This is a genomic window from Streptomyces sp. NPDC057950 (assembly GCF_042887295.1).
In the GTDB taxonomy this organism is placed as follows: Bacteria; Actinomycetota; Actinomycetes; order Streptomycetales; family Streptomycetaceae; genus Streptomyces; species Streptomyces kaempferi.
In genome coordinates this window covers 197154-254824 of sequence record NZ_JBHVPP010000001.1, presented here as the reverse complement: position 1 = coordinate 254824, position 57671 = coordinate 197154, and the positions used below count along the sequence as shown (strand labels likewise).

50 protein-coding genes and 5 pseudogenes (2 of these 55 cut by a window edge) are annotated in these 57671 nt (G+C 70.8%); 32 read left to right on the top strand and 23 right to left on the bottom strand.

Going from position 1 to position 57671, the window contains the following annotated elements; translation table 11 throughout:
- From ACFVTC_RS01225 to ACFVTC_RS01180, 10 genes and pseudogenes are all read left to right on the top strand, one after another.
- Positions 1-997: the 3' portion of an L-fuconate dehydratase gene (locus ACFVTC_RS01225; RefSeq protein WP_390122683.1), read on the top strand. Its footprint begins 329 nt before the window's first position; the window shows 997 of its 1326 coding nt (coding positions 330-1326); the start codon falls outside the window, past its left edge; it ends in the stop codon at positions 995-997.
- Complete coding sequence (locus ACFVTC_RS01220; protein ID WP_390122681.1) at positions 990-1898, top strand: amidohydrolase family protein; 909 nt, start codon at positions 990-992, stop codon at positions 1896-1898. The genes ACFVTC_RS01225 and ACFVTC_RS01220 overlap by 8 nt, the downstream gene beginning before the upstream one ends.
- The gene (locus ACFVTC_RS01215; protein ID WP_390122679.1) at positions 1889-2326 is read left to right on the top strand and encodes an RbsD/FucU domain-containing protein; all 438 of its coding nucleotides are present in this window, start codon (positions 1889-1891) and stop codon (positions 2324-2326) included. The genes ACFVTC_RS01220 and ACFVTC_RS01215 overlap by 10 nt, the downstream gene beginning before the upstream one ends.
- On the top strand, positions 2323-3366 hold the full coding sequence (locus tag ACFVTC_RS01210; protein ID WP_390122677.1) for a zinc-binding dehydrogenase: 1044 nt from the start codon (positions 2323-2325) through the stop codon (positions 3364-3366). Before ACFVTC_RS01215 ends, ACFVTC_RS01210 begins: the two co-directional genes overlap by 4 nt.
- A complete protein-coding gene (locus ACFVTC_RS01205) occupies positions 3363-4124 on the top strand; it encodes an SDR family oxidoreductase (protein WP_390122675.1) in 762 nt (253 codons plus the stop codon). Before ACFVTC_RS01210 ends, ACFVTC_RS01205 begins: the two co-directional genes overlap by 4 nt.
- A complete protein-coding gene (locus tag ACFVTC_RS01200) occupies positions 4121-4747 on the top strand; it encodes a bifunctional 4-hydroxy-2-oxoglutarate aldolase/2-dehydro-3-deoxy-phosphogluconate aldolase (RefSeq protein ID WP_390122673.1) in 627 nt (208 codons plus the stop codon). The genes ACFVTC_RS01205 and ACFVTC_RS01200 overlap by 4 nt, the downstream gene beginning before the upstream one ends.
- Before the next feature lie 52 nt (positions 4748-4799).
- Positions 4800-5188, top strand: a pseudogene (locus tag ACFVTC_RS01195) (sugar kinase); the annotation flags it as partial.
- Positions 5189-5221: 33 nt separating this feature from the next.
- On the top strand, positions 5222-6268 hold the full coding sequence (locus tag ACFVTC_RS01190; RefSeq protein ID WP_390122671.1) for an aldo/keto reductase: 1047 nt from the start codon (positions 5222-5224) through the stop codon (positions 6266-6268).
- Positions 6259-7005 (top strand): FadR/GntR family transcriptional regulator, encoded by a 747-nt coding sequence (locus tag ACFVTC_RS01185; protein WP_390122669.1) that lies wholly within the window; start codon positions 6259-6261, stop codon positions 7003-7005. The genes ACFVTC_RS01190 and ACFVTC_RS01185 overlap by 10 nt, the downstream gene beginning before the upstream one ends.
- Positions 7006-7382: 377 nt before the next feature.
- Positions 7383-7778 (top strand): annotated as a pseudogene (locus tag ACFVTC_RS01180) (ISKra4 family transposase); the annotation flags it as partial.
- Positions 7779-7849: 71 nt separating this feature from the next.
- Here the strand turns inward: ACFVTC_RS01180 and ACFVTC_RS01175 are convergent.
- The 5 genes from ACFVTC_RS01175 to ACFVTC_RS01155 form a co-directional block, all read right to left on the bottom strand.
- Positions 7850-8377 (bottom strand): transposase, encoded by a 528-nt coding sequence (locus ACFVTC_RS01175; RefSeq protein WP_390123727.1) that lies wholly within the window; start codon positions 8375-8377, stop codon positions 7850-7852.
- On the bottom strand, positions 8374-8913 hold the full coding sequence (locus tag ACFVTC_RS01170) for a winged helix-turn-helix domain-containing protein (RefSeq protein WP_390122667.1): 540 nt from the start codon (positions 8911-8913) through the stop codon (positions 8374-8376). The genes ACFVTC_RS01175 and ACFVTC_RS01170 overlap by 4 nt, the downstream gene beginning before the upstream one ends.
- 66 nt (positions 8914-8979) lie before the next feature.
- Complete coding sequence (locus ACFVTC_RS01165) at positions 8980-10077, bottom strand: hypothetical protein (protein ID WP_390122665.1); 1098 nt, start codon at positions 10075-10077, stop codon at positions 8980-8982.
- 801 nt (positions 10078-10878) lie between these two features.
- Positions 10879-11124, bottom strand: coding sequence for a polymorphic toxin type 44 domain-containing protein (locus tag ACFVTC_RS01160; protein ID WP_390122663.1), 246 nt, complete (start codon positions 11122-11124; stop codon positions 10879-10881).
- A gap of 411 nt (positions 11125-11535) precedes the next feature.
- Positions 11536-11820: a hypothetical protein gene (locus ACFVTC_RS01155; RefSeq protein WP_390122661.1), complete on the bottom strand. Its 285-nt coding sequence runs from the start codon at positions 11818-11820 to the stop codon at positions 11536-11538.
- A 384-nt stretch (positions 11821-12204) separates the two neighbouring features.
- Between ACFVTC_RS01155 and ACFVTC_RS01150 the strand changes: the two genes are divergently transcribed.
- Together ACFVTC_RS01150 and ACFVTC_RS01145 are read left to right on the top strand one after the other, a co-directional pair.
- Positions 12205-14391 carry a PP2C family protein-serine/threonine phosphatase gene (locus ACFVTC_RS01150; protein ID WP_390122660.1) on the top strand — a complete coding sequence of 729 codons (2187 nt, stop codon included), beginning with the start codon at positions 12205-12207 and terminating at the stop codon, positions 14389-14391.
- A complete protein-coding gene (locus ACFVTC_RS01145) occupies positions 14388-14975 on the top strand; it encodes an IS3 family transposase (protein WP_390123725.1) in 588 nt (195 codons plus the stop codon). The genes ACFVTC_RS01150 and ACFVTC_RS01145 overlap by 4 nt, the downstream gene beginning before the upstream one ends.
- On the opposite strand, the gene ACFVTC_RS01140 is transcribed toward ACFVTC_RS01145, so the two are convergent.
- The 4 genes from ACFVTC_RS01140 to ACFVTC_RS01125 form a co-directional block, all read right to left on the bottom strand.
- Positions 14956-15372, bottom strand: a complete 417-nt coding sequence (locus ACFVTC_RS01140) for a peptidoglycan-binding protein (protein WP_390122658.1) — start codon at positions 15370-15372, stop codon at positions 14956-14958. The genes ACFVTC_RS01145 and ACFVTC_RS01140 overlap by 20 nt on opposite strands.
- 137 nt (positions 15373-15509) lie before the next feature.
- A complete protein-coding gene (locus ACFVTC_RS01135; RefSeq protein ID WP_390122656.1) occupies positions 15510-16070 on the bottom strand; it encodes a hypothetical protein in 561 nt (186 codons plus the stop codon).
- Between the two features lie 100 nt (positions 16071-16170).
- Positions 16171-16575, bottom strand: coding sequence for a hypothetical protein (locus ACFVTC_RS01130; RefSeq protein WP_390122654.1), 405 nt, complete (start codon positions 16573-16575; stop codon positions 16171-16173).
- A 404-nt stretch (positions 16576-16979) separates the two neighbouring features.
- On the bottom strand, positions 16980-18242 hold the full coding sequence (locus tag ACFVTC_RS01125) for a glycosyltransferase family 4 protein (RefSeq protein WP_390122652.1): 1263 nt from the start codon (positions 18240-18242) through the stop codon (positions 16980-16982).
- Positions 18243-18703: 461 nt separating this feature from the next.
- On the opposite strand from ACFVTC_RS01125, the pseudogene ACFVTC_RS01120 reads away from it, so the two are divergent.
- From ACFVTC_RS01120 to ACFVTC_RS01105, 4 genes and pseudogenes are all read left to right on the top strand, one after another.
- Positions 18704-19036 (top strand): annotated as a pseudogene (locus tag ACFVTC_RS01120) (winged helix-turn-helix domain-containing protein); the annotation flags it as partial.
- Positions 19037-19175: 139 nt separating this feature from the next.
- A pseudogene (locus ACFVTC_RS01115) lies at positions 19176-19719 on the top strand (transposase).
- A gap of 40 nt (positions 19720-19759) precedes the next feature.
- Positions 19760-20767, top strand: a complete 1008-nt coding sequence (locus ACFVTC_RS01110; RefSeq protein ID WP_390122650.1) for an NAD(P)H-dependent glycerol-3-phosphate dehydrogenase — start codon at positions 19760-19762, stop codon at positions 20765-20767.
- 370 nt (positions 20768-21137) lie between these two features.
- Positions 21138-21357: pseudogene (locus tag ACFVTC_RS01105) on the top strand (IS5/IS1182 family transposase); the annotation flags it as partial.
- A gap of 158 nt (positions 21358-21515) precedes the next feature.
- Here ACFVTC_RS01105 and ACFVTC_RS01100 read toward each other — a convergent pair.
- A complete protein-coding gene (locus tag ACFVTC_RS01100) occupies positions 21516-22334 on the bottom strand; it encodes a hypothetical protein (protein ID WP_390122647.1) in 819 nt (272 codons plus the stop codon).
- Positions 22335-23111: 777 nt separating this feature from the next.
- Complete coding sequence (locus ACFVTC_RS01095; RefSeq protein ID WP_390122645.1) at positions 23112-26852, bottom strand: S8 family serine peptidase; 3741 nt, start codon at positions 26850-26852, stop codon at positions 23112-23114.
- Positions 26853-27064: 212 nt separating this feature from the next.
- Between ACFVTC_RS01095 and ACFVTC_RS01090 the strand changes: the two genes are divergently transcribed.
- Together ACFVTC_RS01090 and ACFVTC_RS01085 are read left to right on the top strand one after the other, a co-directional pair.
- Positions 27065-28033: a helix-turn-helix domain-containing protein gene (locus ACFVTC_RS01090; protein ID WP_390122643.1), complete on the top strand. Its 969-nt coding sequence runs from the start codon at positions 27065-27067 to the stop codon at positions 28031-28033.
- 157 nt (positions 28034-28190) lie between these two features.
- Positions 28191-29780: a metallophosphoesterase family protein gene (locus ACFVTC_RS01085; RefSeq protein WP_390122641.1), complete on the top strand. Its 1590-nt coding sequence runs from the start codon at positions 28191-28193 to the stop codon at positions 29778-29780.
- A gap of 98 nt (positions 29781-29878) precedes the next feature.
- Here ACFVTC_RS01085 and ACFVTC_RS01080 read toward each other — a convergent pair whose 3' ends face one another.
- On the bottom strand, positions 29879-30484 hold the full coding sequence (locus ACFVTC_RS01080) for a hypothetical protein (protein WP_390122640.1): 606 nt from the start codon (positions 30482-30484) through the stop codon (positions 29879-29881).
- Positions 30485-30890: 406 nt separating this feature from the next.
- On the opposite strand from ACFVTC_RS01080, the gene ACFVTC_RS01075 reads away from it, so the two are divergent.
- Positions 30891-32906: an ABC transporter ATP-binding protein gene (locus ACFVTC_RS01075; RefSeq protein ID WP_390122638.1), complete on the top strand. Its 2016-nt coding sequence runs from the start codon at positions 30891-30893 to the stop codon at positions 32904-32906.
- A gap of 107 nt (positions 32907-33013) precedes the next feature.
- On the top strand, positions 33014-33601 hold the full coding sequence (locus ACFVTC_RS01070; RefSeq protein ID WP_390122636.1) for a class I SAM-dependent methyltransferase: 588 nt from the start codon (positions 33014-33016) through the stop codon (positions 33599-33601).
- Positions 33602-34002: 401 nt separating this feature from the next.
- Here the strand turns inward: ACFVTC_RS01070 and ACFVTC_RS01065 are convergent, their stop codons facing one another.
- Both ACFVTC_RS01065 and ACFVTC_RS01060 read right to left on the bottom strand, forming a co-directional pair.
- Complete coding sequence (locus ACFVTC_RS01065) at positions 34003-34236, bottom strand: hypothetical protein (RefSeq protein ID WP_390122634.1); 234 nt, start codon at positions 34234-34236, stop codon at positions 34003-34005.
- A gap of 325 nt (positions 34237-34561) precedes the next feature.
- Positions 34562-35332, bottom strand: a complete 771-nt coding sequence (locus ACFVTC_RS01060) for a class I SAM-dependent methyltransferase (RefSeq protein ID WP_390122632.1) — start codon at positions 35330-35332, stop codon at positions 34562-34564.
- A 131-nt stretch (positions 35333-35463) separates the two neighbouring features.
- Here ACFVTC_RS01060 and ACFVTC_RS01055 point away from each other — a divergent pair, with 131 nt between their 5' ends.
- Both ACFVTC_RS01055 and ACFVTC_RS01050 read left to right on the top strand, forming a co-directional pair.
- Positions 35464-36681 carry a sensor histidine kinase gene (locus ACFVTC_RS01055; RefSeq protein WP_390122630.1) on the top strand — a complete coding sequence of 406 codons (1218 nt, stop codon included), beginning with the start codon at positions 35464-35466 and terminating at the stop codon, positions 36679-36681.
- Positions 36678-37340 carry a response regulator gene (locus ACFVTC_RS01050; RefSeq protein WP_390122628.1) on the top strand — a complete coding sequence of 221 codons (663 nt, stop codon included), beginning with the start codon at positions 36678-36680 and terminating at the stop codon, positions 37338-37340. The genes ACFVTC_RS01055 and ACFVTC_RS01050 overlap by 4 nt, the downstream gene beginning before the upstream one ends.
- A gap of 263 nt (positions 37341-37603) precedes the next feature.
- Here ACFVTC_RS01050 and ACFVTC_RS01045 read toward each other — a convergent pair whose 3' ends face one another.
- Complete coding sequence (locus tag ACFVTC_RS01045) at positions 37604-38626, bottom strand: M48 family metalloprotease (protein WP_390122626.1); 1023 nt, start codon at positions 38624-38626, stop codon at positions 37604-37606.
- 4 nt (positions 38627-38630) lie between these two features.
- Positions 38631-39056, bottom strand: a complete 426-nt coding sequence (locus tag ACFVTC_RS01040; protein ID WP_390122624.1) for a BlaI/MecI/CopY family transcriptional regulator — start codon at positions 39054-39056, stop codon at positions 38631-38633.
- 239 nt (positions 39057-39295) lie between these two features.
- On the opposite strand from ACFVTC_RS01040, the gene ACFVTC_RS01035 reads away from it, so the two are divergent.
- The 3 genes from ACFVTC_RS01035 to ACFVTC_RS01025 are packed head-to-tail and all read left to right on the top strand — an operon-like array spanning position 39296 to position 42316.
- On the top strand, positions 39296-40843 hold the full coding sequence (locus ACFVTC_RS01035; RefSeq protein WP_390122622.1) for a glycosyltransferase: 1548 nt from the start codon (positions 39296-39298) through the stop codon (positions 40841-40843).
- Positions 40840-41652 carry a polysaccharide deacetylase family protein gene (locus ACFVTC_RS01030; protein WP_390122620.1) on the top strand — a complete coding sequence of 271 codons (813 nt, stop codon included), beginning with the start codon at positions 40840-40842 and terminating at the stop codon, positions 41650-41652. The genes ACFVTC_RS01035 and ACFVTC_RS01030 overlap by 4 nt, the downstream gene beginning before the upstream one ends.
- Before the next feature lie 52 nt (positions 41653-41704).
- Entirely contained in the window at positions 41705-42316 is a 612-nt protein-coding gene (locus ACFVTC_RS01025) for a hypothetical protein (RefSeq protein ID WP_390122618.1), read from the top strand.
- Between the two features lie 279 nt (positions 42317-42595).
- On the opposite strand, the gene ACFVTC_RS01020 is transcribed toward ACFVTC_RS01025, so the two are convergent.
- From ACFVTC_RS01020 to ACFVTC_RS01000, 5 genes are all read right to left on the bottom strand, one after another.
- The gene (locus ACFVTC_RS01020) at positions 42596-43327 is read right to left on the bottom strand and encodes a response regulator transcription factor (protein ID WP_390122616.1); all 732 of its coding nucleotides are present in this window, start codon (positions 43325-43327) and stop codon (positions 42596-42598) included.
- Between the two features lie 29 nt (positions 43328-43356).
- The gene (locus ACFVTC_RS01015) at positions 43357-46005 is read right to left on the bottom strand and encodes an ABC transporter permease (RefSeq protein ID WP_390122614.1); all 2649 of its coding nucleotides are present in this window, start codon (positions 46003-46005) and stop codon (positions 43357-43359) included.
- Between the two features lie 55 nt (positions 46006-46060).
- The gene (locus tag ACFVTC_RS01010; protein ID WP_390122612.1) at positions 46061-46825 is read right to left on the bottom strand and encodes an ABC transporter ATP-binding protein; all 765 of its coding nucleotides are present in this window, start codon (positions 46823-46825) and stop codon (positions 46061-46063) included.
- Positions 46812-47456 carry an ABC transporter ATP-binding protein gene (locus ACFVTC_RS01005; RefSeq protein WP_390123723.1) on the bottom strand — a complete coding sequence of 215 codons (645 nt, stop codon included), beginning with the start codon at positions 47454-47456 and terminating at the stop codon, positions 46812-46814. Before ACFVTC_RS01005 ends, ACFVTC_RS01010 begins: the two co-directional genes overlap by 14 nt.
- A gap of 149 nt (positions 47457-47605) precedes the next feature.
- Positions 47606-48223, bottom strand: a complete 618-nt coding sequence (locus tag ACFVTC_RS01000) for a hypothetical protein (RefSeq protein ID WP_390122609.1) — start codon at positions 48221-48223, stop codon at positions 47606-47608.
- Positions 48224-48387: 164 nt separating this feature from the next.
- Here ACFVTC_RS01000 and ACFVTC_RS00995 point away from each other — a divergent pair, with 164 nt between their 5' ends.
- On the top strand, positions 48388-49746 hold the full coding sequence (locus tag ACFVTC_RS00995) for a sensor histidine kinase (protein WP_390122606.1): 1359 nt from the start codon (positions 48388-48390) through the stop codon (positions 49744-49746).
- A gap of 243 nt (positions 49747-49989) precedes the next feature.
- Positions 49990-50787, top strand: coding sequence for a hypothetical protein (locus tag ACFVTC_RS00990; RefSeq protein ID WP_390122604.1), 798 nt, complete (start codon positions 49990-49992; stop codon positions 50785-50787).
- 100 nt (positions 50788-50887) lie between these two features.
- Here the strand turns inward: ACFVTC_RS00990 and ACFVTC_RS00985 are convergent, their stop codons facing one another.
- Positions 50888-51835 (bottom strand): M48 family metalloprotease, encoded by a 948-nt coding sequence (locus ACFVTC_RS00985; RefSeq protein ID WP_390122601.1) that lies wholly within the window; start codon positions 51833-51835, stop codon positions 50888-50890.
- A complete protein-coding gene (locus ACFVTC_RS00980; protein ID WP_390122599.1) occupies positions 51832-52218 on the bottom strand; it encodes a BlaI/MecI/CopY family transcriptional regulator in 387 nt (128 codons plus the stop codon). Before ACFVTC_RS00980 ends, ACFVTC_RS00985 begins: the two co-directional genes overlap by 4 nt.
- A gap of 385 nt (positions 52219-52603) precedes the next feature.
- Here ACFVTC_RS00980 and ACFVTC_RS00975 point away from each other — a divergent pair, with 385 nt between their 5' ends.
- From ACFVTC_RS00975 to ACFVTC_RS00955, 5 genes are all read left to right on the top strand, one after another.
- Positions 52604-53023: a spore-associated protein A gene (locus tag ACFVTC_RS00975; RefSeq protein WP_390122596.1), complete on the top strand. Its 420-nt coding sequence runs from the start codon at positions 52604-52606 to the stop codon at positions 53021-53023.
- A gap of 294 nt (positions 53024-53317) precedes the next feature.
- Entirely contained in the window at positions 53318-54010 is a 693-nt protein-coding gene (locus tag ACFVTC_RS00970) for an FMN-binding negative transcriptional regulator (protein ID WP_390122594.1), read from the top strand.
- A gap of 463 nt (positions 54011-54473) precedes the next feature.
- Complete coding sequence (locus ACFVTC_RS00965; protein WP_390122592.1) at positions 54474-56246, top strand: protein kinase; 1773 nt, start codon at positions 54474-54476, stop codon at positions 56244-56246.
- Positions 56247-56583: 337 nt separating this feature from the next.
- Positions 56584-56772, top strand: a complete 189-nt coding sequence (locus ACFVTC_RS00960; RefSeq protein WP_390122590.1) for a bleomycin resistance protein — start codon at positions 56584-56586, stop codon at positions 56770-56772.
- A 248-nt stretch (positions 56773-57020) separates the two neighbouring features.
- Positions 57021-57671 carry the start of a SpoIIE family protein phosphatase gene (locus tag ACFVTC_RS00955; RefSeq protein ID WP_390122587.1) on the top strand. Its footprint extends 1659 nt past the window's final position, so 651 of the gene's 2310 nt are visible here — the first part of the coding sequence; the start codon lies at positions 57021-57023; the stop codon falls past the right edge of the window.

Sequence of the window (57671 nt, the reverse complement as noted above, 5' to 3'; positions counted from 1 at the left end):
ACCGGAGAAGGGCGCCATCCACATGGCCACCGGCGCGGTCGTCAACGCCGCCTGGGACCTCGCCGCGAAGCGGGCCGGCAAGCCCGTCTGGCGCTTCCTCGGCGAGATGTCGCCCGAAGAGCTGGTCGCGCAGGTCGACTTCCGCTGGCTCAGCGACGCCCTCACCCCCGAGGACGCACTGGACATCCTGCGCCGCGCCGAACCGGGCCGCCAGGAGCGGATCGCCAACCTCCTGGAACGCGGCTACCCCGCCTACACCACCACCCCCGGCTGGCTCGGGTACTCCGACGAGAAACTGGCCCGCCTGTCCCGCGAGGCCGTCTCGGACGGCTTCACCCAGATCAAGTTGAAGGTCGGCGCAGACCTTGAGGACGACATACGGCGCATGCGTACGGCCCGTGAGACGGTCGGCGACGCGATCCGCATCGCTGTGGACGCCAACCAGAGATGGGACGTCCAGCCCGCCATCGACTGGATGCGCGCACTGGCCCCCTACACCCCGTACTGGATCGAAGAGCCCACCTCCCCCGACGACATCCTCGGCCACGCCGCCGTCCGCAAGGCACTGAGCCCCATCAAGGTCGCCACCGGGGAGCACATCGCCAACCGCGTCGTCTTCAAACAACTGCTCCAGGCAGAAGCCGTGGACATCGTCCAGATCGACTCCGCACGGGTCGGCGGCGTCAACGAGAACATCGCCATCCTGCTGCTCGCCGCGAAGTTCGGCGTACCAGTCTGCCCGCACGCGGGCGGTGTCGGCCTCTGCGAGATGGTCCAGCACCTGTCGATGTTCGACTACATCGCCGTCTCCGGCACGGTCGAGGACCGCGTCATCGAGTACGTCGACCACCTGCACGAACACTTCGTCGACCCGGTCCGCCTCACCGACGGCCACTACCTCGCACCGGAACTGCCCGGCCTGAGCGCGGAGATGCGCACCGAATCCCTCAAGGAGTACACGTACCCCGACGGCCCGGTCTGGTCCACCCGTGTCTGAGAACGAGGGCCTGATCGACGCCCACCACCACGCGTGGAACCTGGACCGCCGCCCGCAGCCCTGGCTGGAGGCGTCGGGGCACGAACCCCTCCGACGTAGCTTCGGCCCAGACGTCCTGCGTGCCTCCGCGACCCGGACGATCGCCGACCGACGACTCGCGAGCACGGTGGTCGTCCAGTGCGTGGCATCCGTCGCCGAGACACGGGAACTCCTCGCCCTGGCCGACGACGACAGCCTGATCGGTGCCGTCGTCGGCTGGGCGGATCTGTCCTCACCCGCCGTCGGCGACGTACTCGACGAACTCCGCGCCGGCCCCGGAGGCCGTCACCTGCGGGCTGTGCGACACCTCGTACAGGACGAGCCGGACCCAGGATGGCTGCAACGCCCTGTGGTGGAGCGGGGGTTGCGGGCGGTGGCCGAACGGGGACTCGCGTACGACGTACTCGTCCGCAGCCACCAACTCCAACAGGCGATCCAGCTGGCCGAGCGTCTGCCCCAACTGCCGCTGGTCCTGGACCATGCCGGCAAGCCGCCCGTCGCCGAGCGCGCGCTGGACGGATGGGAGCAGGACGTACGGCGGCTGGCCGCGCACCCCCAGGCCCGGTGCAAGGTGTCCGGCCTGGTCACCGAGGCCGACCACGAGAAGTGGACGCTGGACGACATCCGGCCGGTCTGGGACGTCCTGCTGGATGCCTTCGGCCCCGACCGGCTGATGTTCGGCTCCGACTGGCCGGTCTGTGTCCTCGCGGGCGGTTGGAATCGCTGGGCCGCCACCGTCGAGGAACTGCTCGACGGCTGCTCCGCCGCAGAGACCGCGGCGGTCCTCGCCGAGACCGCTTCCGCCTTCTACCGCCTGCGCTCTCCCGGCAACGACAGCAAAGAAGGGACACCGTGCTCCTGACCGACCTGTTGCACCCGGGCATCCTTCATGCCCTCGCCGGAGCCGGCCACGGGGCCCGCGTCCTGCTCGCCGACGGTCACTGCCCCGCGAGCACCACCACCGGAGAACACACACGAACCGTGCACCTCAACCTGGCCCCCGGCCTGCTCGACGTCACCACCGTCCTTGACGTCCTGCTGCCTGCCCTGCCCGTCGAGTCGGCCCACGTGATGGTGCCGCCCGAAGGCGAACCGGAATCGCCGGCCATCGCCGAACACCGCTCCCGGCCGGCACCCGTCCCCGTCGAGGCACTCGGCCGCTTCGAGTTCTACGACGCAGCCCGCTCCCCGGACCTCGCGCCGGCCGTCGTCACCGCCGACATCCGTACCTACACCAACCTGCTGCTGACCATCGGTGTCCGCGCGGAAGGGACCCTGACCCCACGATGACACTCGCAGTCCGCTACACCTCAGCCCGCACGCTGGACATCGCACCCATCGAGACCTCCGCCCCTGGACCGGGCGAAGTGGAACTGGCCCCCGCCTACGTCGGCATCTGCGGCACCGATCTGCACATCTTCCACGGCGACATGGACGCCCGCGTGAGCACACCCGCCGTCCTCGGGCACGAGATGTCCGGCCGTGTCGTACGCGTCGGCCCGGACGTCGAGGGCTGGCGGCCCGGTGACGCGGTGACCGTGATGCCGCTGCGCTGGGACGACAGCTGCCCCGCCTGCCGCTCCGGGCACCAGCACATCTGCCGGAACCTCGACTTCATCGGAATCGACTCGCCGGGCGCGATGCAGCAGCGGTGGACCGTGCCCGCCGCCACCCTCGTCCGGCTGCCCGGCTCGCTCCCCCTGGACCGGGCCGCGCTCGTCGAACCGACGGCAGTGGCCGTGCACGACGTCGGCCGGGCCGGCGTCCGCGACGGCGAGAAGATGGTCGTGGTCGGCGGTGGGCCCGTCGGTGTCCTCATCGCGCTGGTCGGGCGGGCCACGGGGGCCGACGTCCGAGTGGTGGAGCTCAGCGCCCACCGGCGCCTGCTGGCCGAACAGTTGGGGCTGATCGCCTGGGATCCGGCCGACGTCGACGTGCCCGACCTCGTACGGGACTGGACCGGCGACGCCGGCGCCGATGTCGCGTTCGAGGTCTCTGGCGCGGCGGGCGGGGTGGACACCGCGGTCGAGGTACTCGGCGTGCGGGGCCGACTGTGCCTGGTCGCGATCCACCCCAAGCCACGCGAGATCAACCTGCACCGCTTCTTCTGGCGCGAACTCACCCTTGTCGGCGCCCGGTTGTATGACCGCTCCGACTTCGAGCAGGCGGTATCCCTGGTGGCCGACGGGACCATCCCCGCCGAACGCCTGATCAGTAAGGTGGTGTCGCTGGCCGAGGCGCCCTCCGCGTTCGAGGCGCTGGAGGCGGCCGGCGACGTGATGAAGATCCTCGTGGAGTGCGGCGACGAGCAGCGGGGAGATCAGGCGTGAAGATCTTCGACCTGACCGGCAAGCTGGCGGCCGTCACCGGCGCCCGACGCGGCATCGGAAGGGCCATGGCCCGCGCGCTCGCCGAGGCCGGTGCGGATGTCATCGGCGTCAGCGCGAACCTGGAGAAGTCCGGCAGCCACGTGGAGAAGGACGTCGTCGCCGCCGGACGCTCCTTCGAGGCGATCCGCACCGACTTCGCCGACCCCGAGGCCGTAAGTGCCCTCGGCGCCGACCTCGCGGGACGCAAGCGGCCAGTCGACATCCTGGTCAACAACGCGGGCACCATCCGCCGCGCCCCGGCCGTCGAACACACCGACGCCGACTGGGAGTTGGTTCTCCAGGTCAACCTCAGCGCCCAGTTCGCACTGACCCGCGCGGTCGGCGCGGCGATGGTGGCCCGCGGCCGGGGAAAGGTCATCTTCACGGCGTCCCTGCTCAGCTTCCAGGGGGGCATCAACGTCCCCGGCTACACCGCCGCCAAACACGGCATCACCGGACTCACCAAAGCCTTCGCCAACGAATGGGCCCCCCACGGCGTCAACGTCAACGCCATCGCCCCCGGCTACATCGCCACCGACAACACACAGGAGCTGCGAGTCAATCCGATACGCAGCCGCGCGATCCTCAGCCGCATACCGGCCGGACGCTGGGGCACCGCCGACGACCTCACCGGCGCCACCGTCTTCCTCGCCTCCGACGCCGCCGCCTACGTCCACGGCACCGTCCTGCCCGTCGACGGCGGATGGCTGGGCCGATGAGCACCAGTCTGGCGTCGTTGCCGGGCGCCCGGATCCTGCCGGTACTGACCGTGCTCCGCGCGACCATGGCCGGTCCGCTCGCGGAAGTACTCGTACGGGGCGGTGCGCGGTGTGCCGAGGTCACCTTCCGTACACCAGAGGTCGAGCAGGCGCTGAAGGCCATGGCGGCGCACGGCGGGCTGACCGCCGGCGCGGGCACGGTACTCACACCGGAGCAGGCCGAGCGGGCCGTAGCCGCCGGCGCACGCTTCGTCGCGTCGCCCGGATTCGACCCCGCCGTGGTCGCCAAATGCCGAGTGTTGGGCGTAGCGATCCTTACCCGCATCGTCACCGCCACCGAACTGCTGCGGGTCCTGCGAGGCGGAATCAACTCGTCAAACGGTTCCCGGCCGAGGCACTCGGCGGCGGTGCCAGTGCTCAAATCCCCGGCAGCGCCGTTCACCCAGGTGTGCTCCGTTCCCACGGGCGGATTCGGCCACGCCCGTATGTCCGGCTACCTCGCCCACCCCGCCGTCATGACCGTCGGCGACAGTTGGATGGCGACGGCCGGACATCTGGAGCGCGGCGAGTACCCGGAGATCCGGCGACTGACCGCCGGGGCCGTGGCACGGAGTGCGGCGTGAGCAGGCGCGGTCATGGCGCCGAGGCGATCGCCCTGGGAGAGGTCATGCCGCCGACGCGCTCACCGAGGTCGCCGGCCTCCTCCCGTCGGCCAGGGTGCTGGCGACGACCCTGCGCGAGGTGCCCTCGGCCGGTGTCAACGACTGGGCTTCGGCCGCCTGGTCACCCCGGACCGGCCCGGTCACCGGCCTCCGGATGCCGGGCCTGCAAGTCCTGGACCGCTCGGCTCCGGCGACGGCTTCGCCGCCGGACTCATCCACTGCCTGCTCACCGGCGACGACCGCCGAGCGGGCGGTTGGACGACGGCCTGCTTGAAGGGGGCGCACGCCTATGGAACCGCGCACGGCGCCCTCACCATGACAACTCGGGGCGACGTCTCCATGGCCACCCTCACCGAGGTCGAGGCCCTCATGACCGACGGCTCGGCCGCCGTCACACGCTGACCGCTCGCCAACGGCACCCCTGAGAAGGACATCTTGCAACGCCGGAAGATCCACGACACCCGCATCGAACTGACCGAACTCGGCTTCGGCGCCTCCGTGATCGGCAACCTCTTCAGGGTCACCCCGCCCGAGGACGCGTCGGCCGCCGTCGACGCCGCCTGGGACGCGGGCATCCGCTACTTCGACACCGCCCCCCACTACGGGCTCGGCCTGTCCGAACGCCGTCTCGGAGCCGCCCTGCGAGGCCGCCCCCGCGACGAGTACATCGTCTCCTCCAAGGTCGGGCGCCTCCTCGTCCCCAACGAACACCCTCGGGGCGTCGACAGCGAGGGCTTCGTCGTCCGCGACGACCTGCGCCGCCAATGGGACTTCAGCCGCGACGGCGTCCTGCGTTCCATCGAGGCCACCCTGGAGCGCACCGGCCTCGACCGACTCGACATCGTCTACCTGCACGACCCCGAGGACCACTGGCAACCAGCCGCCGACGAGGCCATGCCCGCCCTCGCCGACCTGCGCGACCAAGGAGTCGTCGGCGCCATCGGCACCGGCATGAACCAGTCGGCGATGCTCGCCCGCTTCCTGCGCGAGACCGCCGCCGACCTGGTCATGCTCGCCGGCCGCTACACCCTCCTCGACCAGACCGCCCTCGACGACGTCCTGCCCGACGCCCAGGACACCGGCAAGAGCGTCGTCGCCGTCGGCGTCTTCAACTCCGGCCTCCTCTCCAGCGACCTGCCCGCAGCGGGCCTGAAGTACGACTACCAGGACGCCCCACCCGCCCTCGTCGCCCGCGCCCGGGCCATCGCCGAAATCTGCAAACAACACGGCACCACCCTCCCCGCCGCCGCCATCGCGTTCCCCACCACCCACCCCAGCACCGTCAACGTCACCCTCGGCATGCGCACCCGCGAGCAGGTCGAACGCAACGCGGACCTCCAGCGCAGTGCCGTGCCCCAGGCACTCTGGGACGACCTGCGGTCCCAGGGGCTGATCAGGCCCGACGTACCCGCTGCGGGCGGCGCCGACGGTAGTGTTCCGATCGGTGACGGCATTCAAGGGAGGCATCACCGTTGTCTCTGACTGACAAGGCGATCGCGCAGATTCGGCAGCTCATCGCCTCGGGAGCCCTCCCGCCCGGCTCCAAGCTGCCTCCCGAGCAGGAATTGGCGGCCCAGCTGGGGTTGTCCCGCAACCTCGCCCGCGAGGCTGTCAAGGCACTGGCCGTAGCGCGGGTGCTCGAAGTGAAACGGGGAGACGGTACCTACGTCACGAGCCTCCAACCGAGCCTGCTCCTGGAGGGACTGGGCGGCGCGGTAGAACTGCTCCAGGGCGATCCGGACGCCGTACTGGACCTCATGGAGGTCCGGCGCCTGCTCGAACCCACTGCCACCGCTTTGGCAGTCTCCCGGATGTCCGCCGACGGTCTTGCCCAGGTGAAAAGACATTTGGACGCGATGCGGGAGGCACGCGAGGACGTGGAGCGGCTGAACGCCCACGACGTCGCGTTCCACCGCGCCATCGTCTCCGTCACCGGCAACGAATCGTTGATCACCCTCCTTGAGGGCATTTCCGGCCGCACCCTGCGCGCCCGCATCTGGCGCGGACTGGTGGACGCCCGAGCCGCCAGTCGCACGCTCGCCGAACACGAGGCGATCTACGCCGCCCTGGCCTCAGGGGACGTCACGCTGGCACATGCCGCGGCGCTGTTGCACGTGAACAACACCGAGCAGTGGTTGCGCACGCATCTGAAATCCACCACGGAGCTGGGCGAGGACACCGCAACTGCTCGACTCTCCATGGAAAAAGCACAGGACTGAAGAGCACCGAGGGGGCCGGCCACGTCCTACATCCGGCGCGCTCGGCACGGAAGGTCCCACTTGCGTGGGCTCGTCGGTCAGCCCTTCGGGAGTTGGGCGGACGTGGAGTCCCATCCCCCATACACAGTGCCCCGGATCTCGCTGCCGGTTGTGGTGGAGCACGGGAGCGACCACATGCGAGGGCAGGTCGTCGTCCAACCGCAGGATGGCGTCTGAGCGCAGCCTCCCGTCCTGAGATCCTCTCGGGTGCAAGGTCGTCCGACCGGCTGGCGCTGCGCACCACCGCAGGAATGACCGCCCTCGACCGGCACAACCCGCTCTTCATCGCCCGGATGCGCGTCGAGCACCACACCAACGCCACCGGACAGCGGCCGCCGGTACTCGGTCCGGAAGGACAGCCGCGGACCTGGCGGGAGACCGGTCACTGCCGCCTGCTGACCTGCGTGTTCGGTTCGGTTCGGGTGACCCTGATCGCCCACCGCGGCCGAGGCGTTGCCAACGCGCACCCGGCGGACGAGAAACTGTCACTGCCCGCCGGCCGACACTCACGAGGACTGGCCCGCCTCGCGGTCCTGGAAGCCGTCCGCGGCTCATACGACCAGGCCACCGCCGCGATCGAACGACGATGCGGCAAACTGCTCGGCAAGGGCCATCTCGAAGAACTGCTGGTCGCCTCGGCAGTCGACATCGCCGCCTACTACGTGAGGAAGATCCCCACCCCGTGCACCCGCAAAATGCCTCTGACCATCCCGATCGACGGCAAGGGCGTGGTGCCGACCCATTGATCTTCACTGCCCGGCCTGACAAACCACCGCTACTGAAGTTGAAAGCGTGATGTCGGTGGTCAGTCGTCCATGATCAGGCCGGTCTCGGCGAGACAGCCGTCGACGAGGGTCGGGCGGTACTGGATCCGCTTGAGCTGGCGTTTGACGGCTCTGGTGATCTGGCTCAGGTCGGCGGCGGCAAGGTTGCCGATGTCTCGCTTGACCAGCGACCAAATGCCCTCGGTGGGATTGAGGTCCGGTGCGTAGACGGGCAGTTGGAACACGGTGAGCCACTCGGCGTTCGCATCGATGAACTCCCGCATGCCTCTGGTCAGGTGGAGGCGGACGTTGCCCCGGACCAGCACAATCGGGCCGCCGAGCTGGCTGCGGGCACGGACGATGAGATCCCGGAAGTCTCGCCAGCCGAAGCCTTTCGGCTCGTCCTTCCGGCCCCGGTACTCCCGGATCACGTAGATCAACCTGGCCTGCTCACCAGGCTTGTAACAGGTCATGCCCGCCATCGAGACCCGCCCGGAGCCGCGGCCCCTCACCCGCACGACCGGGGTCCGGCCGATCCTGCCCCAGGTCCTGGCGCGCGGCGGAGTCAGCGATTGCCCGGCCTCGTCCTCAAAGACGATCCAGGCCCCGCGCTCCGCCGCATTACTCCTACCCGCGGCCAGGTCTCCTTCTTCCAGACCTCGACCGCCTCGTCATCGCGCTCGATGGCTCGGCGGGCAGGCTGCTGCCGTGACCAACCGTGACGCTTGAGCAGCTGCCAGGCGCCCTCGACCGTGTAGGAGACGTGGAAGAGCCGGCCGATCAGCGTCCTGATTCGTGCCAGCGTCCATCGCTGGTCCGCCCAGCCCTGAGCGAGCGGACCGCGCTCCAACTTCCGCTCCAGCCGGGTGACCTGGGGCTTGCTGAGTTTCGACCTTCCCGGCGAGCCCTTCGACAGCAGCCCCGCCTCGCCGTGCTCGCGCCAGGCCCGGCGCCATCGCTCCGCTGACCGGACACTCACCCGCAGCGCGGCAGCGACCTCCGCGTTCTTCTGCCCGGTCTCGAAGCGTTCCACGGCCTGAAGCCGCAATCGCTCCCGCTTGCCCCTCTCGGCGTCGGTCAGCCCTCCGCCCCGCGCGTATCTCACACCCCAGGACTACTGGGTGTCAGCAGGGGACGTCGGGCTAATGGCGCAGGCGTCACCCGCCCCACGTCAGTTCTCCTGACCCAGCTCCCACAGGTGCAGGGAAGTCCTGTCCTTCGAGATCGTGTACCACCTGCCGCCCCCAGCTGTGCGCGCAGGCCCCGAGACTGGGAGGGGATAGGAGAGTTCGCCGAGCAGGTCCATTCCGTTTACGTCGACCAGCCAGTGACGGACCGGTCCATACCGGGCATCGCATTCGGAGGTGCCGGCAACGGCGCTGCCCTCGTCCACGAAGGCGGCTTCGAAGTCCCAGTAGACCCTGTCGGTGCCGGCGTTCCGCGGGTGCGCGGGCACGGCGTCCGCGGCGTCCAGTTTCCGTATGACCTTCGAGCCGTGCTCCAGTTGGTGGAGCGAGAGCGACCACTGCCCGACGGGAACAGTCAGGAGCCGTCGACCAGACGGGCTCACCGCGAGGAGGATCCGCTCGATGCCAATCTGCTCGGCGGTCAACTGCTGCCCGTCCCACCGTCCCCACAGCACGGGCGACCCTTCTTCGCCTTCACCCAGGCTCAGCCCCATCTGTGAAGGGTCCGAGTGCGACGTGTGCAGGGAGCTGGAGGCCACGGTCCCGGTGGTCATACGTCCCACGCCCCTTCCGGCTACGGCGTCCAGAACCACCCACAGTTCCTGGTCGTCCTCCGCGTTCCCGTCACTGGCCAGCGGCCCGCGGACGTGTGCCCAGACGAGCTTGCCGTCTGCACTGACGGCGGCCGAGCCGCTGTCAGCATAGAAGTGGCCCCTGTCGTCCGCGTACTCGTCGAACGACGCATGCAGCACCGGACAGCCGCCCCAGCAGCCGTGCCGCATTTCCCACCGCGTCGCACCGGTCGCCTCCACCGACCGTGCTGCGTGGACGCCGGCGAACACCGCCGCATCCCGTTCCGGTGACACGGTCACTGTCCCAAAACGACGAGGCCAGGGCGCCGGGAAGCGGATCTCAGAGCCTCGACCAGCGTCAGGCTCATCAACATCGAGCGCCACCACCTCAGCGTCGCCACGCTGCACCAGGAGCGTGCGGTTCGGCCAGCACACCAACTGCGGGGCATCTGCCGACGCGGGGTCCAGCGGAGCTGTGATGGTGGTGACGAGACGAGCGGCGATGGTCACGGTTTCTTCCAGCCACAGACGACACGGACGACACGAGGGCCTGACAGCCCAACCCTATGGGCAACGCCCACCCCGCCGAGCGGACCTCGAGCCGCGTCTCTGAGGTCGCCTCTGGCTGGCCGACATCACGCATTCAATTTCAGTAGCGCGTCAACCGCGCCCACTCGGACGGCACCTTCCCGTCCCGAAGGATGAGGAAGGGTCGTCGCGCCGTTCACCGCGCGGGAAATGAGCTCCGCTCAGAATCCGGGAGCGGGGAGGAACCCCGGCCACCACGAGGGTGCGCCGCTGGGGCATTCATAGGTGGAACCGCTCCAGAAGAGGGAGACGGCACCCCGGCACAGGGTGAGGAGTACCACCACGAGGGCGAGGGCGTGAAGGAGAGGTCGTTTCCCCAGGAGAACGCCCACCAGCACCCAACTCAGGACCAGAGGACCCCAAAGGAACGGAATAAAGAGGAAGATGAGGAAGGTGCTGTTCGCCGCATTGTTGACGCCGCCGCCACAGGCACTCAGCGCTCTACCGAGAAGCATGGCGGTGAGCAGCGCGAGAGCAAGCCCCACCACCGCGCCGAGACATCCGTGAAACCGTCGTTCACCCATACATCCCCCGCAGAACTGTCGAGTACCTCAGTCACCGGATCCGCCACTTTATCCGCCCGGCGAACATGCCCTCGCCCGCCGATACTTGCCCGACTCGCGCCAGACGGGTCGGGCAGGAACTCCACTGCCTCTTCTTCACCTGGTTCGTCCCTTTTTCGTACATCTTCCCGGCCAGGTCGACAATGGAGGCGTGGAACTGCTACCGAGTCAGGTCGGGACTGTGCTGATCGAACAGGTCGATTCCTGCCCGCATCGTCATGTGGTCCCCCGGGTCGTCCTCTCCGACGAGGACCGGATCGGAGATGGACGCCGCTTCGATGAGTGTGTCGGAGTCGAATCCTGCGGCCTGGCCGACATATCCGTAGTGGACGTTCGACCAAATGTCGTAGAAGACCTTGTAGCCAGCGCACCTTGTAGCCAGTGCCAGGAACGTCAGTGAAAACACCGTTCTCGCGGAGGTCGAACTCCTCCATCAGTTTCAGCTTGTGGTCCCAATCACATATTCCGGGGCGGACCTTGGCACCCCACAGGCCCATGGCCGTCAGCGTGTCCTTCCCCATGTCCCGTGCGCTCAGGTAGTCGTACCAGGCATGAGGTCGCAGCAGGCGGCACTCCGCGCACGCACGGTCCGATCACCCATCCCCTCATCCGGACTCCGTCCAGGAATGAATATCCCGGTCGCCGACACCACCGCAGTCGTGCTCTAACCAGACACAGGAATGGGTGTACTTGGTAATCCGCACCCGCTGACGCTGACTGCGCACATGCCCGCTGCCCGTATCCGACTGCGCGCTGGTCATCGATCCCGGCGCCTGGAGCGAACCTGAGGCACTCGTCGGCGCGGACGCGGTCCCGGTCATCGACGGCCACGGTATCGATGGGCGGCCACGGCGACGGTACCGTCGGCGTGGATGACTGGGTTCACCGTGCCGCCGAAGGCTGGTGTGCCTCCGGTGGAGTTGCTCATGGTGAGGACGGAACTGAGGAAGTTCACCGACAGAGCGAGCAGGGTGACGATGGCGGCGGAACCCGGAATGCCAGCCGATGACACGGAGGGTACGAAGGTCAACGCCGCAAAGGCAAGGCCCCCGCCGTGCGTGCCACACCTGAGGCTAATCGCTTCATACGGATCGGACTCCATTCCCGTAATGCGGGAATTCGCAGCAGAAGTGGCGACTTCGCACCGTGTGGATGCTGACAGAGGGGTCTGGATCCGTCAGAATTCGTGCCCCCGTTGATACGCGAGCAACACGTTCCGGCAAGGTTGAATTTCGTCCAACTGCAGAGGAAGCCGCTGCGGGTGCCTCCAACCGTCGACCGCGCGTACTCGGACGTCACGGACATCAAAGTCAACGAGACTGCTCTCGGGCGGCCGGGGTGGCCTTTCGCAATACTCTCCTGAATCTATATAGAATTGTCGGGGTATGTCTTTTGCACAGCTGGCCCACTCGGCCAGCTCCGGAACCAGACTGAAGCCTGCCGGGCGCACGATGACTGAGCGCGTGGCTGGTGTCCAGGAAGGTCGGTGGCGGTCGTGGTATCTGCTGCGTCGGGCTCCGCACGGGACTGGAAGGAGATGGCCGCTCACTTCCGGTGTCTGGTGACGGACGCCGATGCCTCAAGCGCCATGCTGTTCCTCCTACCGCCCGAGGAACCGGTCCTGCAGCTGTCCATGCTGTACGGCACGTCCTGGACCGTTCTCTCCTCCTGGGCGCGGATCCACGTGGAAGAAGCGATCCCGGCTGCCGAGGCAACGCGCGAGAAGCGCATGGTCTGGGTTGGTGACCCCGAAGAACTGGCGCTGCACTATCCCCGGCTCGCTCTCATGGTCCCCGACCACGCCGTGGCCGCAGCCCCGATCGGTGAGCCCGTGCGGGGTGCGGTCTGTCTGCTGTGGCCCCCCTCGCATCCCAGGCACCTGGGCCCGGAGGAAACCGCAGCGATCGAAACGTTCTGCCACCGGGCGGGCCGGCTGTTGGAGCACTCGACACAACGCGGACGTCCGTTGCGGCCCGGGAAGCGTCCCATCACCCTGACGGCGGAACGCTCCTGCACCCCGGACCAGGCCGAAGCGCTGGCGGCCCATGACTACGCCTCGCGCCTGCCGGGGGCGATGTCCCTGGACCTGGAGGGCCGGGCGACCTTTGTCAGCAAGGCGGCAAGCGACCTGCTCGGAGTGGACGCCGCCGACCTGCTGGGTGCGCGACCGTGGGAGCGCCTGCGGTGGCTCGGTGGATCCAGCTTCGAGGACCGGTTCCGCGCCTCGGTCATCAGCCACGGGCCCGCACATTTCACTGTCACACGCCCACCTGACGCATGTCTGTCCTTCACGCTCTACGCCGACGCCTCCGGTGTCAGCGTCCACATGTCAGCCCTACCCCAGACATCACCGACCGGTCAGAGCTGGCATGTCCCGCCCCTCGTGGAACCGCCGGAGATCAAGCCGTTCCACCAGCTGATGCACCTGGCGGCAAGCCTCACAGAGACGGTGCGGGTGAGCGATGTCGCCGAGGCCATCGCCAACCAGTTCCTGCCCGCATTCGACGCCACGGGCCTGATCTTGATGACCGCCGCCGAAGGACGCCTGCAGGTCGTCGGTCACCGCGGCTACGACAGGGAATTCCTGTCCCTCTTCGACGGACACTCACTGGACGCCGATAATCCTCCCGCGAAGGCCCTTACCGGTCACAGTCCCCTGTTCTTCACCAGTTTTGCCGAATTTCAGCACAAATATCCGACGGCAGTCCAATACGGCACCAGGAACGCATGGGCGTTCCTGCCACTGATCATCCGCGGCCGGCCAGTGGGAATCCTCGTACTGTCCTTCGACCAGCCCCGACAGTTCCCCCCGACGGAGCGCAATCTCCTGATTTCAGTGGCCGGACTCGTCGCCCAAGCCCTGGACAGAGCCTGTCTGCACGAAGCCAGAGACGATCTCGCCCGCACCTTGCAAGCCGGTCTGCTGCCGCAACGACTACCCGCCGTTCCCGGCTTGCGGGCCGCCGCCCGCTACCTGCCCGCGGCGCACGGAACAGACGTCGGAGGCGATTTCTACGACCTCATCCGCTGCGGCGCCACAAGCGCCACAGCTGTCATCGGCGACGTCCAGGGCCACAACGTCCGCGCCGCAGCCCTGATGGGCCAGCTGCGCACCGCCGTCCACACCCACGCCGCCGTGGGGATGCGTCCGGACGATCTCCTGACCCGCACCAACCAGGTGCTGTGCGATTTGGATCCCGGTCTCTTCGCCAGCTGCCTCTGCATCCAACTCGACCTGGTCCGACGCCGGGCCCTCCTGGCCACGGCCGGCCACCTCCCGCCCCTCCTACGCCATCCCAACGGCCATACGGAAGCCCTCAGCCTGCCCCCGGGACTACTGCTCGGTATCCTCGCGGACGCCGACTACGCCGCAGTGGACATCCCGTTGTCCTCAGGTCTCACTCTGGCGCTCTACACCGACGGGCTCGTCGAGACACCAGGCATCGACATCGACGATGCCATCAGCACCCTCGCCTGCCGACTGGCCCAAGCCCCGGACGATGACATCGAAGGCCTCACCGACTCCCTCCTCACTGGTGCCCGGCTCACCCCGCACACTGACGACATCGCCATCCTGCTGCTCCGCGTCACGAACCGATCCACAACTGCGCCGGTCCCGCCGATGAGCCCTGCCACAGAGATCCCGGACGATGATCCACTGGGCGATGGCTGACAAAATGTCCCGCGAACCGACGGGAGAATCCGCGCCGACCTAGCGAACCGAAACGGCAGGTCTTCGAGGCCAACTACCTGGTCTACGGCGCCCGCGAGATCCGGCATCAGCTGCACTGTCAGGGGCACCGGGTCGCCCGCTGCAGGGTCGAGCGACTGATGCGCGAACTCGGCACAACCGGCGCCCTACGCGGCAGATACGGCTGGTGGGCCCTGCTGGCTCCAAGGGCGCGGCGCAGTGCCCACCAAGCGGAAGTGCCGATGCGCATGGAAATGGGAAGCGCTCATCCGACACTCAATGACGGCGACTGCCGCCTACGCCGTATCCCGATCTCGGTGAGCTGCGCCCGTCGGGGATGTGCGGAACGTGCGATTTCGGGCGACGGCCGTACGTCTGCGACGACTACGAGGCGGCGCGTGCCCTTGTCACGCTCTCACCCATGCCCGGCTACAACTGACCGGCTCAGGACGCGCTTCGCGGCGGCGGGCGACGCTTCCGCTCGTGATCCGGAGCCGGCCCACGACATCACGGACGGATGCCGCGGCCGACGCAGGCTTGGTGGGGTCACCAGTCGGTCGGGATGAAACCGTCGCAGTAGTGTCCCGAGCCCCCGTAGTAGTTGTCCCCGGTGAGCGAGGTGTCGTGGATCAGGTGTTGCCCCGTGTGCGGGCCGACGATCCCGTCACCGGGCAAGCCCATCCACCACACCTGCGCCTTCTTGACCCAGGAAGCGGTCTCGTTGCCGAAGACGCCGTCCTCGTCCATGGGCCGGGTGATGTTGCCGGAGACGTGCTCGTGGATCACCCAGTCATTGATGAGGTGCTGGACGCACCACACGGCATGCGGGTTGTTGTCGTAGCCCTCGGCGATGTTCGGAAGCTGCGAGGCCGACGCGGCGGGGGCCGCGAACAGTGCCCCACCGGCCACAGCCGCGGCCGCCAGGCCAACCGCGAGGGAACGGGGCAGTCGAGACGTGCGCATAGGTGCCTCCAGAGGCGAGGAAGTGCCCAAGGCGACCCGGGGCCCGATGCCGTCGGATCGCCTCTCGAACGATGCCCGCCCTCCGAGGCGGCCGGCCACGCCCGGCAAGCATCTGAGGCAATGACGGGACGCCATGCCTATTGAACTGCGGCAACGCGTCCGCGATGAAGCATTTCCGGGACGGCCACTGGGCTTCGTGAGCTTTCAAAGCGCGATGTCGAGATGAGCGTCGCAGACCGGTTGGGAACCGGATCTGCGTTCAGTGAAGCGCGGAGCACCCGACCCACGGTCGCGCGAAGGCCGTGACTCAGGGAGACGTACCCGCCTGCGAGTTGGTCCGGCTGCGGCCGGACGACGTCTCCCCCACTCCTCTCGACCCGCGTCGCAACTTCGGCACCGACGAGGACAGGACGCGCTTCGGCGAGGAACTGCGCCAGGCTCAACTCGCCGCGCGCGTCGCTGTGTCCCGCACCGCCTTCCTCGTTCTGTGGCCGGACCACGCCGAGCGGATCGGCGAGGCCGTCCACATCCTGTTCAACGGCGAACGCCGCTTCCGCGGCGCCGTCCATGTCGGCAGGGACTCCCTCGACCTCGTTGTCCGCGACGACCCCGGCCTGGATGCGGCCGGCCTGCTCGACCACCTCAAGGACGTGAAGGATCTCGCCGCGCGCAAGCGTGCCGAGGAAATCGCGGCCCATCAGGCCGTCCCATCGAGGGCCTCCGCTCCCAGCCCGGCAGCTCTCAGCGCGCAAGTCTGCCATCGTGGTGCAGCAGCGCCTGCAGGAGGGACAGGAATGGTCAGTCTTGTCGGGTTACCTCCAAGGACAGGTCGTTGTCCACCGTGTAATAGGGCCTGACATCAGTGGCGCCGAGGGTGATCGACGGGTAGACGAAGATCTCCTTGCGGTCCGCCACGTCATCGAGCAGGCGGCCGATCCGGGTCAGCGGTGCGTTCTCCTCCGCTTGGACGAAGACATCCCAGACGCCGCTGTCTCGCGCGATATCCACCAGCTCACTGCTGCCGATGGTGAAGGAGAAACTCCTCCGGTCGTCCTGCACCTCGGGCTCGAGAGTCCGTGCTGTGCTGGTGCCGCGCAAACGCAGGCGTACGGTGGCCCCCTGGCGGATTGACCTACCGTGCAGTCGGGCGGTGACTGTCATGGATTGGTTGGCGGCCTGGATACGTTCGACCTCTGCGTGCATGGTCCGGAGCCACGATCGCACCGCGAGGTACCCGTCTTTGGTCACATACGGGACCCGGACGGCGATGGGCGAGGATCGGTCACGGCTGCTTCCGTCAACGAGGGCTCGGAGGTCACGTGCCCCGGGGCGCATCCTGTCTCGTCGACCGTCAGGCTCCCGAAGTACGTAGGCGTCCCATCGCCCTTCGGAGAGTGTCAGCCCGGCCGGCAGAACGGCTAGCAGGCGACCGTCGTCACCGGCCTTCACGTCCAGCAGGTGTGTGACTTCTTCCGGCTGCCCCTTCTTGGGGCGCAACCGCAGGAGCAGTCGTGGGCGGGGGGCCGAGACTGGTCGGAGACCGAAGGTGATCCGGCCGCCGGCGTCCACCGTGCAGCTGGCACGAGGCTCAGTGTCGTCTGCCGTGCTCATCGCACCCTCCGTATGGTGCGCAGAACCTTGCTGCCTGCGGTGTAGAGGGTGTCGCGAGCGGCAAAGCTGCGACGGAGTAGATTCTGGTTCGTCCTGGCGCGACCCGGATCCGTGCGGTGTCCGGAACGTCTGGCCTCGATCGCCTCGGCGAAGAGCCGCTCGGCCTGCTCTGTCACGGGACCGGGAGCGAACCGGCGGGCGTTGTACAGAGCTGAGCGGCCCATGCGGCGACGCCGTTCGTCGTCACCTACGAGTTCCATGAGGGCCGTTCCCAGTGCGTCGCGGTCTCCGACCGGGACGAGCTGACCGTCGACCCCGTCCTGGATGATCTCTCCAGGGCCATACGCGCAGTCTGTACTCACAACCGGCAGCCCACACCGCATCGCCTCGACGATGGTCATGCCGAACGGCTCGAAGTTCGAGGCGGCCGCCCCGATCGATCCCTTCACCCACTCCGCCTCCATATGGGCTGCCGCTCCCATGAGGAAGACATTGTTGCTGAGGCCGAGGTCCATGATGATCTGCCGCAGACGCTCCTGCTCCGCTCCCTTGCCGTAGATGCGCAGCTGCCAGTCGGGGTAGGCCGCGGCGACCCGGGCGAACGCTTCGATGAGCAAGTCGTAGCGCTTCACCGAAACCAGGCGGCCGGCGGCGACCACCACTTTCGCGCTGCCGTCCGCGGGCGGTAGGCCGGGATCTGGAACGGAGTTGGGTAGAGCTTCCACCCGGACTCCTGGCAGGCGCATCTTGCGTCGGTAGGACGCGGCGTCCGCATCCGTGACTGTTGTCACTGTGTCGAGATCGCGGTAGGCGCGACGCAGAGTTCTACGTAGTCCCGGCGGATGGTTGTCGAGGGTGAGGTGTTCTTGTCCGATGCGGGCGACACCGTCCGGGGCCTGGAGCGCCAGGTGCACATTCAGTCCGGGGCGGGTGCCGATGACTACGTCGGCGTCGGTCGACTCCAGATACGTGCCGATTCGCTGGTCGGTCAGCTCGCTGTATTGGTGATAGCGATATTCGTAGGAGGGGAAGACCCGGGCGGGTCTGAGGTGCAGAGGGTGTTCCTTTTCAGTTCTCAGGTCCACCAGTGGGCGCAGTGAAACTCGGCCGTCTAATGCAGAATTTGGCTGCTCTCTGTGCTGTAGCACAGAGACGATCTCCACAGAGTGCCGCTCTCCCAGCGCCTGAGCAAGGTTGAAGGTGGTGGTGATCGTACCTCCTATCCCATAGGCGTTATGAATCAGGAAGGATATCTTCATGATCTGCTAGACGCGCCAACAAGCCCAAGGTTGCCACGAGTTATCATTTTGTGACTATCGGGCCGTGTCATCCGGGCCTCGCGGACGGGGTAGCGAGGAACCTTAGCCGCAATTGAACAGATGAACTACGACGCCCATCCATTCTGACACTTTCATTCCGAACGCCGACTTGCGGATGAAATCTCACATTCCCCGTGACCGAGCGAGCGAACCTCAAACCCCCGTCAACCCACCCTGCTCAGCGGCTTTCCGGGTGGTTTGACGGCCTGTTCGGGCTGGCAACGTCCGAGACGGCAGTCGACGTAGGCGAAATTCCGTTTATACCGTACTACTGACCTTCAAAGCCTGGTGTCGGCGGGGGCTGACGGCGGGTGGTCCCTGCGGTATCCCGAGTGCATGAGGTATGCGCAAAGGGGGGCGGGCTGACCGACGAACGGCGGGCCTTCCGGGAGAAGTTGAGGATGGAGGCGGCCGGGCGGTTCGCCCTGGGTGAGGAGAACGCGGTCATCGCTCACGACCTGCGTGTCAGCGTCCGGTCGCTACAGCGTTGGCGCAGGGCCTGGTCGCGGGACGGATCGAGAGCCCTGGCCTCGAAGGGCCCGGCATCGGTGGCGCTGCTCAGCGACGAACTGTTCGCTGTGGTGGAGCGGGCGCCGGCCAAGGGGCCGGTGGCACGCGGCCGGCCGGACCAGACCTGGACCCTGTCACGGATCACAACGCTGATCGGGCGTCGGTTCCACACGAGCTACACCGTGCGGGGCGTGGCAGCCCTGCTCAAGCGGCACGGCTGGACCTGCCGGGTTCCTGCCCGGCGTGCGATCGAGCGGGACGAGACAGCGGTGGCCGGCCGGGTGAGGGAGACCTGGCCGAGCGTGGAAGGACGGGACGGCGCACGACGCCTGGCTCGTCTTCGAGGACGAGGCCGGATTCTCGATGACGCCGCCGCCCACCCGCACCTGGTCCCGCCGCGGCCACACCCCTGCGTCCCGCGTGCGGGGCCGCTCACGCCGCCGCCTGTCTGTGGCCGCCCTGGCCTGCCCACAAGACCGGCGAACGATCACGCCTGATCCACCGGCCCTGCCCGGACCCCCGGCCCGACGGGCGCAAGAGCTTCTCCCGGAAGGACTACCGCGACCTGATCCAGACCGCGCACCAACAACTCGGCGGCGCGATCGTGCTGGTCCGGGACAACCTGAACACCCACCTCACCGCCGGAATGCGCCGCCACATCGCTGAACGGGACTGGCTCACCGTCTACCGCCTCCCGCCCCGCGCACCCGACCTCAACCCGGTCGAAGGCATCTGGTCCGTCCTGCGACGCACCACCACAGCCAACCGCGCCTTCGCCGACCCCGAAGACCTGATCACCTCAGTCCGGCGCGGGCTACGCCAGCTCCAGCACCGCCCCGACGTCCTCGACGGCTGCCTCACCGGCACCGGCCTCCGACGCCAGCCGGCGCCGGGCAGTCACCAGTAGGGTGCCGGCGGGACCTTGCAACAAGTCAGGAGTGTGGCGGATGGCTCGGTTTGCAGTGTTCTCCGCGGGATCGTGGGGAACGGCCATGGCGAAGGTCTTCGCCGACGCCGGGAACAACGTCATGGCCCACGCCCGACGGGACGAAGTCGTCGACGCCATCAACACCCGGCATCAGAACCCCCGCTACTTCCCCGGTGTCCTCCTGCCCTCCCGTGTGCAGGCGACAAAAGACACGACGTTCGCCCTCTCCGGCGCGCAGTACCTGGTGCTGTCGGTGCCGGCGCAGACACTGCGGGACAACCTCACCCATTGGGCTCGATACATCCGGCCGGACACGCTCGTCGTCAGCCTGATGAAGGGCATCGAGACGGACACCGGGCTGCGTATGTCGGAGGTGATCCATGAGGTGACGGGCATCCCGTTCGAGCGGATCGCCGTCCTGTCCGGGCCCAATCTCGCACGGGAGGTCGCCGGCGGGCAGCCGGCCGCATCCGTCATCGCCTGCCCCGACGAGACCGCGGCCGCCGCGCTGCAAAGCGCCTGCCGCACCTCCTACTTCCGTCCGTACACGACGGCGGATGTGACGGGCTGCGAGCTCGGCGGCGCCACCAAGAACGTCATCGCCCTCGCCGTCGGACTCGCGACCGGCCTCGGCCTGGGCGACAACGCCCGCGCCCTGCTCATCACCCGCGGCCTCGCAGAGACCGCCCGGCTCGGTGCCGCGCTGGGCGCCGACCCACTGACCTTCTCCGGCCTCGCCGGCGCCGGCGACCTCATCGCCACCTGCTCCTCGCCCCTGTCCCGCAACCGCACCTTCGGCGAGCACCTCGGACAGGGAATGACCGTCGACCAGGCCGCGCGGGCGACGAACCAGACCGCAGAAGGCGTGAAGTCCTGCCGGGCGATCCGGCGCCTGGCCCGGGAACACGGGGTCGAGATGCCGATCACCGAAGTCGTCACCGCGGTGATCGACGGCACGACAACAGTGAAGGACGCAGCCGCAGCCCTGATGTCACGAAGCCCCAAGCCCGAGCTCTACGGCGCCTGAACGGACATTGACGTCTCCCCCGAAACCGGCGCCGTCCGTCGCCCCGGAACCCATTCCCGCCACCCCTGTCACCTGGGTGACCACGACCACCGACCGCACCCCCGCGCGGGGCCGTCGCCAGCCGCCTGGTGGATGCGCACGAGCAGGTTCAGCGCGGAGGAGTCCGCGAAGCCTGCCGCACCGCCGAGGACGTCACCAACTCGGCGCACATAGGGGCGGCGAGTCGGAACACGCCCCTACTCCCCATGTCTCCCGCTCGGATGCCACCTCTGACCGGCAGTTCTGGGGGCATTTCCGGGCCGAGATCTCGCTGCGACGCCATTCCAATTGGTGTGATCTTGCGGCAGTCCGGGGTGATGATGGTGCGCTGCCTCGCGGCCGACGGCCCGGCAAGCACCGCCCGCCCGCCCGCAAGGGCATCGCGTCATCCCGACGTCTGCGCCGGCATCGGCGGGTCGTGGAGCGGAGTGAGTTCTGGCTGTCCGGGGGCCGACGCCCCCCACCGCCGCCGCGGGCGAAAGCCAGAACACTTCCTCGCTTTCACCGCCGTCGCCGCGACCCTCATATGCCATCGCAGACTGACCACCTGAAATGGCGTCTGAGATTCCGCGCTGGAGCTCGACCAGCGGGTTACAGGAGTCGGCGTCCTCCAGGGAGTCCACGGTCGCCGCGGCCGGCTCCTGTCACGAGGAACCGTGCCACACGACACCGCTCGAGCGTGCGAGTGCACAGGTAGGTAGCGGCCCGCTCAGCGCGCGTTGGCGGCGTCTCGCAACACGAAACGGAGGTCGGGATGGGCCGGATCCGGAAAGGGCCGACCTTCCGGAAGCACCGGGGCGAGCGTCGCGAACACGCGTTCCACGACGTGGTCGGTATACCCAGCCAGCGTCTCGGACGCTTGCAGCAGCACCCCTCCTTGCCGCGAAGGGACCACACGGTGGAAGGTGCCGGAAGCCGCCAGCGCCTCCGGGCCGCCCAGTCGGAGCGCCAGTTCTCGCGGGCATACCGTGACCCACGCGTAGCCACGCAGGAAATCCCGGCCCTCGGGAAGCGAGTCATCGAGATTTCGCGTCAAAGCGGCCTCGATGTTCGACCGGTCGGAGAAGGAGTCCTTTTCGATACGGGCGAACACCGGGTTCAGGTCGTCGAGCGCCAACGCGAGGAAATCCACCAGATCCGCGCAGTACTTCGGATCGGCCAGCCTCAGAGATCCTGCCAGGAGGCCCACGACGAGCTTCGGCCAACTGCCCTCCACCGGAAAATAGGAGCACTGCACTCGCCCAAGAGTGTCATCGCCGTAGAACTCCGTTATGACCCAGTCTGGACTCTTCTCCAGCTCCGCCTTCAGTCGCGCGCGGTTCCTTCCCAGATGAGACAGATTGCTGCGGCGGCTCTCCCCAGCCTGCCGTACGGACGTCCCGGTTCGCACCCCGAATTCGGCGCGCTCCTCCTGATGGACCAGTTCGGCGAAAGGCCCGGAAAACGCCCTCTCGAACCAGTCGACCAGGACGGCTCCCCGATCTGCCGCACCAAGCGGATCGAGGGTTGCCTCCACGTATACATCCATACGTCGTCCATTCCTCTCGCACGGGTTCAGCACCCGGAAGCCACCACCCTCAGTACCTGGGTGGCGAGCCCTCGGCCGGTGCATCTCAGCACATGCCGCCCACGAGGCAGGCAGGCCCCTTGGACAGGACGTTCCCCACGGCCATCGCAATGGAGAAGACCGCGTTCGATGAGTTCGTTCAGGGCGTCTGCCGCGGTCTTCGCGTCCGGAACACCGTCCGGTGACGGATCCCTTCGCGGCGGGGACCGGAAACGGGGCATCACTCACCGCGCCGGTTCCCGACCACTCACCCGGAGAAGGCGTTCCTCGGTCGCGGGATCGACCGACAGGAAACCCCGCGCCGTTTGGATGCCGACGGCGTCGGTCCGACCGGGGCCGTACCGGGCTGTCGACGCCGGTCCGGTACGGAGCATGGGCATCGGCACCGGGCCTCCTCGGCACGATCGACGCCGAGCAGGGGCGCCGGCTGCCGGAGGTGTCCGTGGGCGACACCCCCAAGACCCGGATCGCTCCGTGGCGACTCGCCGGCCTTCTGCGGGTGATCTGTCAGGCGTGCGCGTCGACCGGGGTGTTGTCGGCTCCGGCCCTCGAAGGGTCCGGGGTCGGGGCCGTCGTCAATTCGCCGGGAGGACACCGCGGGAGCCGACCTCGGGATGCGGCCCGAGGGGACCCGCACCCGCCGAACGCCCGGTCCGTGGCGAAGCGGCAGCGGTCCGTCCGGGGTCGTGCGACCCCGGACGGACCGTTCTTCATGCGCGCGCGATCCGCGGCCTAGCGTCAGCGCAGGCCGAACGCCCGGATCACCGTCTGGTGCACCGCGTTGCCCGCCGAGTCCTCGGCGCTCGCCCTGAGCGACACGTAGGACGCCTTCTTCGGCGCGTCCAGTCGGTACCCCCCGTCGTGATCACGCGTGGCCCGGTGCCACGTCGTGCCACCGTCGTAGGACATCTCCAGGGTGACCGCGCCGATCCTGCCGGCGCCGACGGCACCCGGCAGCTGAGAGGCGGTGACGGACAGGGTGTCGTGCCGTCCTGCCCGCCCGGCCGAGTCGGTGCCGACCTCGTAGTCGATCTGCACCAGCGGCAGCACCGCGTCGGAGCCGTCCGCCGTGGCCTTCGAGGTGAAGTCCCACTCGGTGCGCGTGCTGGAGGAGTACGGGGTGAACGCCACGTCGCGCTTGCTGGTGACGACAAGTCGGTACGGCAGCTTGCCGGCACCGGGTGCGTCGCCCGAGACGTTCGTGAAGGTTCCCGTGCCCAGCTCGGTGGTGCCCTGGTACAGGGTCTGCCGCTGCTCCGCTACGCCGTCCATCTGGCTCATGCCGACGTGGTCGTGGCTGCCCCAGGCCGGGGCGTCGATGTACAGGTGGTCTCCCTTGCGCGTGGGCATGCTGTAGACGTCGTTCAGGTACGGCCGTTCGATCGGCTTGAACCACTCCTCGGACTGTGTGCTGCCCGCCCGGTAGGAGGTCTTGGCCCCGGCCTCGAAGACCAGGCCGTCCGCGTACGCGCTCTGGCTCCAGCTGTTGAAGCCCCCGGTGGAGACCCAGTCGGTGCGCTTCCCCCGCACCGGCTCCGGCATCATTCCGCCGATGGCCCAGTTGTTGTACGTGGGCCAGTCGAACCGGAACTCGCCGCCGGTGCTCCCCGGGGCCGGGCTGTCGAAGGTCTCGTCGACCCGGGCGAGGTTCTTGGAACTGCCCTGCACCACCATGTGGCTGGGGATCTCGTTGTGCCAGGTCTGGTCGAGGTCGTAGACGTACGGGCTCACGGGCGCGGAGCCGACCGTGACCGAAGCGCCACGGGCCTGGGCCTGCCGGACGAGCTTCTCACCCTCGTCGGTGCTGAGCAGGCCCACGTCGAGCCGGACGGGCGTCGAACTGAACGGCGCGTTGTAGTGGCGGAAGCCGCGGCCGTCCACGTTGTTCACGACCAGCATGAGCTTGGCGCCGGCCGCGATCGCGGCGGCCGCCTGGTCCATGTCGGACACGTCGTCGTTACGGCGCACCACCACGGCCTTGCCGTGCACGTCGAGGTGGGCGTAGTCAGCGCTCGCGCCCTGACCGGCGAAGACCAGGGGAAGCTTGACGCTGCCCTTGGGCAGGGGGGTGACGCCGTCCTGGCGCAGCACGTCGGTGAAGTCGGTCGTCCGGGTGGAGACGGACAGCGCGGGCTGCTCCTTGCGCCACCGAGCTGCCAGGTAGAAGTCGCCGTGGGTGACCTTGTGGGTCGTCGGCTGGGCCCACAGGCTGTCGTAGTTGGTCTGGGTCTCCATGTAATCCCGCCAGTTCTGGCCGCCCATCAGGCGGGTGTAGTCCAGTCGCTGGTAGGTCGTCTCGGTCCGCTGTGGGGCCGTCATGTCGATCCGGTCGATCTTGGACGCGTCGAGCGTGACAGTGGTGTCGTGGTCCAGTCGGACGTCCGGGTCGCCCAGCAGCGCCATGCCCCACGAGTGGGGACCGTGGACGCCCTGCACGGTCTTGAAGGACAGCACCGAGTACACGTCGTTGGGCAGGTACATCTGCGCCGTACCGGAGTCGTCGATCACGACGAACTGCGGGACGTCGTCACCGGACCTGAGCAGTTCGACCACGCCGGACATGGGCCGCCCCTGGGCGTCCTTGAACGCCATGGTCAGTTTGTGCTGCACATCGCCGAGGGAGACGGCGGTGTGCGCCGCGACCGTGCCGGTCGCGGTCTTCGCGACGACCTGCCCGGTGTACCGGCCGTCGGCGGTGACGCCCGAGCCGTCGATCGTCACGGTGACACCGGCGGTACCGTGCGCGGGCACGACCACTCGCGAGGCGGAGAGCCGGAACACCCCGGCGGGGGCGTGTGCCGCCTCGACGCTCAGCGCGAGGGTGACGGGTGCGTCCGTGGTGTTGGTGTACGTCACCGGGCGCCGCACGCCGTCGGTGGGATTCTGCGGGACCTGCGCGGCGTACGCGGTCGCCGTGGCGAAGACTCCGGCGTGCGAGGCCGCGGCAACGTCGAGGCGGCCGCTGCCCGCCTGGAAGGCGTCGTACCGCGGGGTCTGCCGGGAACTGCTGGCCAGCAGATCCTTCAACTGGCTTCCGGTGAGGTCCGGGTGAGCGGCGGCCATCAGCGCGGCGGCGCCGGCCACGTGGGGCGTGGCCATGGAGGTGCCGCTCATCGTCTGGTAGGCGCCCTCGCCATTGCCGTCGAACTGCGAGTTGGCCGCGAGGATGCCGACCCCGGGTGCGGTGATCTCCGGCTTCAGGCCGCCGTCCACGCGGGGACCCTGGCTGGAGAACCCGGCCACCGCGTCGTCGGCGTCGACGGCGCCCACGGTCAGCGCCTGGCTCGCCGCGCCTGGTGCGCCGATGGTGCTCGGTGCGCCCGAGTTACCCGCGGCGACGACGAACAGCGCACCGGTCTGGGCGCTGAGCCTGTCGACGGCCTGGCTGAGGGGGTCGGTCCCGTCGGACGCCTGCCCGTCGCCGAGGCTCATGTTGATGACCCTGGCGTGCTGGTCGACGGCGGCCCATTCCATGCCGGCCAGGACCCAGGAGGTCTGACCGGACCCGGTGTCGTCCAGCACCTTGCCTATGTCGAGGCGGGCGCCGGGGGCGACGCCCTTCTCCTTGCCGCCGGAGGCGGCGCCGGTACCGGCGATGATGGACGCGACATGCGTGCCGTGACCGAAGTGGTCGTCCGTGTTCTCGTCCGGTACGAAGCTCTGCCGGCCCGCGACGCGGTCAGCGAGGTCGGGGTGTCCCGCGTCGACGCCGGTGTCGAGGACGGCCACGTCCACGCCCCGTCCGGTGTCGCCGTCCGCCCAGACCTGCGGGGCGCCGATCTGCGTGGTGCTGTCGGCGAGGTCGGCGTGGACGAGACCGTCCAGCCAGATGTGCGCGATCCCGCCGGCGAAGGCCGGTGCGGCGGCCTGCTTGCGGGCTCCGTCGGTCGTCGCCGTTCCGGCCACGGACTTCCAGAAGTCCGCGGCGTGCGAGCGGTCCGCGGTGAGTGCGGCGCCGTTGATGCCGTCGAGGGTACGGACCCGGGTCGCCCCGTCGGGCAGAGCGGCGGCCTTGCCGCGCGAGTCGGCGGAGTGCGTGTAGGAGACGATGAGCGGCAGCCGGTCACGGTGCGCGTCGTCGTACCTGTCGGCGATCATGTTCGTGATGTTGAACAGCTGCCGGTCCAGGGTGCCCTTGGCCACGAAGGGCAGCACGGACTCGGGGAACACGTAGAGGTCGTCGCCCGACGTCAGGATGTGGGTCTGCACCGGGCGTCCGTCGGCACCGCGGACGCTGACGGTGCCTCCGGTCCTGCCGTCGGTGCCGGTGCTCTGTCGGGTGGTGACCACGTCACCGGTGATCAGGGTGACGGAGTGGTCGCCGGCGGGCACCCGGTCGGACGCGGTTGCGGGGGTCGGGGAGTCGGCGGCGCCGGAACGGGCTGCCGAGGCCGTCGCGTCGTAGGGGCCGGCCAGCGCGAGTACCAGGGCACCGGCGGCAACCGGCACACTCCAGCGTCTGCGGTGGTGCGCTTTCACAAGGTCTCTCCCGGCTCTGCGGTGGCGCCGCCTGACCGCTCGTCGGCATCGAGGATGCCCGGAGCCCTTCCACAGGTGGCGTGAACGTTCAGAGTGAAAGCTTGTGAACGAGGAATGTCTAGATCAAACTCATGTCGCACATCGCCAGTTGGCGATTCGCGTCACGACCGTCCCGGCTGCTCGCCGGGCGGTGATCGCTGGGAGGTCGTCCGGTGCTGAGCACCCTGGGGATCAGCGAGTTCGACGAACGGGTCTACCGCATCTATCTGACCAAGTCGGACCGGACGGTTGCCGAGATCGCCGAGAGCCTGGGCACCACACCCAGCCGGGTCAGGCGCACGGTCTCCCGGTTGGCGGAGCTGGGCATGCTGAGAAGGGAAGGGCCCGGCCAGTACCGGCCGGTCAGCCCGCACACCGCGCTGAGGGCACTGCTCGCCAGACGCCGGGCCGAGACCGAGGCGGCGTTCACCGCGGTGTGGGGCACCGTCGACGACCTGGCGGACGAGTACCGCGCACGCCGGCTGCAGGAGGATCCGACCGGACTGGTGGAGGTGATCACCGGTGAGGCGGAGATCACCGTGCGCGTCGCCGAACTGATGCAGTCGGTCCGCACCCACTTCTGGGTGCTGGACCGACCCCCGTATCTCGGTCCCTACAGCACCGAGTTGGAGGAGGAGCTGACGATGGACCTGCTGGGCCGCGGGGTCGACATACGGTCGGTCTACACCCCGGAGGCACTGGCGCAGCCGGAGCGTTTCGAGCTGATCACCCACCTGGCCCGGATCGGCGAGCAGGCCCGCATCCTGCCGGCCCTGCCGTTCAGACTGCGGATCATGGACCGGCGCGTCGCGCTGGTCGCGCTGGTCCCGGGCCGCTACGACAGGATCGCCGTCGTCCACCGGTCGGGCCTGCTCGACGCACTCCTCGAGTTGTTCGACTCCTACTGGCAGCGTGGGCAGTCCCTCGTCGCGACCGCTCCGGAGGCACCGGACGGGCCGAGCGCGCAGGACCTGCTGCTGCTGAAGATGATGCAGGCCGGTTACAAGGACCAGGCGATCGCCCGGCAGTTGGGGACGAGCGCGCGCACCGTGACCCGCCGCATCGCGACGATCGCTGCCGGGCTCGGCCTCGACACGCGCTTCCAGGTGGGAGCCGAGGCCGCCAAGAGGGGCTGGATCTAGGTGTCTTGACCCGCGTCGCCCGCTCACGCGCCGACTCCGGCAACCGGCCCACCGCCCCCTGTTCCTCACTTGCCCACCCGACCTCACGTCCGTCTCTACAGTGGAGACAGCCGTCCCTGGGGTGGGGTTCGGCCAGAGACCTCCTTCCGGGAGTGCCATGGGACTCCGCTTCGACCTCGCGACGTCCAACGTCGTGGCCCATCTGCTCGATCCGGACCGTAGGCCCCCGCGTCTGCAACGCAGTGAGATTTCCTACTTCCTGCACGTCATGCAGCATCGCGAGGACCGGTTCATCTCCTCCTCGGCCGAGCTGGCCGAGGAGGTACGGGATCGGGCTGTCGCATCCGCCCAGCGCCTGCGCGGGCTCCCTGACCGCTCGGACGTACTGGCAGGACCTGACGTCCGGCACGTACTGCGGCCGCTGGAAGAGCTGTTCGGCCGGTACGAAGCCGTCGTCCTCCCCGTCGGTACCTCGGAACACGAAGACCGGTTGAGCCGGTTCGCCCAGGAGGCGGCGCACGCGCCCGGACACGGCTTGCTCGTTCTCATGCCGCAGCTGTACATGCCGAAAGTGAACGTGCTCGTCCTGGACCCCGACGACGGGGTCAACGATGCCGTGAAGCGCAGCGACGAATGGCCGGGCGCGGTCTTCGCCGTCCGCGGCGAGAGCTCGTTCTTCGTTCCCTTCGACGCCGCTTACGCCGCCGTCGCCCGCGCGGCGTCGGCGGACGCCGACCTGAGGTCGGTGCTGCACGCGGCTCGGGAGGGCGCGGAGCTCCAGACAGCGACCGCCCGCAGGAGTCACCGCCGGCTGTTGCATCTCAGTGACCTTCATCTGGGGACCCTGCAGACGGGCCGGCGGCGCGAGTACCTGAGCCGCGCGCTCTCACGTCTCGACCCCCTGGATCGAGTCGTCATCACCGGTGATCTCTTCGACCAGCCCCGCGCTCGTCATCGAGAGCAGTACGAGGAATTCGTGCACCAGCTCCGCGATCTCACTCGGGCCGAGCCGGTCGTGGTGCCGGGAAACCACGACCAACGAATCTTCGGCAACAAGGTCGGGCGAGTGGGGAGCCGGCGCGGTGAACTGGCCGAGGTGCGGTGGGACCGCGGGGCCGTGCACGACCGGGACGCCAAGCTCGTCTTCCTCTGCTTCAACTCCTCGAAGAAGGGTGATGCCGCGCGCGGCGGCATCGGTGACAAGCAGTTGCTGGACGTCGCCACTTCCTACGATGCGGCCCGGCGGGTCGCGGGGTACGACGACTGTCTGCGTATCGCGGTCCTGCACCACCACCCGTACCCGTACCCACTGCCTGACGAGGAACCGAGGCCGGGCCACCACCCCAGCGAGGATCCGGTGTCGGGGCACAAACAGACCTGGATGAAGCGAGTCTGGAGCCGGTTGCCTCGGGAACGCCTGCTCGAGATGGAGGATGCCCGGCAGTTCTTGAACTGGTGTGCGGCCCGTGACGTGAGCCTCGTACTGCATGGGCATCGGCACCGGAGCCGGCTGGTTACGGACACCATCCCCGTCAGCGGCGTTCCTTTCCGTAGGCATGAGCTGACGACCGTGGGCTGCGGCACCTCTCTCGGCGCGAATGACTCCCCGTTGTCGTTCAACGTGATCGATTGGAATCCGGCCACAGGTGGCTGGGCCGTCGACTTCCAGGAGAGCGAGCCCGACGGCCGCGGGTTCCGGTCGGTGGCCGTCCGCGCCGGCACCGCCCGGAACACCGACGGCCGGTAGGGGCCAGGGGCCCAACCGCACCGGTCGGGCCGCCGGCGACCGCCCCTTCCACTCTTCGACGGACGACCAGGTCTGGACCGTCGAGGTCCAGGAAGGCGCTACCGACGTCCGGGGCCTGAGGCCGGTCGCCGTCCGAGCACGTGGCGCGGAAGGCGGAAGCGGCGCGTGGCCGGCGGGGTGGGCGGCGCGGCACGGGGGTCCTCGATGGTCGGGTCGACGCGCTCCCACCGCAGGTGGGACGGGTGAGCCGTGCCCACGTCCTCGGCGAGTTGGTGACGCAGCTCGCTGGCGAGATGCCGGACCGTCCGCGACTCGTGCTCGGCGAGGGGCGGGCCGCAGGGGCCGCCGTGCGAGTCCTGGGATCCGGCGGCGATCAAGGCATCCTGGAGCGCCAAATAGCATGCCTTGGCCGCAGGCGTCAGGAACATGCCCCCCGCCTTCTCGCTGAAATACCAGGCGTGAAATGTCCTCGAGAACGCCAGGAGCTGCGCTCGGTCCGGTTCCTCTCCCGGACGCCACTTCCGTGGGACGCGCTCCGTGAGATGGAACAGCGTCGCGTAGTGCTCGAGACGGCGATCACGCACGGAGAGGTCGTAGGAATGGCGCAGTTGCATGAGCATGTTGGCGCGGTTCGTCAGAAACCCTGCCGCCGCCCCGGCGAGACCGCCGAAAGCAGCTCCGAGCAGACCGATGAGGACCGTCATGACCACCCCCGTCGCCGACCGCCGTGCCTTCCCCGGACATCACGGTACGGCCGACCGCGTCTCAGGCTGCCACAAGGGCGCTCGCTCGCGAAACGGTGCACGGGCGTAACGGGGCGGGAAAGCCGGGGCTCGGACGGAATCCCGGTCACGGGCATGTCCGGCCACGAACCCGGTGAACGCTCCCGCCCGGTCCACGCCATCGGTGAGTGCGGCGAGTACACAGCGGGCCGACCAGGGTGTCCCCTGCTCGGTCGGCCGGGATCAGTGGCCGGGTCTGTCCCTCGTCCCGGGTTCCGATCGAGAATCCCCCGCCGGACTGCCACCCTGGAGCCGCCGACATCTTCGGCACGCTCGCCCACGGCCCGTCCTACCGGGCGCTGAACCGGCACACACAGGGGGACGACGAGTGAAGAACTTCTTCGGGAAAGTCCGCCTGGCCGAGCCCCAGGTGTCCGACGCCGAGCGCGAACTGTTCGGCGGGCCACTGCGCTATGACATGGGCTGGTCCCAACACGAGCACGCGGGGCTGGACTTGACCATGGGGTCGGCACTGCGACAGATGCCCACGCTCGTCGGTGCCACCCTGCGCATGGCGTGGCGCGCGGACCGCCGTGCGCTCGTGGCCGTGGCGATCAGCGAAATCGCCCAGGGCGTCGCCGCTGCGGTCAGCCTGCTCGCCGTCAACGCCGTCATGCACGCCCTGCTCGGCACCGGAAGCGCCGTCGAGCGGCTGCACGCGCTGCTGCCTGGACTGCTCGCCGCCGCGGGCGTCGCTGTCGTCAACTCCGCTCTGGCCGGCTGGTCGACCTCCCGGGCCGGTCGCCTCGAACCACTGGTCGAGCGGATCGCCACCACGCAGTACCTGGCCGCGGCGACCGCCGTCGAACTCGAAGCCATCGACGACCCGGACTTCCGTCGCCTGATCGACATCGCCCAGTACGGGCCGGCCTCCGCCCGCCGCATGATCGGTGCCTGTGTCTCGGCTCTGAACAGCACCATCTCTCTAGTCGCCACGGCCGGTGTGCTCACCGTCCTGCACCCCGCGCTGCTGCCCATGCTGCTGGTCATCGCGGCCCCCCGGGGCTGGGGCGCCATGCGGGTGGCCCAGGAACGCTACGTGTCGATGATGAGCTGGATCGAGCACCTGCGGGCCAGCCGCCTCATCGGCAGTCTCCTCACGGAGCGCACGGCGGCGCAGGAGGTCCGCATCCATGGGGTCGGGCCGTTTCTGCTCGACCGGTACGAGCGCATGGCCCACAGCGCCGAAGCCGAGCAGGAGCGGCTCGCCGCCCGCAAAGCCGTCACCGAATGGGCCGCCTCCGCCCTGTCCGGGCTGGCGATGGCCGCCACCTACGGCGTCATGATCTGGCTGATCGCGAGCGGACACATGAGCCTCGCGGTCGCCGGCACCGCCGTGATCGCCGTCCGATCGGGTTCCGCCAGCCTGGGAGCCCTGGTGATGAACGTGAACCAGCTGCACGAGGAATCCCTGTACGTCCGCGACCACGGACGCTTCCTGGAGGAGGCCGCCGAGCGGGCCATCCCGTCGGGCGGCGCGCCGCTCCCGGAAAAGGTCGAGCGCATCGTCCTCGACCGGGTCACCTACCGTTACCCCGACCGCGAGGGCCCGGCGCTGGACAGCGTGTCGCTGACCCTCCCCATGGGGTCGGTCACGGCCGTGGTGGGCGAGAACGGCTCCGGCAAGAGCACTCTGATGAAGGTCCTTTCCGGGCTGTTGCTGCCCCAGGAAGGGTCGGTCCGCTGGGACGAGGCCGATGTCGCGGACCTGCAGCGCACCCAGGTCTTCGACCGTGTCGCGCTGCTCACCCAGGACTTCCAGCGCTGGCCCGTGACCGCGGCGATGAACATCCGCATCGGCCGCCCGGACCACGACGCGCGCCCGGAAGACCTCCAGCCCTCCCTCGACTACGCGGGAGCCGGCCCCGTCGTCGCCAAACTCACCAACGGGCTCGAGAGCCTGCTCGCACGCGTCTTCCGAGGAGCCGTCGAGCTGTCCGGTGGCGAATGGCAGAAGATCGGCCTGGCCCGTACGCACTGGCGCAGTTCAACCTGCTCCGCCGACAGCATCCTCATCGTCGACGAACCCACCTCGGCCCTCGATCCGGAGGCCGAGATCGAAGCCTTCGACCGGATCCGCCGTCTCGCCGCTCCGGACCGGGCCGTCGTCCTGGTCACCCACCGCATGTCCGGGGTCCGCCACGCGGACCGCATCTATGTCCTCGACCACGGGCATCTCGCCGAACACGGCACCCACGACGAGCTCGTCGCCGCCCGCGGGCGGTACGCCGCCATGTTCGCCGCCCAAGCCGCCCAGTACGCACCCAGCGCCGGCATCCCGAACCCCAGCTCGCCCACCGTCGCGGATCACGCACGACCAGGCCGTTCGAAGGGCCGTCCGTGACGACGCCTCCCACCGCCGACACCCGCGCCGCACCGCCATGGGCCGGACCTGACACCGCCCCGTCCGCTGCCCCCCCCAGGGCCACCGTCTCCCAGGAAGGACATGCCGTGCACAGGTTCGCCACGCAGGAGGAATGGGACCGTAGCTACGCCGACGGTCGTCGTTTCAGCCCACTCGGTGACCGTGAACGGTCGCTGCTGGCCACGCACACACCACCGCCGGCCGATGGCAGGGCCCTCGACATCGGCTGCGGAGTCGGTGAACTCGCGGCCCACCTGTCCACGCTGGGCTACGCCGTGGACGCCGTCGACTGGTCCGGAACCGCGCTGGCCGAAGCCGCCGCCCGACACGGCACGGCCGTCCGGTGGCTACGCCTCGACATCGAGAGCGACGACGGGACACCACTGCACGCGGACGGCTACGACCTCATCACCCTCCGATTCGTGTTTCCGTTGCTCAACTCCCGCGCCCGGACCCTGCATGCCCTGGGCCGACGTCTGCGCCCCGAAGGCGCCATCGTGGTCGTCGCACCGCGTGCCGCCGACACCCCGGCCCAGCGGCGTCGCCTCGCGCTCGACGAGGACGAACTCGCCGCGCTGCGGACCGACTGGGCGAGCACGACGGTGCACGACGCCGGAGGCCTGGCCTTCGTGATCCTGCGTGACCCGTGCCGGACCGGCACGACCACGCCGTAGGACACCCCAGGGCGACCGGCACACAGGGCACGTCATCAGGCACGGGGAGCGTCGAACACCCGGCGCCCGCCTCCACGCGGCGGCATCGCTTCTCCCTCCTGGGGTGCTGCTGCCGCCAGGTGGGGTCCGGTCGCAAGACGGTCGAGGTGCGCGTCGCCACCCCCTTGACGGGGGAGGCGCTCGGCCCGCCGGCCTTCGGGTTCGACCACCGCGACGGCGCCGGCGTACGCACAGACCGCGCCCCACCCCATGGTGTACGCCTGCCTGTGCGGGCGCGTCGAGGAGACATCCGTGTCCGTCGAACACATCAACAGCCGAGCCTGGACCGTCACGACGCGCGCATCACCGGAGCCGTTGGTCCGGCGCCCCTCGTCTGCCCGCTGTCCGGAACGCGGAGCCGTTCATGGCCCGAGCAGGAATTCGTCGGCTGTCAGCTGGGGGTCCTCGGTCACCGCCGTGCCCAGCACCAGCAGCGGAAGGCCGTCGGACAACTCGCGATGCCGCGGACGCGAGAAGCTGTCGTAGAGGCCGCCGCTGCCCCGGAGTTCGGTGGGAAACAGGCCGACTTCCTCGAATGCGAGCAGCTTGGCGCCCGCGTTGTCGAGTACCGAGCAGATCCATCCGTCCGTGTTCATCCGGCCGCCCTCGTCGTCGCTGTCGGGTGCGCGGGGCGTGTCCCGGGGAGTCCGTACGACGCCGAACGCGGCGGGTACCGTGCGGACTTCGTCCGCGGAGTGGCCTGGCGCCGTATGCCGGACCGCGCTGTTTCGACGCCGTGGTCCGAGGTCGAGGACAAGACGCGTGCCTTTCGTGCCGGAGCGGCAGATCATCATGGTGTCTCCGGCGGCCTGTTCCCGGCTCCCGGCTCCCGGCTCCCGGCTCCCGGCTCCGACCAGCCTCGCGCCGTCGGGTCGGGGCGATGAAGCGAGGCGGCCGCCCGTCTTCGGCCGGGCGCGGAGGTCATACCGATGGCGAGAGCCGGGCCGACGGGTCCGGCACTGGTGCCGTCCGGGCGGACACCACGGGGAGCGGACGAGGTGACACCGCCGGTGCGCGCAGGTGCCACACGCGGGCCGGTGGAAGGTTGCCCCACACGGTGCGGAAGTCGGCGCCATGGGCCTGGTGGAACGTGTCGAGCACTTGGATGACGCCGCTGTGCCGGGCCAGACTCCGGGAGGTGCCCAGCAATGCGCGCATGCGGCCCGTACCGCGGTATCCGAAGTACGTCAGATGGCCGCCGGGCTTGAGCGCGGACAGATAGCGGGTGAGCAGGCCGGACACTTCGCCGGGAGGGAAGTTGGCGAACGGCAGCCCGGAGACGATCACGTCGTAGCGCGCCTCGGGGTCGAGCTCCGCGACCGGACCGGCGATCAGCGAAACGCGTTCCCCGAGGGCCGCAAGACGCGGATCGGCACGCAGGTCGGCCGCGAGCAGACGGGCGAAGCGGGGATTCGCCTCGACCAGGTCCAGAGTGTCCTCGGGGCCGAGCAGGTCCGCCAGTACGCGGGAGACCGCACCGGTTCCGGCACCCACCTCCAGCACGGCCCGCGGCTGCCCCGTGGGGTGCGCCAGCGGCGCGGCCAGCGCCTCGGCGAGGTGACGGCCGCTGGGGGTCACGGCCCCGGTGGTACGGAAGGTCCGGAGGGTCTCGGCGAAGAAAAGCCGGCGGTCGGCGATGCGCCGGGCCGGGGTCCGCCGGACGGAGGGGGTGCGCGTCGAAAGGAAACTCATGGCATGGACGCTAGGCAGCTCCGGGTGCCATGGAATCGGCCGATGTGCGGCGCCGGCACCCGACGAAAGTCGGGGGTCGCGATGTCCCTTCGTCGGGGGTACGGGGGCGGGGCCGTCCCTAGGATGACGAGGTGAGATCCGGACCGGAACGTGGTGTACCGCTGTGGGTGGAGACACCGGCGGCGGTGCTGCTCGCCCTGATATCCACGCTGGAGGGCTTTCGTTCGGCCGGTGACACCCTGGCCGATCCCGCCCCGTGGGTCGGGGCCGCCGCGTCGATCGGAGCGCTCGGCCGCCATCGGTTCCCGGGAGCGGTCGCGGGCCTGGCGCTGGTGTCGGTCTCCCTGGGCCCGGTGGCCCCCTTGCTGGTGACGCTGTATCACTTCGCCTCGCGGGGCAGGTTGCGGGCGGTGTGGGTGTGTCTGGGGACCGCGTTGGGCGCCGGACTGCCCTGGCTCGCTGTCGCGCTGGCGCTGGGCCGCCCGCTCTCCTGGATACGGCTGACCACCTGGGCGGGTTCCGGCGTCGGCAACGCCGTACTGGTGGCCCTGGCCCTGGCCCTCGGCATGTGGGCGGGCAGCCGCCGCAGACTGCTGGGCGCGCTGCGGGACCAGGTGGAACAACTGCGTGTGGAGCACGAACTGCGCGCCGAGCAGGCCCGGTCGGCGGAGCGGGCCCGCATCGCCCGCGAGATGCACGACGTGCTCGCCCACCGGCTGAGCCTGCTGATGCTGCACTCCGGAGTGCTTCAGTTGCGCGAGGAGGGGATGTCGGCGGTCGGCCGCGAGCGACTGGCTCTGTTGCGCGACACGGCCGGGCAGGCGCTGGACGATCTGCGCGAGGTGCTGGGCGCGCTGCGCTCCGACCGGCCCGCCGGGTCAGAGGGGGCGACACCTGTCGCGGCGCCGGCTCTGCGGGACCTGGACGAGCTGCTCGCCGAGGCACGAGCCGCCGGTCAGGTCATCGAGTCGGTGGTCTCCGGCGATACGCGGGACGCGTCCACCAGTCACCGGCTGGCCGTGCACCGGCTCGTACGGGAGGCCCTGACCAATGCGCGCAAGCATGCCCATGACGCGCCCGTCGCGGTGAGCGTGCACTACGGGCCACCGGTCACCACGGTGGAAGTGGTCAACGGGCGCGCCGAGCGGGCCGAGCGGGTCGGGACCACCGAAGGTGCCGCGTCTCCCCAAGGTTCCCCGTCTCCCGGCGGCTACGGCCTGATCGGCCTGGCGGAGCGGGTCGCGGCGCTCGGCGGTGACCTGCACACCGGTGCCTCCGGCGACGGCTGGCGGCTCTCCGCCCGTCTGCCCACGTCCACCCCCGCCCCTCCCCCGGCGTACCGCTCATGATCAATGTCCTGGTGGCCGACGACGACGCCCTGGTCCGGCTCGGCCTCGTCGACCTGCTCTCCACCGACGCGGAACTGAACGTCGTCGCCGAGGCGTCGGACGGCCTGGCCGCCGTCGAACAGGCCGGCCTCCACCGGGTCGACATCGCCCTGGTCGACGTGCGCATGCCCCGGATGGACGGCATCACCGCGACCCGTCGGCTGCGCGCGCTCCCTGACCCGCCACGAGTGATCACCCTGACCACCTTCGACCTCGACGAGTACGTCTACGACGCGCTCGCCGCCGGCGCGGACGGCTTTCTGCTCAAGGACACCGCACCGCGCGACATCATCCGCGCGGTGCACGTGGTGGCGGCCGGCCAGGGCATCCTGCATCCGTTCGCCGCCCGTCGCCTGATCGACCGCTTCCACCACGCCGGCCGCCCGGAAGTGCTCGAAGCACGCACCCGCGTCGGGGGCCTGACGCCTCGTGAGAGGGATGTCCTCGCGCGGCTCGCACACGGTGATTCCAACGCGGAGATCGCCGCGGCACTGGGAATGCGCGAGAGTACCGTCAAGGCACACGTCAGCCGGATCCTCGGCGCTCTGGGAGCGGGTAACCGTGTCCAGGCGGCCCTGCTGGCCCGCGACGCAGGGCTGGGCGGCGGCGGCCACGCCTGACCGGTTCGTCGTGGGCGGGGCCGTCCCCGGAAGACGCCGTGACCGGCGCCCCTGACGGGTGACGGTTCGCCACCGGCGCCCGGATCACGCCGGGTTGTCGCGCCAGGGCCGCACGAAGGGGTGGCCACGACGGGGCCGAGGATGCCACCACCCGCCGCGGCCACAGGGATGCGCGTACCGCCGCGGCCACAGAAGTGCGCGACCGCCATGGCCCTGGGGGGGGCTCGTACCACCGCGGCCCTCGGGAGGCACGTACCGCTCGGCTATACGCGGTGGCCCCGGGCCTCGGCACGGTCCCGGTGACCGCAACAGAAGTCGTGCCGCCTCCGCGGGTGGTCCGTCGTGGCGGCCGTCGTCCCGGCTGGAGCGCGGTGCGCGGCACACAGCACACGCTTGGCGCTGTCGACCATCTCGTCGCTGTCGGACGCGGCGTCGGCCAGACTCGCGAAGCACAGGGTCAGCAGCAGTGCGCCCGCCACGAAGGGCAGCGTCCGGCGCGGGGGAGGCGGGGCCAGCAGGGCCCGTACCCGCTGGGGAACGACCCCGCCCGTCACCGCCAGGACGCTGGGGCGTGACACGCCCGCGGACGCCAGGGCGGCTCGCCCGACGGCGCGGGCGACGACCGCGCGGTCGCCGACCCGCGCGGCGGCCTCCTCGTCCGCCCAGCGTTCCAGCACGAACGAGCCGGCGTCGGCCAGGGGCCGCAGCAGCGGGTTCACCGCCGCCGTGAGCCGCCAGAGGGTCAGGAAGCGATGGTGCCCGGCGTTCAAATGCGCCCGCTCGTGCGCCAGCAGGGCGCTGCGTTCGTCGTCGTCGAGGCACCGCAGCATGCCTCGGGACACCACGATCCGTCCGGGCGTACCCGCCAGCGCGAACGCCAGCGGTGCGTCGTCGTCGAGGACGGCCAGCTCGGTGTCTCCGGGCAGCCGTGCGCACTCCCGCCGGGCGCGGGCGGCCCGGCGGACGTGCCGGAGGGCGGCCGCGGCCAACCGTACGAGGCTCACGGCCAGGAGCAGCGCACTGCCCGCCGCGACGGTGAGGTGCACCGGGTCCTCCGCCCGCAGCGCCCGGACCGACCAGTGACCCTCGGCGGCGACCTGGGGTATCTGCGCGATGCCGGTGAAGGCCAGGAGCGCCAGCGATCCCGTCCATCCGGCCGCCGTGACGAGCGCGGCGCAGGCCAGGGCCCATGCCGCGGGGCGCGGGGCCAGCCGCCTCGCCAGACGCGGCGCCGGAAGCGTGAGCAGGGCGGACACGAGGAACGGGACGTAGACGCTGATCCGCACCGGCTCAGGGCCTTCCGTCGGACGTCTCGTCGCCGCCGCGCCCCTCGTGCTCGGACAGCAGGGTGTGCAGCAGTTCCTCGTCCTGTTCGGACAGTTCGGAGACGAAGCGGGTCAGCACCGCCTCGCGGTCCGGTCCGCCCTCCAGGAGCGACCGCATGCGCCGGGCGGTGTGCGACGCCTCGTCCCGAGCCGGTGTGTACGCGTATCCCCGGCCCTCTCGGTGCCGGACCAGCATGCCCTTGCCGTGGAGACGGGTCAGGATCGTCAGAACCGTGGTGTACGCCAGGCCGGCGGCCAGACGCTCTCGTACCTGACGAGCGGTCATCGGGCCGTCCGCGGCCCAGAGCGCGGCGAGTACGTCGCTCTCCAGCTCGCCGCGGGCCCGTCTGCCGGATCCGCGAGGGGGTTCCTGTCCCCTCTGTTCGCTCACGGTCCACCTCCCGCTCCCGCGTTCGGGACAGACTACCCGGCGATCTCCTACTAGACGTAGGAGGTAAGCTCCGGGCTTCAAAGCGTGAACTACTACATGTTGTAGATCCCGCATGCCCTCTGACGGTGGAGGAACAGCCCATGCCCCACGCCGAACGCATGCTCCCCGGACCCGTGCCTCCGGGACCGGTGCCTCCGGGGCCGGTGGTCGCGAATGCCCTGTCGGGCCCTCGCACGGCCATGACGCCGCATGCGGGCCGGATCGCGGTCTTCTCCGCGAGCGTCGGCGCCGGCCACGACGGCGCGGCGGCCGAACTGGCCCGCCGCCTCACGGCGGACGGGTTCGCAGTGGACCGCCACGACCTGCTGGACCTGCTGCCCGCCGGTCTCGGCCGGGCGGTCCGGACGGGCTACCACCGGATGCTCGTCCGTGCCCCGTGGGCCTATCAGCGGATCTACTCCAGCAGCGAGCGCGCCGGAGGCGGCGGCCCGGCCGCACGGGCGCTCCTGCGCGCGGCCGAACGCCGGGTGCTGCACGCCCTGCACCCGGGTACCGGCGCCGTCGTCTCCACCTACCCCGGGGCCAGTCAGGTGCTGGGCAGTCTGCGCCGGGACGGCAGGCTGGCCGTTCCCGTCCTGACCTACCTGACCGACTTCTCCGTACATCCGCTGTGGGTGGCGGACGGCGTGGACGTGCATCTGGCCGCCCACCCGGTGACCGCTGCCCAGGCGCGTGCCGCCGGCGCCCGGACCGTGCGGGTGTGCGGGCCGGTCACCGATCCGCGTTTCCGGCCCTGCACCGGGGCCGAACGTGACCGGGCACGGGACAGGTTCGGCCTGCCGGAGAGGGCCCCGCTGGCACTCCTGGTCGCCGGATCGTGGGGCGTCGGGCCCGTCCGGCAGGTGGCCCTGGAACTGCGTGACTCGGGCGCGGTCGTACCGGTGGTCGTCTGCGGACGCAACGAGGCGCTGGCCGCGCGGTTGCGCGCCGACGGCATCGAGTACGCCTACGGGTGGGTCGACGACATGCCCGCCCTGATGAACGCCGCCGACGTCCTGGTGCAGAACGCGGGCGGTCTGACCTCGCTGGAGGCGTTCGCGGCGGGGCTGCCGGTCGCGAGCTACCGCTGCATACCGGGCCACGGCCTGACCAACGCCGCAGCGCTCCACGAAGCCGGCGTGGCCGCGTGGATCCATGACCCGTCGGATCTGAAGGCCGTGCTCACCGATCTGACGGACGGCGCACTCGGAGTCCGGCAGCGCGTGGCCGCGTTCGCCCTCTTCGGCCGAACTCCCGGCCAGGGCCCGGCGGCTGAGATCGCGCGGCGGCACCGGCACACGACGGCGCCGTGGCAGGCGAGGTCCGCCCCGTCGCGACGCCCGGTACGCTCCCCCGCCGCCTCGAGGGCGCGGGAGGTGCTCCCACTCGCCGCACCGGCCGAAAACCCGGGTACCCCCGGCACGAGGACCTCCGGCCGGCCCGCGGAGAGCCCGCACCGGACACCCCTCCCTGACGGGCGAACGTCGCCCGCCCCGGCACCGGCGCGGAAAGACCCGGCACCGGCACGGAAACACTCGGCCCCGGCCGCTCGGGTGCGCCCCGCGCCCCGTCGGCTCGCCGCCACGGCCGCGGTCGCGTGCGCCGTATGGGCGTGTGCCGTGGTCACGGGAGGCGCCACGGCGCCCGACGGACCCAGCCTGGTGCGGACCATCGGCCACGGCCTCGACCTGGACGACCTCCGCCAAGGGGAGGGCCACGGCGCCGGATCCGGAGGCCACCACTCATGACCGCCCGCCGCACGCTCCGCACGGCCGCGCTGGCCGCCCTGCCGGCTCTCGTCGCCGTCCACGCCGCACCCGTGGTCTCCACCTTCGGACCGCTGCGCAACCGCGCCATGCCCCGCCTCTCGGGCCGCGGCCGCCCCGACCACGTCGCCCTGACCTTCGACGACGGACCCGACCCGCGGTCGACCCCGCGATTCCTGCGACTGCTCGCGGAACGCGAGGTCCGTGCCACCTTCTTCCTGCTCGGCAGAGAGGCCCGGCGCCATCCGGACGTCGTGCGGGAGATCGCCGCCGCCGGCCACGAGATCGGCGTCCACGGCTGGCTGCACCGCCCGCTCCTCCTCCGCGGCCCACGCGCCACGTACGACGACTTCGCCCGTGCCCGCGACACCGTCGCCGCCCTCACCGGGCGACCGCCCACCCTCTTCCGCCCGCCGTACGGTGTCATGTCGACCGCGGCCCACCTCGCGGCACACCGCCTCGGCCTCACCCCGGTGCTGTGGACCTGCTGGGGAGAGGACTGGACGGCACACGCCACCCCCGAGTCCGTCCACCGCGTCGTCACCGCCGACCTGGACGGCGGCGGCACCGTCCTGCTCCACGACTCCGACTGCACCTCGGCGCCCGAGTCCTGGCGCGCGACCCTGGGTGCCCTCCCCCGGATACTCGACACCTGTGCGAGTCGGGGCTTCCAGGTGGGCCCGCTGCGCGACCACGGACGGCGGGACAACGCCTCCCGCCCTCCGCGCACTCGAGAACACCCGGGACCCGCCGATCGTCCACAGTTCGGTAGACCGTCTACTCCGTCGTAGTCGCTCGTTGTCGGTCACTCACTCACTTCAGGTCGCGGAGCGGGGGCGGGCGGTGTACGAACCGGAGGAGCCGGCGAGCGGTCGGCGCGCGGCCCACGTCGTGGCATGGCTCAGCGCACGCGAAGAGGTGGAGAACGCGTTGCGCGGGCCTCTCGGCGGCCCGCCGAGCCAGCAGGACGAGACGGCGTCGCGGATGGCCGGCGTACTGCAGGCCACGGCACTGGGACTCGGCCCCGACGCGGCCGCGACATGGGCGGGAGTGCCCGACCGGGTGCTTCACGGCCGGCTGGAGAAAAACCCCGCCTTCGCCGCGGCAGTGAAGTCGGCCGGTGAACTGGCGGCCACCCACGGACCGCACCTCCACGGCAAGGTGACGGCCGCGCGGCTCAGGGTCATGCTGATCGCCATCAGCCGGGGTGAGACCCGGCCGGTGGCCGCCCGGCTCGCCGGCATCTCGGCGCACCAGTACCGCAAGCTGTGGGGCGCCTCGCCGGCCATGGTCGCCCTGGTGAACGCCGCGCGCAGCGTACGGCCGCGGAAGTCGAAGCACCTCGCCGCCCCCGCACGCCACCGGCTGTGGCCGGCTTCCGCGGACCACATGAGCTACCGCCTCGTGCGGCGCGACAACCCCCAGGCGCCATCGGACGGACCGGGGGCCGACTGAGCCCGCTCCCGCGGCCACTTGTGCGCGGGGCCCGCCCGTCTCCTCCCGCTTCCCCCGTCGCCCTCCACGGCGTCGACGGGGCGACGCCCCGAGCGGAAGGGGGCACGGCCGGGCCGGTGGCATCCGCCGTCACGGCGCCGGGAAGACGACCGGGGTGTCGTCGGTCCCGTGTCACCGCCCGCGCGTGTCCCGCTGTCCTCACGGCAGTTCGAGCCGGTAACCGTGCCCGCGCAGGGTCGCGACGGTCCCGTGCCCCCGCCCGTACGTGTCCCGCTGTCCTCAAGGCAGTTCGAGCCGGTAGCCGTGCCCGCGCAGGGTGGTGACGCGTGGAACACGGGACGGCTGGGCCACCGCGCCCGTGAGCCGGCGCCGCAGCGCCGCCATGGTCACGTCGAGCGTCTTGGTCGACCCGAACCAGTTCTCGTCCCAGACCTCGGCCATCAGGGTTTCCCTGGACACGGCCTCGCCCGCGTGCCGGGCGAGTACCGCCAGCAGCTCGAACTCCTTCGGGCGCAGCCCTACTTCGTTTTCGTGGAGCGTGCAACGGCGTGCCGTGATGTCGACGACCAAGTCGCCGAGCCGGATCGGCTCCCTCGGCGGCGAGGTGATCGTCCGGCGTCGCATGTGGGCGCGGAGCCGCGCCAGGAGCACGGTCAGGCTGAAGGGCTTCACCAGATAGTCGTCGGCCCCCGCGTCGAGCCCCGCGATGACGTCGATGTCGTCCGTGCGGGCGGTGAGGATCACGATCAGCAGGTCCGGGAAGCGGGCGCGCAGCGTACGGGCCACGTCCAGCCCGTCCATGTCCGGCAGCCCGAGGTCCAGCAGGAGCACGTCGTGGACGGACCGCGCGGCCTCGGCCAGCGCGCCCGAACCCGTCCTGCTCCAGGTGGACGCGTAGCCGTTGCCGCGCAGGCCGGTGTCGAGGTGCCGGCCGATGGTCTCGTCGTCCTCGACGACGAGGACCTGGACCGGACGGGTTCGGGCGGGGTCCGCTGCGGTGGGCGTGCGCATGCCCGGCAGCGTAGAACGTGGTGGCACCGTCACAGATCCCGCAGTTCCTCGACAGCCGGCCGGGCGGCCCCGCGCACCCCGTTCAGAGCAGCGGCCAGGACGGCGGCCGCCGCCGCGAGACCGGTCAGCGCCAGGTAGCCGACGGGCACCGCCGGAGCCGTGGGCGGCGGGTCGAACACCCCTGTCAGCACCTTGACCAGCATGTCCGACAACGCCCAGCCGATGAGCGCGCCACCGGCCAGGCCGGCCGTCGTCAGCAGCAGCGCCTCCGTCACCACCATGCCGCGCAGCTGACGCCGCCGGGCGCCGAGAACCGTGGCGACGGCGAAGGTGCGGCGCCGTTCGGCGAGGCCGAGCGCGAGGACGAGACCGCCCGCGCCGGCCGCCAGCAGCACCGCGAAGACCAGCTCGATCCGGGTGAGTCCGGCCAGGTCGACGGAGGTGAGACTCGTGCCGACGGCGCCCCGGGCGGTGGTGAGGTCCGTGACGGTCGAGCCCGTGCCCAGGCGCTGTCGCAGTCGTGCGGCGACCTCCTTCTGACGCCTGCCGCCGGTGTCCACGAGGAAGGCGCCCACCGCGTCCGTGCCGGTGGCCCGGGCCACGTACGCAGCGTTGGCGATGAAGAAGCTGTCCTTCGGCGCCGTGGGGAACTCCTTGGCGATCCCCACGTAGTGGAAGGGCACCGTGCGCAGCGTCTTCGTCCGGCCGTCCTGGACACGGAGGTTGACGGTGTCACCGGGCGCCAGCTGGAAGTCGTGCACGGTCTCGGCGCTGACCAGCAGCGCGTCGGGTCGGCGGGCGAGCCGGTCCATGAGGGCGCGGGCGCCGCCTCCCGAGAAGTACGCGTCCTGGAGTGAGGTCGCCGAGGCGATCGTCCGGGGCCGTACCCCGTAGAGGTCCTGGAGGTCGGAGCCGACGTAGGCGAACCGGTGCTGGAGCGGCTCGACACGGCGCACGCCGGGGACCTTCAGGGAAGCCGCCGCGCCGGGCGGTGCAGCGGCCCCGGGCGGCTCGGTGACCGTGACGTCGGCGCCGTTGGTCAGCCGCGCGTCGACCTCGGCCTGTTGGCGGTAGGTCGTGTTGAACGTCGCCGTGGACACCGCGAACGACACCGCGAGCGCCAGCAGGACCACGGAACGGGCCAGCGGGCGCCGCCGTCTGGACAGGACGGCCGCCGTCGTCCCGGCCAGGTCCGAGGCGAGCGGACGCGAGAGCAGCGTCAGCAGGCGGCGGCCGTGGGTCAGCGAGAGGAGGGTGAGCCGCCACAGCAGCAGCGCGGAACCCGCCCACAGCAGTGCGGGGCCGAGGAACGCCCAGTACGACACGGAGATGCTCGGCACGCCCTCCGGGGCGAGGACGAGAGCGTACTGATTGCCCGACGACGCCCGGAAGACCAGCCAGGAGCCGAGCAGCAGGGCGACGTCGAGCCCGTACCGCGTCCACCACGCGGACCCCGTACGGCGTCCGGGCCTGCGGGTGTCGGCGACGGTCACGGACCGCAGGTCGCGCAGCGCGGGGACCAGTACGGCTGCCGCCGCCACCGCGGCGCCCAGCAGGAAGGCGACGGCGTACCAGACGAGCCAGGAGGCCGTCCGTGCCCCGAAGGAGGCGGAGCCGAAGGCGAATCGGCCGGTCAGCGCGGCGAGCCCGATTCCGGCCAGGGCGCCGGTGACGCCCACCAGCGCGGCCTCCAGACCCGACAGCGCGGCGATACGCCGGGGCGGCAGCCCGCGCAGTCGCAGCAGGCCCTGCTCCTGGCGGCGCCGTTCGCCGCCGGCGGCCGCGACGGCGGCCGTCAGGGCGGCGGCCAGCACCGCGCCCGGGACGCCCAGGAACAGGAAGAGGATCTGCGCGTAGAGCGCGTCCTGGCGGGCGGAGTCGAGGGCGGCGCCCAGGTTGTCGCCGACGAGCGCCCCACCGGAGGCACGGGCCTCGAGGTGGTGGGCGGCTCCGGTCACCGCGGTGAAGGCGGCGGCGGGGTCGGAGGGCAGCCGGGCATTCCGTGAGGCGTGGATCTGGGTGGTGACGGCGGCGCCGCCCGCGTGGGCGGTCAGCGAGGCGAACCGGGCGGACGGGACCAGGACGACGTTGTCGGGTGGTGCGGACGGCTGCGACTGCGTGGGGGCGCCGACCTTCTGGAACAGCGAATCGGCCTGGGGGAGGTCGACGACGCCGGCCACCCGGAGCTGTTGCCGACCGGTTCCGGGGAGGCGGATGCCGATGGTGTCGCCGGGAGCGACGTGCAGGTTCGAGGCGGTCTGCTGGGCCAGCAGGACACCGTCGGCCGCGCCGGTCAACCGCCGTACCTGGCCCGGGAACAGGTGCGCGTATCCGTCGGGCATGCCCAGCACCGTGCCGGGGCCCGTCGTCTGTGTGCTGCCCCCGGTCCGCGCGGTGAACCCGCTGCTGCGGGCGAACCCGACCGGGACGGCCGTGCGGATGCCGGGCGTGTGCCGGATCAGCGACAACGTCGCCCGCGGGTCGGCGCCGGGCTGCACCTCGACCTGCCAGTCGACCGCGACCGAACGCACGGCGCGCTGGGTCATGGTGGCCTTCGACGCGGTGAGGAAGGAACCGAGAGCGGCGATGAGGGCGACGGCCAGCGCGACCCCTGCGACGGCGGCCAGCAGCCGGCCGGTGCGGTGCCGGGCCAGCCCGCCGGCCCATGCGGTGTTCATGACGGGATCTCCGAATCGGGAGCGGTGTGCGTGACCGGCCGGGTGGCGAGGAGGTTCACGGCCGTGCCTCCTGACCGGGTGCGGACTCCGCCGTGCCGAGCAGCCGGCCGTCGCGCATGGTGAGCCGGGTGGCGAGACGGGCGGCGACCGCCGGGTCGTGAGTGGTGACGACGAGGGCCGCGCCCGTCTCGTCGGCCGCGGTCAGCAGGGCCGTCAGCACACGGGCACCGGTGGCGTGGTCGAGGCGTCCGGTCGGCTCGTCGGCCAGGATGAGCCGGGGAGCCTGGGCAAGGACGCGGGCGGCCGCGACGCGCTGCGCCTGGCCCCCCGAGATCTCCTCCGGCAGGCGGTCCGCCAGGTCGGCGGCGTCCACCAGAGCCAGTGCCTCGACGGCCGCCCGCCGTGCCAGAGCGTCGGTCGTCCCGGAGAGCACGAGCGGCAGCGCGGTGTTCTCGGCGACGTCGAGGGCGGGGATCAGACTGTCGCCCTGAAAGACGAGCCCGATGTCGCGGGGGCCGTCCAGGGCAGGCCGGACGACCGTGCCGCTCGTCGGCCGTTCCAGTCCGGCCAGCAGGTGCAGCAGCGAGGACTTGCCCGACCCCGAGGGCCCGACGATGGCGAGCCGGTCACCGGCCCGCACGGTCAGACACGCCCCGTGCACGGCGACCACGGCGTTGGTGCCCCGGCCGAAGGTGAGGGCGGCGTCCCGGCAGACGACCAGAGCGTCGTCCGGGCCCCCGGGCTCGTCCGGGCCCCCGGGCTCGTCCGCGGGGGCCGTCGCGGGTTCGCCGTGGCGCGTCAGTGGTTCACGCGGGGACATCGCCCGCCCTCCCGTCGTCCAGGGTGATCACCCGGTCGGCGACCCGTACGGCCTCGGCGCTGTGGGTGACGATCAGTACGGCGCAGCCGAGATCGGCGCGGTCGCGCAGCATGCGCAGGATCAGGCGTTCGCTGTCGCCGTCGAGTTCACCGGTGGGCTCGTCGGCGAGCAGCACCTCCGGGGAGTTGGCGAGGGCGACCGCCAGCCCCGCCCGTGCCAGTTCCCCGCCGGAGAGCTGCTGGGGCAGCGCACGGGTCCGCCCCGCGAGCCCGACCTGTTCCAGCAGGTCGGTGGCCCGCACGTCGGGCCGGCCGCGCACGGCGCTCTGCGCGAGGCGGACGTTGTCGCGCACGTCGAGATGGGGCACGAGGTTGCGGGTCTGGAGCAGCACGCCGATGTGGCGGGCGCGCAGCCGCGCGCGTTCGGTCTCGGGGCGGTGACTGATGCGCACGCCCGCCACCCGCACCTCGCCGCCCGAGGGTTCGTCGAGGCCGGCGAGGCACGACAGGAGGGTGGACTTGCCCGCTCCGGACGGTCCGACGACGGCGACCGTCTCGCCGCGCCGGACCCGCAGCGACACTCCGCGCAGCGCGAGGGTCTCCTCGTCACCCGCGCGCAGGAAGCGGTACAGCTCCCGTGCTTCGAGGGCGTCCTGGGACCCGGACGGGGACTGCGCGGGAGGCCGGTGCGGGGACGGTGACGGTGACGGTGACGGGGGCAGGGTGCGTGAGCGGAGCCGTGACCAGAACGGGGACGCGAGGACAGGCACGATGCTCCCTCTCACTGCCACGAGAAGGAGTCGCTGACGATCCGCCAGGGGTCCACGTTGTCGGCGTTGACGGGCCCGGACAGCGTGACGTCCACCTCGTGCCCCTGCCGGTAGAACGCGTACCGCTCGAACGCGTCGCGCACCACTTTCCCGGTCACCGGGTCGGACGCGCTGTCGCCCTGGTACTTCAACAGGACGACCGGTCCCGCGTGCCGGGTCACCCGCGTCACCCCGGCCCCGCCGAACTTCGGTACCTGCCCCTTCAGCCGCGGGACGACCTGGGCGGTGACGGAGGGGACGGTGGGCGCCGCGGACGCCGGGACGGCCTCGACGCGGACCTGGTTGAGCTTGTCCGTGAAGACCGTGGCGGTGCCCTTCGCGGTACGGGCCCAGCCCTCGGGCACCTTGACCGTGAAACCGCCTCCGGAGGGCCGGTAGGCGACGTATGCCTGGTTGTCGGGGATGTCACCGGGGGGATTCGACTCGGTGGGCGGCGCGGCGGCGCCGGAGGTGTCCTTCGCCGCCGGGGCGGAGCCCGGGTCCGCGCCGGCGGAGGCCCCCGAGCATCCGGTGCTCACCGCCGCCGCGAGTACGAGTGCGACGACGCCGTGGGTACGTACGCGTGACATGGCCACTGCCCTCCTGGGAAACCGGCCACCGCCCCGGGACGGGCGGTCATGTCGGCAACGCTAGGAACCGCCTGGTTAACGCTCCGCACGACGAGGGTTAGACGACGGCAAAAGCGCGTGGCGCGCCGCGCGCCCCGAAGCCGGGGGCCCGCATGATGAGGGGCATGAGACAGCGTGTCGTGCGGGTGGCGGTCACCGCGGTGCTGGTCGCGCTGATCCTCCTCGCGATCCCCCTGGCTCTCGCCATCAGGTCCTCCCTGTACGCCCACCAGCGCGACACGCTCGAACGGTCCGCTCTTGCCGCCGCCGTCCGCGTCAGCCCCGACTACACGACGGGGGACCCGGTCGAACTGCCGTCACCGGGCGGGGCCGGACACCTGGGCCTCTACGACCCCGCTCCGCGGCTGCGCGCGGGCAGCGGCCCTCGGACCGGCGACGCGGCGGTGCGCCGGTCGCTCGGCGGCGTCATCGCCCGCACCCGGTCGGGCGGCGAACTCGTCGTCGCCGTGCCCGTCTCCCACGACGAGAAGGTCATCGGCGTCGTCCGGACCGCCTCCGCCGTGTCGGCCGTCCGCACCCAGGTCTTCCTCGGCTGGGCGGCGCTGCTCGGCGCGGCCGTGCTCGCCCTCGCCGTCGGCGTACTCGTCGCCCGGCACCAGGCACGCGCCCTCGCCCGCCCTTTGGAGGACCTCTCCCGGCACTGCCGGGCCGTCACCGCCGGTGACCTGAACGCCAGGGCCGCCCCGAGCGCCATCGCCGAGATCCGGCAAGTCGCCCTCACGCACAACGACATGCTGCACAGCCTGTCCGAACTCCTGCGGCACGAGAGGAACTTCACCTCGAACGCCTCCCACCAGCTGCGCACACCGCTGACGGGGCTCCAGCTCATCCTGGAGGCGGGCCTTTCGCAGGAGGACGACGGCCGGCTGCGGCCGGTGCTGCGGGAGGCCCTGGCCGCCACCACGCGGCTGCACCACACCGTGGAGGAGGTGCTGCGCCTGGCGGGCTCACCCCTCCCCCCGAACCGGCCCGCGTCCGACCGCCCGGTGGCCGCGCTCCTGGAGGAGACCGACGAACTGTGGCACGGACTCTTCGCGCAGGACGGACGGCGCCTGGAGTGCGGGGTGCAGGACACCCCGGCCGACGTACGCGTTCCGGGCGGACCGGTCGCCGAGATCCTCGGCGTCGTACTCGACAACGCTCGGGCGCACGGGCGTGGCAGCGTGCGCGTCTCGGTCCGTGACCTCGCCGGTGCGCTGGCCTTCGACGTCGCCGACGAGGGCGTACTGGACATCGAGCCCGGCCGCCTGTTCGACCGCGGTCACTCGGTCGGTGACTCCGGTGGCACGGGTATCGGCCTCGCGCTCGCCCGCGACCTGGCCGCCTCCCTCGGCGGGCGGCTTCTGCTGACGAACACCGACCCCACCACGTTCACCCTGCTCGTCCCCGTCCGCCAGGAGGAGCGGCACGACGAGCACGACGCCGCCGGCCGCGGGGACGGCGCGCCGGACCCGGACGCATAGCTCCGTACGCCTCTTGCGGCGGTGCCGCGAGGGGAGACACCTCGCCGTCGCTCCGTCGGGTGGATTCGCGGGGCCGAGCGGGATCGAGCGCCTTCCGGCGGGGACCTCTGAACCGGCGGCGGTGTGTGCCGTCCGCCATGAAGGGGTGGTGGGACCAGTTCGGCCGGACCTTGCCGGGGTCCGGCGGACGCCGACTCCCCCAGGCACGACGGGAGCGTTCTCTTGACTTCGACGAATTCGGTGATGAAGAAGCTGCCTGAGGTCACTCTGGCGTTCTGGATCATGAAGATCGCCGCGACGACCCTGGGCGAGACGGCGGGCGACCTGTTCGCCCAGACCCTCAAGCTCGGCTACTTCGTGACCACGATCGCCCTGTTCCTGATGTTCGTGGTGACACTGGTCGTCCAGCTCAGGTCCCGTCGCTACAACCCGTTCTTCTACTGGACCGTGATCCTCTCCACCAGCATGGCCGGCACCACCATGTCCGACTTCATGAACCGCGACGCCAGTGCCGAGTACCTCTCCGAGGGGGCGACGTCACTCGGCCGGGGCCCGCAGGGCCTCGGGCTGGGCTACCCCGAAGGCGCCGCCATCCTGGTCTCGATCCTTCTCGCGATCTTCCTCGCCTGGAAACTGAGCGGGATGACGTTCCAGATCCGCGACATCGTGACCTTCCGCGGTGAGGCCCTGTTCTGGTCGGCGATCCTCGTCTCGAACACGCTCGGTACGTCCATGGGCGACTTCCTCTCCGACAGTTCCGGCCTCGGCTACCTCGGCGGGGCGCTGCTCGTCTCCGGGGTGCTGGCGGTCCTCGTCGCGCTGATGAAGGTCCCGGTGGTGCCGAACGTCCTGCTGTTCTGGATCGCCTTCGTCCTCACGCGGCCGCTCGGCGCCACCGCCGGTGACTTCCTCACCAAGCCGCACGCCAAGGGCGGCCTCGACCTCGGCACCGTGGGCTCGTCCGCCGTGCTGCTCGCCGCCCTGTTCGGCCTGATGGCCTACGCCCAGGTCCAGGAACGCCGCACGGCGTTGCCGGCCTGACGGCCGGAGCGGTCCGGCCGGGTCCCTCCACCGGAGACGAAGCGACAAGTCCCGTCGCCCGGACGGTGGTCGGGGGCCGGGTTCCTCGCCCGGCCGCGGCTCAGCTTCCTCGAACGGCGACGGCCGCGCACTCCACGTACTCGTGCAGCCCGTACGCCGCCGCGAGTGCCGCCGACGCCAGAGCGGCCACAGCCACCGCCAGACCCAGGGCACCCGCCTGCCGGGCTCCCCCCTGCGGTGCCGCGGGCGCCGGCCGGAGCAGCGCTTCGACCCGCCGGGGCACGGGCCCGGTCGTCACCGACAGCAGCGGATACCCGCCGCCGGTACGCCGCTTCTGCGACGCTCCGGCCAGGGCCGCCCTGGCGATGGCGGCCGCCGCCACCTTCCGGTCACCGACGGCGGCCGCCGCCGCTTCGTCCGCCCATCGCTCGAGGTGGAACCCCAGCGACTCCCGCAGGCTCCGCGCCGCGGGGTGAACGGTCGTGGACAGGTCGACCACGGCCGACAGCAGGTGATGGCGGCCGGACAGGTGGGCGCGCTCGTGGGCCAGCAGCACCTCGCGCTCCATGGCCCCCAGGGCCCGCATCATGCTGGAGGTCACGACGACTTGGCCGCCGCGCCCCCGGTGGCCGGGCAGAGCGAAGGCGTCCACCTCGCTGCCCGGCACCACCAGCAGGTCCCCGGCGCCCGTCCCCTCGGCGGCCGATCGCCAGGCGCGCCTGAGCAGCGAGCGGTGCTGGAACCACCGCCGCACCAGCCGCACGAGCTGGACGAACATGACCGCACCGGACGCGCAGGCCATCGGCACCGCCGCCGGCCAGACCTCCAGCACACGCGTGAGGGGCACCTGTTCCAGTGCCGCGAGGAACGGCACGTGGAACAGGCCGGTCAGCACCGCGATCGTGCCGCCCGCCATGAGGACCGCCGCGGCGGTCAGGGTCCAGCACGCTTCCCGGGGCGGGAGAACACCGGCCAGTCGGCGGGCGGCCACGGAGGCGCCCCACGGAAACGCCAGAGCCAGCACGACAGGGACGAGGACGTAGGTCACCGGGAGCCGTCCCCGGCTTCGAGGAGCGGGCGCCGCGACGTGTCCTCGTCGCTCTCGGACAGGAGGCAGGACACGAAGCGTCCCGGTACCAGCTCCCGACGCGGCTCGCTCTCCAGCCCGCGGCGCGTGCGCCCGGCGACGAACCCGGTCGCGTCCCGCACCGGCTCGCGGGCGAGGCACCGGCCCGACAGGATGCGGCGCAGCGTGCCCTTCGCGTGGAGCCGGGTCAGGACGGTGGCCCTCGTCGTCCTCGTGGGCTCCCTGTCGGGCGCCGCGTCGACCTGCCGCGCGGTCATCGGCTCGCCGGCCTCCTCCGGCACGGTCGGCACATCCGAGACGGGCTCGCCGTGCGGGCGTCCGCCGTCCCGGCGCTTGTCCGACATCCCTCCCCCGTTCTCCGGCAACCTCGACCGGTGCGGCTCGCGCACCGGTCCCACCGTGTTCCCCTGAGCGTGGGCCTGCGCGTTTCCAAGGATCGCCCAATCTACTGGTCGCGGTGTGAGACGTTCCGGCCGACGGCGCTGCCGACCCGGCCCGACCCGGGTCCCGGGGCCTCGTGGGCGCCACCGCAACCCCCATCGCGGGGAGTTCACCGAACTGGTGCGCGTCCATGACGTGTGGCACGGAGTCGTCGCCGTGGCGGCCACAACGGGCGGGGGCGTCGGCAGGTCGTACTCGGCGTACGGAAAAAGCATCGGGCGGCCAGTGAGAACCGGGCCGCCGACGCCCACTCGACCGACGAGACGAACGGGGAACGAAATGTCACGGATGACGCGTGTGGTGCAGGGCGCGGTGGCGGCGGGAGTGAGCGCCGTCGCCCTCACGGCTCTGGCACCGGTGGCGTCGGCGGCACCCGCCCCGGCGGCCGCCGCCTACAACGGGGCCTGCGGCACCGGCTACAGGACCGTCAACTCCACGCCGATCGGCGGGATCGGCACGGCCTACCTCACCTACAACTCCGCCACCGGCAAGAACTGCGCGGTGGCCATCCGGAACGTCGCGGGTGACCCGGTCGCCATGGAGCTGTACATCCGGCGCGGCGGCGGTGAGATCTACGCCGACCAGGACGGCGGCGCCTTCCGTTCCTACGTCGGCCCGGTCTACGTCGCCGCCGCCGGTTCCTGCGTGGACTGGTGGGGCGCGATGGACGGCACGTCGTTCCAGAGGTACGGCACCAACTGCGGCTGACGCCGGGGCACCGACCCGCTTCGATCCCGCCGCGGACGCGCACCCACCCGCGTCCGCGGCGGGTCGCGCCCGGCCGGGCGGGCCGTCGGCCGGCCCGACCCCCGCGCGGGCCGTCGGCCGCCGCGTTCCCACCGGCGGCTGCGCCCCCGCCGCCTCGCGTCCCTTTCGCGGGAGACGGGCGTTCGCTACGTTTACGCTAATTCAAATGACATATTGTACTAGCACAATGTCGGTGCAATTCAGTCCCCCCAGGGACAGGGCGGCCCACCCGCCCCCGTCCACGAAAGGCCGACCGTGTACGTTCCGCGACATTTCTCCCCCACCGACGAGGACGTCCGGCGGTTGCTGAACCGCCATGGCGCCGCCGACCTGGTCACGGTCACGGAGGACGGCCTCCAGGCCACCCTGCTGCCCTTCGTCCACGACCCGCAGGCCGGTGCGCACGGCTCCCTCATCGGGCACATGGCCCGCAACAACGACCAGTGGAGACTGCCCACGGCCGGCCAGGCCATGGTCATCGTGCGTGGCCCCGACGCCTACGTCACACCCACCTGGTACCCCTCCAAGGCCGAGCACCATCGACAGGTTCCGACCTGGAACTACATCACCGCGCACGTCCACGGGCACCTCCTCGTCCACGACGACCCCGCGTGGGTCGAGGACCAGGTACGCCGACTGACCGACAAACACGAAGCCGCCGCTGCCGTCCCCTGGTCCGTCGACGACGCTCCGGCCGCCTACATCCGAGGCCAACTGCGAGCGATCGTCGGCGTCGAACTCTCCATCACCCGTATCGAAGCCAAGTTCAAACTCAGCCAGAACCGCTCCGACACCGACATCAGCGGTGTCGTCCACGGGCTCCGGAGCCGCGACCAGGACCAGGACGGCGCCCTCGCCGACGCCGTCCACGCCCATCGTCCCCGCCGTCCAGGCGACGCCGGCGAGGGCGGCCTCCCCGCCCAGGACGGCTCCGGCCGGAAGCCGTAGGCCGACGCGGGCGGAGCCCGTACGGTGGTGACGCCACCCAGGACGGGGCCGTGCCGCGGCGGGGCGTACCAGGACCGGGCCCCAAGACCCCCTGCCCCACACGCCGTTGGGCACCGCCGCCCCCCTCCCCCGGCCGACAACTGCGCCCTCGAAACTGGGACGGCCCCCTCCCCGCCGCGTGCTCCCGAGGACCCGTCCGGTAACTGACCTATTGAATAAGCGAGTTGAAGCCTGAGGCAGCCTTCGGCTTCCCCGGTGAAGGGCAGACCGCGCAGCCGGGGTGGCACCACCGCATCGGGTGAGGCGAGGGTGTCGTCTCCCTCTACTATGTCGGTGTCCGGTCCAGACGTGGAGTCGACGGACTGGTACTCGCACCCCACTGGGCAACGGAGTTGGAGCCCGGCCGAGCCGACCTCACGGCGGATCCGGTGACTGTGGGTTCCACTTCAGGAGGACAGGTCCAGTGCATTCGCTCGATGGCTCCGATCCGTCACACATGGGCCGCTACCGGCTGGTCGGCAGGCTCGGTGAGGGCGGCATGGGGAGGGTGTACCTCGCGCGTTCGCCGGGTGGCCGTCCGGTCGCCGTCAAAGTGATCAACGACCACCTCCGCGACGACGAGCACGCCCTCAGCAGGTTTCGGCGCGAGGTGGAGACCCTGGGCACGGTCCGCAGCGCGTACACGGCGTCACTCATCGACGCGGAGCTGGAGACACCCCCGTACTGGCTGGCCACCGAGTACGTGCCGGGGCCCACGCTCCACGCCGCGGTCATGGCCCACGGACCGCTCCCCGCCGACCTGGCGCGGATCATGCTGGCCGCGCTGGCCGAGGGCCTGGACGCGATCCACGTCCGCGGTGTGTGGCACCGGGACCTCAAGCCGCACAACGTCATCCTCTCCGCCACCGGCCCCCAGCTGATCGACTTCGGCATCGCCCGGAACAGCGGTCCGTCCGACCTGACCCAGGTCGGCGGCGCGATGGGCAGTCCCGGGTACATCGCACCGGAGACGATCACGGGCAGCGGGACAGGTCCGGGAGCCGACGTCTTCGCCCTGGGCGCCACTCTCGCCTTCGCCGTCACCGGCCGACCGCCCTACGGGGACGGGTCGTTCGCCGCCGTGTCCTACCGTTCGGTGCACGGGGAGATCGACCTGCGGGGCGTGGACCCCGGCGTCGCCGAGCTCATCTCGGCCTGCGCGCACAGTGATCCGGCCCGGCGCCCCCACCTGCAGCGAATCGTGGAACTCTGCCAGGCCGAGACCGATCTGGTCCAGCATCCCGCCTACCAGCGGGCGCTCGCCATGGGCCCCGCACCGGAACGGGAACGTGCCGCGGCCGTCGCCGGCACGGGAAGCGGTACGGGAAGCGGTACGGGAAGCGGCGGTATGTCGGTCGGCGTCTCGGACGCGACGGCGCCGCTCGCCCCGCCGATGACGACGGCCACCGCGGCCGGCACCCGGGAAGCGGACGCCGTCACCCTCCTCGCGCCGGGAGCGGGCCCCGGCCCCCTCGCGCGCCCGCACGCGGCGGACACCCATGGCGCCCACCCGGACGACGCGTACCCGGTGACCGCTCCGACCGCGCGGCCGGAAGGCGCAGGACACCAGAACGGACGGCGCGGGAGGGCTGCCGCCATCGGCGCGGGCGCGCTGGTCGCCGTCGCCGCCGCCGCGCTGCTGCTGTTCCACGCCTTCGGCGACGAAGGCTCCGGGTCCGCGCGCGCCACACCGTCCGCCCGTGCCGACCGTGCCGCCGACAGGTCGGCCGGCCCCTCCGAGAGCGCGGTGAAGGCGTCCCCGTCCGCCGCGGGCGCGGGCGCGACCCCCGACGCAGGCACCGACGCGCCCTCCGGCTCGGACACGGGCACAGGCGCCGACGGTTCCACGGACGGGGGCAACCTGCCCGACGCCCTGGTGCTCAAGCCCCCCTTCACGTTCGAGGTCGGGAAGTTCGTGCGGACCGTGCGCTCGCGGCTGATCATGCAGTCGGACGGCAACCTGGTGCTCTACGACGAGTCCGGCAAGGCCCGTTGGGCGAGCCGGACCCAGGGCGCGGGGAACACGGCCGTGTTCCAGGCGGACGGCAACCTGGTGGTCTACAGCGCCCAGGCCAAGCCGTTGTGGGCCAGCAACACCCAAGGCGCCAACGGCTCGACGCTCAAGGTGCTGGAGGACGGGAACATGGTCATCGCGATCGACGACCGGATCGCCTGGCAGACCGGCACCGCCCACTGACGGGCGACCTCCGCGCCGCGTCGAACCCGGGGGCTCGAACTCGGCGGACGTCGTCACCGCCTCGCCGCGCAAATCCCTTTTCCGAACGTAACTGGATCGAAGCGGACGGTAGTCGGGCGTGTCCCCGAACCGGGCGCGGCGCCGGGTACGACGACTCGCCTCGCCGGACCTTGTCCAGTAAGCGACAATTGTGACGTCAGCCGGTCCGTCCGACGTCGACCGCGCCCCGCGGTTCCGCGGGGTCCGGGGGCGCCGACGCGAGACGTGAATGAGGTGTTCCACGACGTACGCCTTCCCGGACGGTGACGGGATCCCGTACGACCGAGGAGGTTTCGTCATGGACGTCACCACGTTGGCAGCACTCCTGCGGGAGACCGAGGAACACCACGGATTCTATGAGGCGACCGCTCCCGAACACGACTGGTGGAACTGGTACGCCGCCTACATGACCGCCCGTGGGCACGGCCGGACTCCCGACGAGGCGGCCGCCGACGCCGCGCTCCACATGGACGCGCTGCGGCGGTAGACCGGCCATGACGCGGCAGTTCCTCCCTCGTGTCCTGACCGGGACGGTGTCCCCCGGTCAGAGGCGCGGTGGCACTTCTCCCCCGCGATGTTCCCGCCTCGTCCCCGGCCGCCGTCCGTGCCGCCGTCCCGGTGCGGCCCGCCGTCATCCACTTCGCCGACCCGAACGCCCAAGTCACCCATGGGGCAAGCCCGTTCATTCATACGAGCGGGGCGGGCAGGAACCGAGGGAAGCGGAGGTGCTGTCGAATGTCCAGCGGTGACGTGCTCGTGCTCATCGATGAGGACGGCCGGATCGTCGAGTGGCGACGCCAGGCCGAGCAGCTGTTCGGCTGGTCCGCCGAGGAGGCCGTCGGCCGGGCGGTGACCGCGCTCGTGCGCGAGGCGACGGCTGACGAGGGAGGACGGCGGGAACGGTTCGCGGCCGGCGCTCCGGTACTGGTCAAGCCGGTACTGCGGGGCACGTCCGTGATGTGGCAGGTCCTCGCGGCGCAGGACGTGGTGTCGGGGCAGGACGTGGCGATCCTGGAGGCCGTGTTCGCCCACTCCCCGGCGCGACTGCACGTCCTCGACCAGCAGCTGCGGGTGGCCCGCGCGCCCGGCGCCAGCCACGGTCCGCCCGGCACGCCGGTGGAGGACCTGACCGGCACGCACTTCGCCCAGGCCTACGACCTGGAAGACCCCGAAAAAGAGGCCGCGGTGGCGCAACAGGTGCTGGACGGCGGTGAACCGGTGGTCAGCCGGCTCGTACGGGCCGTCGCCGACGCGCCGGGGGGGTTCGGACGACGCATCTACTCCCTCTCCTACGTCCGTCTCGAGAACTCCCACGGCGATGTGCTCGGCCTGGTGGCATCCGCGCTCGACGTCACCGAGCGCGAGAACGCGCATCACCGGCTGGCG

Coding starts and splice junctions, on each gene's coding strand:
- ACFVTC_RS01035 (WP_390122622.1), top strand. CDS start 39,296: ATGACGCCGCATGCGGGCCGGATCGCGGTCTTCTCCGCGAGCGTCGGC.
- ACFVTC_RS01140 (WP_390122658.1), bottom strand. CDS start 15,372: ATGCGCACGTCTCGACTGCCCCGTTCCCTCGCGGTTGGCCTGGCGGCC.
- ACFVTC_RS01200 (WP_390122673.1), top strand. CDS start 4,121: ATGAGCACCAGTCTGGCGTCGTTGCCGGGCGCCCGGATCCTGCCGGTA.
- ACFVTC_RS01020 (WP_390122616.1), bottom strand. CDS start 43,327: ATGCGCACGCCCACCGCAGCGGACCCCGCCCGAACCCGTCCGGTCCAG.
- ACFVTC_RS00975 (WP_390122596.1), top strand. CDS start 52,604: ATGACGCGTGTGGTGCAGGGCGCGGTGGCGGCGGGAGTGAGCGCCGTC.
- ACFVTC_RS01065 (WP_390122634.1), bottom strand. CDS start 34,236: ATGAACACGGACGGATGGATCTGCTCGGTACTCGACAACGCGGGCGCC.
- ACFVTC_RS01030 (WP_390122620.1), top strand. CDS start 40,840: ATGACCGCCCGCCGCACGCTCCGCACGGCCGCGCTGGCCGCCCTGCCG.
- ACFVTC_RS01050 (WP_390122628.1), top strand. CDS start 36,678: ATGATCAATGTCCTGGTGGCCGACGACGACGCCCTGGTCCGGCTCGGC.
- ACFVTC_RS01130 (WP_390122654.1), bottom strand. CDS start 16,575: ATGCACGCAGAGGTCGAACGTATCCAGGCCGCCAACCAATCCATGACA.
- ACFVTC_RS01080 (WP_390122640.1), bottom strand. CDS start 30,484: ATGACGGTCCTCATCGGTCTGCTCGGAGCTGCTTTCGGCGGTCTCGCC.
- ACFVTC_RS01060 (WP_390122632.1), bottom strand. CDS start 35,332: ATGAGTTTCCTTTCGACGCGCACCCCCTCCGTCCGGCGGACCCCGGCC.
- ACFVTC_RS01085 (WP_390122641.1), top strand. CDS start 28,191: ATGGGACTCCGCTTCGACCTCGCGACGTCCAACGTCGTGGCCCATCTG.
- ACFVTC_RS01110 (WP_390122650.1), top strand. CDS start 19,760: ATGGCTCGGTTTGCAGTGTTCTCCGCGGGATCGTGGGGAACGGCCATG.
- ACFVTC_RS01125 (WP_390122652.1), bottom strand. CDS start 18,242: ATGAAGATATCCTTCCTGATTCATAACGCCTATGGGATAGGAGGTACG.
- ACFVTC_RS01100 (WP_390122647.1), bottom strand. CDS start 22,334: ATGGATGTATACGTGGAGGCAACCCTCGATCCGCTTGGTGCGGCAGAT.
- ACFVTC_RS01135 (WP_390122656.1), bottom strand. CDS start 16,070: ATGGGCCGCGATTTCCTCGGCACGCTTGCGCGCGGCGAGATCCTTCAC.
- ACFVTC_RS00960 (WP_390122590.1), top strand. CDS start 56,584: ATGGACGTCACCACGTTGGCAGCACTCCTGCGGGAGACCGAGGAACAC.
- ACFVTC_RS01210 (WP_390122677.1), top strand. CDS start 2,323: ATGACACTCGCAGTCCGCTACACCTCAGCCCGCACGCTGGACATCGCA.
- ACFVTC_RS00980 (WP_390122599.1), bottom strand. CDS start 52,218: ATGTCGGACAAGCGCCGGGACGGCGGACGCCCGCACGGCGAGCCCGTC.
- ACFVTC_RS00995 (WP_390122606.1), top strand. CDS start 48,388: ATGAGACAGCGTGTCGTGCGGGTGGCGGTCACCGCGGTGCTGGTCGCG.
- ACFVTC_RS01010 (WP_390122612.1), bottom strand. CDS start 46,825: ATGTCCCCGCGTGAACCACTGACGCGCCACGGCGAACCCGCGACGGCC.
- ACFVTC_RS01000 (WP_390122609.1), bottom strand. CDS start 48,223: ATGTCACGCGTACGTACCCACGGCGTCGTCGCACTCGTACTCGCGGCG.
- ACFVTC_RS01155 (WP_390122661.1), bottom strand. CDS start 11,820: ATGGAGTCCGATCCGTATGAAGCGATTAGCCTCAGGTGTGGCACGCAC.
- ACFVTC_RS01015 (WP_390122614.1), bottom strand. CDS start 46,005: ATGAACACCGCATGGGCCGGCGGGCTGGCCCGGCACCGCACCGGCCGG.
- ACFVTC_RS00990 (WP_390122604.1), top strand. CDS start 49,990: ATGAAGAAGCTGCCTGAGGTCACTCTGGCGTTCTGGATCATGAAGATC.